A 56,624-nucleotide genomic window follows, 5' to 3' on the forward strand; every position below is an offset into this window, starting at 1 on the left:
CCGGCCCTGGCCGGCGATGAGGACTGGACGACGTTCTGATGTAGAACCATCCGGCCCGGGGGACTTCCCTGTCCCGAAAGCGGAGGATTCCCTCCGGCGGGCCGGACTCCTAAGCTGCGCACCGCCGCGGTGCTTGTGGTTGCCGCGCAGGAGTGCCCCATGCAGGTCGCGAGCCCCCTGGTCCGCATCGACTACCCGCATCTCGCCCGTCGCGAGATGCTGGCCTTCCTGCCGAGGGAGTGCCCGCGGCTGCTCGACGTGGGCTGCAACACCGGGGCCTTCGGCGAGGCGGTCAAGGCCGCGCGGCCCGGCACCGAGGTCTGGGGCGTCGAGCCCGACGCCGGCGCGGCGGAGCGCGCGGGCCACCACCTCGACCATGTGATGCAGGGTTACTTCGGCGCCGGCCTGACGCTGCCCGAAGGCCACTTCGACGTGATCGTCTTCAACGACGTGCTCGAGCACATGCCCGACCCGTGGGCGGCGCTGAACCATGCCGCGCCGCTGCTGGCGCCGGGCGGCCAGGTGGTGGTGTCGCTGCCCAACCTGCTGCACCTGGACACGCTGTGGCCGCTGGTGCGCAACCGCGACTTCCGCTACGAGTCCAGCGGCGTGCGCGACCGCACCCACCTGCGCTTCTTCACCCGCACCAGCGCGCTGCGCATGTTCGACGAATGCGGCTACGAGGTGCTCAGCGTGCAGGGCATCAACGAGCAGTGGTACTCGCGCTCCATCCCGCGGCGCATCGTCTACCGGCTCTTCGGGCGCCAGCTGGAGGAGACCAAGTACGTCCAGTACGCCTTCGTCGCGCGGCCGGCGGGCCCGCCCCGCCTGGCGTCCTGAGCGCCTGGCGGTCTCCGCGCCGGCGCGGTCGCGAAATCGCCCCACCGCCGACGGGTGTCATCGGCAGCCGCGACAATCGGCCCCATGCGCGCCCTGATCGACCTGCTGATCCAACACGACTTCCTGCTCGTTTTCCTCGTGACGCTGGCGGCGCGCATCGGCGCGCCGGTGCCGGCCGCGCCGCTGCTGGTGGTCGCGGGCGGCCTGGCGGCGGCGGGGCGCCTGTCGGCGCTGTCGCTGGTCGTGGCCGCGGTGCTGGCCAACGTGCTGGGCGACGCGATCTGGTTCATCGCCGGGCGCAGCTACGGTCACCGCGTGCTGCGGCTGCTGTGCCGCGTCTCCCTGTCCCCCGACGTCTGCGTGCGCCAGAGCGAAAGCCTGATCGCGCGCTGGGGCGGCAGTTCGCTGCTGGCGGCCAAGTTCCTGCCCGGCATCTCCGTCGTCGCGGCGCCGATGGCCGGCGCGCTCGGCATGGGCTGGCGGCGCTTCGTCGCCTACGACGCGGTCGCCGGCCTGGTCTGGACGCTGTGTTTCCTGGGCCTGGGGTTGGTCTTCAGCAACCAGATCCAGGACGTGCTGGACGCGTTGTCCAACGCCGGGCTGGCCGCGCTGGCGGCCATCGGCGCGGCGCTGCTGCTGATGGTCGGCAACCGCTGGCGCCGGCGGCGCCAGATGGCGCGGCTGCAGAACGAGGTCGAGCGCATCAGCGTCGAGGACGCCGCCGCGCTGGTCGACCAGGACATGGCGCCGCTGTTCATCGACGTCCGCAGCGATCCTGGTCGCGATGCCGATCCGCGCACCTTGCCGGGCGCGCTCAACATCCCGCTGACGCGGCTGCCCGAGTACGCCGACCAACTGCCCGACGACCGGCTGCTAGTCCTGTACTGCAACTGCCCGAACGAGGTCTCGGCGGTGCAGGGCGCGCACGAACTGCTCCAGCGCGGCCACGCGCGGGTGCTGGCGCTGGACGGCGGCCTGGACGGCTGGCATGCGCTGCAGCGCCGCCGCAACCGGGACCGTGGCGACAGCGGCGACGGCGACGCGGTCGCGCCGACACCGGCCTCCGCTCCGACACCGGCGGCCCCGTCGGGCTCGACGCCTTCCGCCTCGCCGGCCGTCCCCTGATCTGAGGAGGGCCGGTGACCGCGGCTGGCCCGGCGCTTGCATACTCGCGCCCATGACCGTCGCCGCCCTGCCTGCCGCTGCTCCCGTGCTCGCGCCGACCATCCTCGACCTGGAGGCGTCCGGTTTCGGGCGAGGCAGTTATCCGATCGAGATCGGTTTCGTCGAGGCGGGTGGGCTGCCGTTCTGCTCGCTGATCCAGCCGGCGCCGGACTGGGCGCACTGGGACGAGCAGGCGGAAGCGCTGCATGGCATTTCGCGCGAGCTGCTGCTGCGGCACGGTCGTCCCCGCGAATGGGTCGCCGACGAGCTCAACAAGCGGCTGGCCGGCCAGACGGTCTATTCCGACAGCTGGGGTCATGACTACAGCTGGCTGAGCAGGCTTTTCGACAGCGCGGGCCGCCTGCCGCGATTTCGTCTCGAGGATCTGCGTCGCCTGCTCACCGAGGACGAGGCGTCGCGCTGGAACGGCGTGCAGCAGGAGGTCCGTGCCGAGGCGCAATTGCGGCGTCACCGCGCCAGCGCCGACGCGAAGGTCCTGCAGATGACGCTGATGCGCCTGAAGCATGGCCCGGCGACGCCGACGGCCTCATTGAACGGCCGCGCCCCGGACGACTTCGGCAACTGCGGCTGACTCAGCCTCGATCGACCCCCGGCCGCGACGCCCGATCGGCGCAGAGGGTCCCGCTGGACTGTCCCCGTCCGGCGCGCTTGGCGCGATAGAGGTGGTCGTCGGCCTGCTCGACCAGGTCGTCGAGCGTCGCTCCCCTTGCCCAGCGCACGCAGTAGCCGACGCTGGTTCCGATGTGCAGCTCCAGCGCCCCGATCCGGAACGGCATCGTCAGCGCGTGCACCAGCTTGTCGGCGACGACCTGCGCGTCGGCCGGCTTGGCGACGTGGGTGAGGAACACCGCGAACTCGTCGCCGCCGACGCGCGCGACCAGGTCCTGGGGCCGCAGCGCATGCCGGATGCGTCCGGCGACGGCCTTGAGCAGCGCGTCGCCGACCGGATGGCCGTATTCGTCGTTGACCGGCTTGAACCGGTCGAGGTCCAGGTATAGCAGCGCCACCAGCTCGTCGCGGTCGTCCGCGCGGCGCAACGCGGCGCCGACCTCGGACGCGAAGCCGGCCCGGTTGAGCAGCTCGGTCAGCGGGTCGGTGTTGGACGCGCGCAGCAGCCGCATCTGTTCCTGCTTGGCGTCGGTCACGTCGCGCGCGACGCCGTAGGCGCCGATGATCGCGCCGTCGTCGTTGAGCAGCGGCGCGTAGGTCAGCTCCACATAGCGCGTCTCGCCGCGATCCTCGCCGTCCAGCGGCATCGGCCGGCTGACGCCGTCGTCGTCGCGCATCTCGACCACGCTGGTCTCGCCCGCGAAGGCGCGGCGGATCAGCGGCCGCACGGCGGGGTAGAGGTCGTCGAAGACCTCGGACGCCTGCCGGCCGTGCCAGGAGCGCTCGGGGATGTCGAAGCGCCGCTCGAAGGCCTTGTTGCAGAACAGCACCCGCTCGTCGGTATCGACCGCCAGCATCATGACGTTGACGCTCTGCGCCATCGCGCCCATCACCGCCTGGCTGCGTTCGCGCTCGCGGCGGGCGGCCAGCTCGGCGCTGATGTCGGCGATGGTGCCGGCGTGCGCGACGATGCGTCCGCCCAGCCGCATCGGCCGCATCCGCAGCCGCACCAGCAGCTCGGTGCCGTCGCGGCGGGTCAGTTGCCGCACGCGGTCCACCGGCTCGCCGCGCGCGGCCAGCACGCCCCATTGCTCGCGGGTCAGCTCGCGCTCCGTCGACGGCAGCCGGTCCAGCCAGCCCCAGGCGAGGTCGTGGCGGTCCACCTCCAGCATGCGCAGGTAGGTCTCGTTGGCGTAGACGGTGCGGCCGTTGAGGTCGCAGCGGAACAGCCCCATCGGCGACGCGTCGGCGGTGGCCTCGCGTTCCGCCTCGCGCAGCCGGGTGCGCTGCTGGATGCGGGTGAACCAGGCCATCAGCCCGATCGCGATCACGCTGATCAGCATCGAGAAGCCGAGCACCGCGCGCCGTTGCTGCAGGTAGCCGGCGAGGATGCGGTCGCGCTCGAAGGAGACGTACAGCCGCATCGGGTAGTCCTGCAGCACGCGGTAGGACACGATGCGCTCGAGCCCGTCGGCCGGGCTTTCCGCGACGATGAACTGGCCGCTGGCCGGCGGGTCGGGCGGCATCGCGTCGCCGCCGGGCAGCGCGCGCAGGTTGGTGCCGATCAGTCCCTGCACCTCGGGCCAGCGCGCCATCGCGATGCCGTCGTCGCGTTCCAGCAGGATCGCCGTGCCGGCACGCATCGTGCGCGCGCGGTAGATGCGCTGCAGCACGTCGATGTCGATGAAACCGACGGTGGCGGTGAACGGTCCGGCGGGCGCGCTCAGCCGCGTGGCCATCGGCACGACCAGGTGCGCGCCTGGGCGCAGCTGCAGCGGCCGGCCGATGACGATGCTGGGGCCGCCGGGCTTGCCGAGCTCGGACAGGAAGCTCTTCGGGCCGAGGTCGACATAGGGTTCGCCGGTCACCGACGGGATGCGCCAGAGGCGGCCATCGGTCGCGGCGAGCATCACGTCGGTCAGGCCGCGCGAGTTGTCGCGCAGCGAGTCCGCCAGCAGCGACACCGTCGCGTCCAGGTCGTGGCGGTCGGTCTTGCGCGTCATCAGCAGCAGGTCGATGGTGCGCAGGCTGCCTTCCGTCTCGCGCAGCAGCTGTTCGGTGTCCTGCGCCGCGTTGAGCGCGATGCCGTGCAGGTCCTGCTGCAGGTCTTCGACCAGCGAGCGCGGATAGATCAGCGCGAACCACAGCACCAGCGCCCACAGCACCACCAGCACCAGCCCCAGCGCCAGGAACGGACCGTAGACCAGCAGTCGCCGGACCTTCAGTCGCTCGGCGACGGACTGGGTGAACAGGGAGGAGCTGGGCATCGGCCACATTGTGGCCGTGCGGCGGCCGGGTTCAAGCGTCCGTCGACGTCGCGCCGGGAGGGCGCCCCGGGGAGGCCGGCACGTGGCTGGCGGGGTCGTCGCGGGCCAGTTCGGCCAGACAACGCAGGCACAGGCAGCGGTCGGGCCAGCGCGCGGCGAGCTCGCGCTTCAGGTCCTCGCCCAGCCGCGTGCCGAAGCAGGCGCACCAGCCGTCCTCGACCCCGCAATGGAAGCCGCCGCCGCAGCGCGGGCAGGCGGTGTTGTCGAGCGGGACGGGGGTGGCGGGCGCGGTCACGGCGGCGGCATCGGGGTGGCGGGTGGATCACTGTAGCGCGGGCGGAACCGGGTCACATGCCCCGGTACTGATCGGCCCCATCCACTCTCAAGGAGGCGCCATGTTCTGGCCCTTGCTGCTGCTCCTGCTGGCTTGATCCCAGCCTCGCGCCGGCTCAACCGAACAGCCCGCGATGCCGGTCGCGCAGCAGGTTCTTCTGCACCTTGCCCATCGCGTTGCGCGGCAGCTCGGTCGCGACGAAGACCTGCTTGGGCACCTTGAAGCCGGCGATCCGGTCCTTCAGCGCGCCGACCAGCGCGGCGCCGTCCAGGTCCGTGCCGGGTCGCGGCACCACGACCGCGATCACGCCTTCGCCGAAGTCGGGATGCGGCACGCCGATCACCGCCGACTCGGCCACGCCGGGCAGCTCGTTGAGCCAGCCCTCGATCTCCGCCGGATAGACGTTGTAGCCGCCGGTGATGATCAGGTCCTTGCTGCGGCCCACGATGGTCACGTAGCCGCGGTCGTCGCGCCGGCCGACGTCGCCGGTCTTGAACCAGCGGTCGTCGGTGAACTCCTCCTTCGTCTTCTCCGGCATGCGCCAGTAGCCGGCGAACACGTTGGGGCCGCTCACCTGCAGGTGGCCGATCTCGCCGTCGCCCTCGGTGGAGCAGGGGGCGCCGTCGTCGGTGACGACGCGCACGCCGACGCCGGGCAACGGGAAACCGACGGTGCCGCCGCGGCGCTCGCCGTCCTCGGCCTTGTAGGGGTTGGAGGTCAGCATGACGGTCTCGCTCATGCCGTAGCGTTCCAGGATCGTGTGGCCGCTGCGGCGCTGCCACTCATTGAAGGTCTCGATCAGCAGCGGCGCGGAGCCGCTGATGAACAGCCGCATCCGCGCGCACTGGTCCCTGGTCAGCGCGGCGTGCTCGAGCATGCGGACGTAGAGCGTGGGCACGCCCATGAACAGGGTGGCGTCGGGCAGCCGCGCGATCACGCCGCGCGGATCGAAGCGGTTGAACCAGAGCATCCGCGCGCCGGCCAGCAGCGCGCCGTGCGACGCGACGAACAGCCCGTGCACATGGAAGATCGGCAGCGCGTGGACCAGCACGTCGTCCGCGGACCAGCCCCAGTAGTGCTTCAGCACCTCGGCGTTGGACAGCAGGTTGCCGTGGCTGAGCATCGCGCCCTTGCTGCGGCCGGTGGTCCCGCTGGTGTAGAGGATCGCGGCCAGGTCGTCGGCCGCCTTGGCGGCGACCTGGTGCGTGTCGGGCATCTGCACCGCGCGGTCCAGCAGCGTGCCGGTCCGGTCCTCGTTCAGCGTGAACACCCAGGGCACGCCGGACTGGAAGGCCAGCTTGCTGATCCAGCCGAAGTGCTTGCCCGCGCAGACGACCACCGCCGGCTCGGCGTTGCCGATGAAGTACTCCAGCTCCGCGGCCTGATAGGCGGTGTTCAGCGGCAGGTAGACGTAGCCGGCGCGCAGCACCGCCAGGTACAGCAGCAGCGCCTCGACGCTCTTCTCGGTCTGCACCGCGACGCGGCTGCCGGCGGGCAGGTCCAGCGAGGCCAGCAGGTTGGCGATCATCGCCGTGGCGCGGTCGATGTCGCGCCAGCTGTAGCAGCGTCCGGCGTCGGGCCCGTCGGCCAGTTCGATCGCGCAGGCGTGCAGGTCGTCGGAGAAGTTGGCGCGCAGCGCCGCGAACAGGTTGGCGTTGGGAGAGGCGTTCATCAATCCAGTTTCGCACCGCTGCGCTTGACGACGTCGGCCCAGCGGACGATCTCGCCGTGCACGTACTTGCCGAAGGCGTCGCCGTACAGGTTGGGCATCTCGGTGCCCAGGCCGGTCCAGATCGTCTTGAGTTCCTCGCTGGCGAAGGCCTTGCGCATCTCGGCCTGCATCGCGGCGATCACTTCCTTGGGCGTGCCCTTGGGCGCCCACAGCCCGTACCAGGTCGACACCTGGTACTGCGGGATGCCGGCCTCGACGGCGCTGGGGATGTCGGGGAAGCCGGGCGCGCGCTTGGCCGAGGCCACCGCCAGCGCCTTGATGCGGCCGCCGCGGATGTGCGCGGCCGACGAGCCCAGGCCGTCGAACATCAGGTCCACCTGGCCCGCCATCAGGTCCTGCAGCGCGGGTCCGGCGCCGCGGTAGGGGATGTGGGTGATGAAGGTCCGGGTCTGCAGCTTGAACAGCTCGCCCGCGAGGTGGTGCGAGGTGCCGTTGCCGGCGGAGCCGTAGTTCAGCTTGCCGGGGTTCTTCTTCAGCACGTCCAGCAGGCCCTTGACGTCGGTGGCCTGCACCTTGGACGGGTTGACCACGATCACCTGCGGCACGCTGGAGATCAGGCCCACGGGCACGAAGTCCTCCTCGAGCCGGTACTCCAGCTTCGGGTACATCGCCGGCGCGATCGCGTGGTGCACCGCGCCCATGAAGAAGGTGTAGCCGTCGGGGGCGGCCTTGGACGCGATCGTCGCGCCGACGGTGCCGCCGGCGCCGCCCTTGTTGTCGATGATGAACTGCTTGCCGACCTGCTTGGTCAGCACCGCGGTCAGCGGGCGGGCGAAGGCGTCGGTGCCGCCGCCGGCGGGGAAGGGCACGACGATCGTCACCGGGCGGCTCGGCCAGGCCGACTGCGCGAACGCGGCGGGCGACGCGCCCGCGACCGCCAGCAGCGCCGCGCCGGTCCCGAGCAGGCGGCGACGGGCCGCGGAAATCTTGTTCATGGGGGTCTCCTGTGGGCCGGGGCCGGCCGCCTTCGTGTAGGGGGTGGGCGGTTTATAGCCGCATCGGGGCCGGCGCGGCGTGACAGCGGCCCGGGGGAATCCCCAGGGCCGTCGCGGTCGGCGGACGGCTGTCGCACGGGGGGTGGCTGCTACATTGGTCCGCATCAGATCCGAGGCGGCCCGCGGCGCGGCGACCCGACCCGGACACGCCGCGGTCCACCGCGACGAATGCCCAGGAGACGAGTCATGAACGACATTCCCCAGGATGCCGAGGCGGTCTTGCGGCTGGCGGCGCAGTCCATGTTCGACGTGCTCGCCAGCACGGCGCAGGGCGCGATGGTGGTCAACCGCGAGCACCGCGTCGTCTGGATCAGCGAGGGCTACAAGCGCTTCCTGCCGGCGCTGGGCCTGCGGGACGAATCGGAGTTCGTCGGCCGCCTCGTCGAGGAGGTCGTCCCCAACACGCTGATGGCGCAGGTCATCGACACCGGCCAACCCATCCTGGTGGACCTGCTGACCAACAAGGCGGGCACCTTCCTGGTCAGCCGGCTGCCGCTGCGGGGGCCGGACGGCGATGTCATCGGCGCCATGGGCATGGTCCTGCTGGACCACCCCGAGACGACGATGCAGCCGCTGATGAACAAGTTCGCGTGCCTGCAGGCGGAGCTCGACGAGACGCGCCGGCAACTGGCGGCGGAGCAGTCGCGCAACCGGCGGCCCAAGCACCGGATCATCGATTTCATCGGGACCAGCGCGGCGGCGGTGGAGGCCAAGCGACAGGCGCGGCGGGTCGCGCAGGCCGACGCGACGGTGCTGCTGCTGGGCGAGACGGGGACGGGCAAGGAGCTGCTCGCGCATGCGATCCACGCGGCGTCGCGGCGGGCGGGCCGGCCGCTGGTGTCGGTGAACATCGCGGCCGTGCCGGAGACCTTGCTGGAGGCGGAGTTCTTCGGTGTCGCGCCGGGCGCGTACACCGGCGCCGAGCGCAAGGGCCGGGACGGCAAGTTCCGGCTGGCCGATGGCGGGACCTTGTTCCTGGACGAGATCGGCGACATGCCGCCGGCGCTGCAGGCCAAGCTGCTGCGGGTGCTGCAGGAGCAGGAGCTCGAGCCGCTGGGCAGCAACGAGGTGGTGAAGGTCGACGTGCGGGTGATCGCGGCGACCAGTCGGGATCTCGAGGCGATGGTGCGGCGTGGTGAGTTCCGCGCGGACCTCTTCTACCGATTGCACGTGCTGCCGATCCGTCTGCCGACGTTGCGCGAGCGTCCCGAGGACATCGAGGCGCTGGTGGAGGTGTTGCTGGAGGAGATCGCGCGCCGCAGCGGCCTGGCGCCGAAGACGCTGAGCGCGGCGGCGCTGCGGGTGTTGATGGCGCGTTCCTGGCCGGGCAATGTGCGCGAGCTGCGCAACGTGCTCGAGCAGGCCTTCCTCATGAGTGACGACGGCCAACTCGAGCCGAGGCACTTCGGCCTCTCCGATCCCGCCACTCCCACTCCCACCCCAACGCTCACGCCCGCGTCCACGTCCACGTCCACGTCCACGTCCACGTCCACGCCGATGCCCACTCCCTCTTCGTCGATCACAGCGAGTGATGCGGACGCTCCGGGGACCGGTGCCCCTCCGAGCGACCTTCCGAGCGTGCGGAGGAGTGGGAGCGAGGAGGGGCACCGGTTTCCGGAGCGTGGGCTCGGTCCCTTGCACGAGCGGGGGCTCGGCCCCTCTCCGGGCCTCCCCGCCCGAAAAGCAGAACTGGAGCGCGCCGCCATCGCGCAGGCCTTGCAGCGCACCAACGGCAACCGTGTCGCCGCGGCCAGGCTGTTGGCGATCTCCCGGGCGACGCTCTACGAGAAGTTGGCGAAGTACCCTGAATTGGCTTCGGGCTGACGCGTACGCCAAAGCCCGGGGTGTTGGCGCCCCGTCACATCGTCACGTTTGGCCTGTGTTCATGGGCTTCATCGAGGGTTCCGGGCCTTGTCGGACGCCGTGCGCCGTGCGCATATTGCGGGGACAGGGAATCACGACGACGAGGACCGGCTTCACCGGCCCGCTCAGGAGACACCATGAACACGCTGACCACGACCGCTGGCGCGACCTTCACCGGCGCGGACGCGGCCCGTCCTTCCGCTGCCGCGCCTCGTTCCGGACGCCGGGCCTGGACGCTCGCGACGAAGTTGCGTGTCGCCGTGCTGGCGGCGGTGATCGGTTTCGTCGTGCTGGTGATGTGGCTGAGCCACCGATCCGCGATGAGCTTGCTGGACGTGAAGATGATCACGACGGTCGAGCAGGTGAAGAACGCCGAGCAGATCGCCAAGAAGTATTTCGACCGCATCGGGGCTGGCGGCCTGAGCGAGGCGGATGCGAAGAAGCAGGCGGCGGCGGAGATCGGGAAGATCCGTTACTCGGGCAACGAGTATTTGTGGATCAACGACATGACGCCCAAGATGGTCATGCATCCGATCAAGCCGGAGCTGAACGACAAGGACCTGTCGGGCAACAAGGACCCGAACGGGCTGAAGCTGTTCGTGGCCTTCGTCGACACGGTGAAGGCGCAGGGCGCGGGCTTCGTCGACTACCTGTGGCCCAAGCCGGGCGCGAAGGATCCGGAGCCCAAGCGGTCCTACGTCGCGGGCTTCAAGCCGTGGGGTTGGGTCATCGGTTCGGGCGTGTACATCGACGACGTCTCGGCGATCGCTCGGCGTGACGCGATGGTCGCGCTGGGGCTGGTGATCGCGGTGGGCCTGGGCGCGCTGATCGCGGTCGAATGGTTCGCGCGCGGCTTGAAGCGGCGGCTCGGCCAGATGCGCGAGGTCGTGGAGGCGGTGGCCAATGGCGACCTGCGGGCGCAGGTGGTGGGCAGCGGCGGCATGGGCAGCGACGAGATCGGCGAGGTGCTGACGCAGGTCGCCGCGATGCAGGGGCGGCTCAGCGACCTGGTGCGCGCGATCCGCGACGCGACGGATTCGATCCAGCATGCGTCGCGCGAGGTCGCGATGGGCAGCCAGGACCTGTCGCAGCGCAGCGAGCAAGCGGCCTCCAGCCTGCAGCAGACGGCGGCGTCGATGCAGGAGCTGACGCAGCGGGTGACGCATTCGGCGGAAGCCGCGCACCAGACCAATCAGCTGGCCATCGGCGCGGCGGACCGGGCGAAGCTCGGCGCGGACGTGATGGGCGAGGTCGTGCAGACGATGGACGGCATCGCCGGCGCCAGCCGCAAGATCGCCGACATCATCTCGGTCATCGACGGCGTGGCGTTCCAGACCAACATCCTGGCGCTGAACGCGGCGGTCGAGGCCGCACGTGCCGGCGAGCAGGGCCGCGGGTTCGCGGTCGTCGCCAGCGAGGTGCGGGCGCTGGCGCAGCGCAGCGCCAACGCGGCCAAGGAGATCAAGGCGTTGATCAGCGATTCGGTCTCGCGCGTCGACGCGGGCAGCGCGCAGGTCGGCCGCGCGGGCGAGGCGATGGGGCAGATCCTGCAGTCGGTCCAGCAGGTCAGCGGCACCGTCGCGGAGATCAGCCAATCCAGCGCCGGCCAGTCCGACGGGCTGGCGCAGATCAACACGGCGGTCCGCCACCTGGACGACATGACGCAGCAGAACGCCGCGCTGGTCGAGGAGACGGCGGCGGCGGCCGAGTCGCTGCAGCAGCAGGCGCGACTGCTCAACGAGCAGGTGGCGACGTTCCGGACCTGATCCCGCGCACGGCCCCTCCGGCCCCGGCCCACCGATCCAGGGGGGACCGGGGCTTTTCCTCGTGATGCCGCGATTGCGCGGCTCGTGACCGGACGTTACAAACGCCGGCACAACGAGTCGGCCCGGAGCGGCCGCGAGGGAGGGTGAATGATCAGATCCCGGACGTGGATGGCGGCGGCCTGCCTGTCGCTGACCGGTTGCGCGATGGTGTCCAAGAGCGTCGAGCAGAGCATCACGCTGTCCGACTCCTGCGACCAGTTGACCCAGCAGAAGCACGCGGCGGTGACGCTGGGCCAGTCCAACTTCGTCGAGCTGCTGCGGGCCCGCTTGCTGGCCACCACGTCCTGCCTCGACGCGAGCGGCCAGCTGGTCCGCGCGGGGCTGACGGAATGCGCGCTGTCCCAGATCCAGGCTCGCGCGATGGACGCCAAGACGCTTGAGGCCTTGCAAGAGGCGCAGCTCAAGGCGAAGGGCGGGAAGGACACGGCGGACGCGCAGATCCAGCAGATCAAGGGGCCACTCCAGGATCTGGCGAAGACGGTCGTCGCCAGCAACCAGGCGATCGACGGGCATCTAACGGCCCTGGGGGAATCGCTCGACGCGCTCTGCGGGGATCCGAAGGAGGTGCGCAGCGTGGCCCACTTCTCGAGGTGCTACATCAGCCTGGTCCAACGCGGCCAGGCGGCGCCCGTCGTGGAGCAGGGCGCGAGCGCCGCGGCCACCGTGCTCGCGGACCAGCAGCGCGCGATCAAGGCGGTGCAGGGCATCGGCGCGGCGCTGGCCGGTCTCCAGGGGGCCGTCAACCAAGCCCGCGGTCAACTGACCGTCGTCGCCAACGACGCCTCGGCGGTCCAGCAGGCGCTGGCGTCCGATGTCGCGCTCTACGCGAGCACTGTCGATCGTTTCGTCGCCGACGCGCGCAGCGCCCTGACCGGCGACCTGACCGCGATGACCGGCGACGCGCTGGTGGCCAGCCTGACCTACCAGAAGGCGTATCGCCTCTTCGACTTCATCGACCAGGGGCTATTGCCCGTCGAGACCCTGCTGAACCGCGCGGACGACAAGGTGTACGGGGCGGTGTCCCTGACCATGGCCTTCACGGTCGATTCACTGCAGGCCGGCACGTCGCGGGCGCTCGAGACGGTCGTGAAACAGCGCCCGGCCTTTCCCTGGTCGGCCGAGGCGAGAGCCCGGCTGACGCAAGAGGAGCAGGCGAAGGCGGACCGCGTCCTCAAGGCCGTCTGGATTCCATTGGGACTGGCGGCCTGCGAGCGGCTCGGGGATCCGAAGGTGGTGCGCAAGAGTCCGACGCTGGAACCCTTCTTCGAGCGCGGACTGGTGGAGGCCGTGCAGAGCGCGTTGAAGGAGGCCAGGAGCAACGCGGGCGTCGAACGCGTGCGCCTGGCCGAGGAACTGCGGCAGGCGAAGGAAGCGAAGCGGCAGGTCACGAGCGAAGGGCCGGGCGTGCCCGTGATCTTCGCGGCGGCAACCCCGGTGGCGCCCCCGCTCGAGGCCGAGGACTTCAATGCCGGCTTGCTCCAGACCTTCGTGTCGTCGCAATGGGCGATGCGGCAGGCCATGAGCCGGGTGGCGCCGGGACCCGCGATCGCGGAGGACAAGGCCAGCGGCAGGAAGGTCGCCGAATACCTGGTGTCCACCGCCGAGGAGCCGCTGGTGCGCCGCGCGGCGCTGTCGCTGAGCGCGTCGCTGGCGGGCGGCGATCCGGTGTCGCGGGAGGGCGTCCCCTTCTCGCCGGCCCTCGCGAGCGCGGCCGCCTCGTCGCTCGCGATGGCGAGCTCGGTCGCCACGGCCTCCGCGAGCGCCACGGTGACCAACACGCAGCACCTCACCATGACGCCCTGGGGCCCGCCGCCGCCGGACGCCCCCCGCCCGCCGCCTGACATCGTCACGACCGCGCCGCGCATGGCGCCGCTCGACCTGTGCGCCGCGTTGCCCGGCGCGATCGGCTGCAAGTCGCTGGGCGAGCACGGCTATCGCCTCGACATCGGCGCCTTCCCGCAGAACGACTATCGCGACGACGACATGCGGCAGATGCTCACGTCGATCGGGCGCATGGTCGCGGCCAGCGGCGCGGACTTCGACGCGCAAGTCATCGGACGCGCCTCGACGCCGCGGTTCGATTGCTTCAAGGCGTCGAGCTGGCAAGGCGGCGACGGGCTCGAGGTGAAGAAGTCGGACGAGGCCGCGGGAAGCAAGACCTATGTCTTCGCCGCGAAGGGCGTGTCCGCCGGCGCGCCGATCGCCGCGGTCTGCCGCCGCGGCTCGTCGCAAGCCGACGGCAATCGCGTCCTGGCGCTCGCCCGTGCCGCCTGGGCCGCGGGCGTCCTGAACAACGCGAGGATCCGGATCTCCTCCGACGACGTGACCGGCGTGGGCAGCCTGCTGGCCAAGCCCCCCAACTCCGCGGCCGATCGCGGCATCACCGTGCTGCTGATCCGCCGGCCGTCGTCCGGCCTGGCGAGCGCCGCCACCCGCTGACGATCGCCCTGTCCGGACCCCAGACACTGACTGGAATCCGGACAGCCTTCCGTTCGCCACCGCACGCCGCTGTCTGGATCCCGGACAGCGGCGTCGTCGTTTCCGGCGGCTGGAGCGGTCCTTCGCGGCCGATCGGGCGCATGCCCCGCGGGTTCTCCCGGACGGCACGGCCCTTGCGAAGGAAGCGGGCCGAGACCGGCGTCCGACCGGTCCGATCCCCCAGGAGACACGACCCATGACCCATGGTTTCCTCCGCGCCGCGGCCGGCGCGGCGCTGGCGCTGACCGTCGCGCTGCCCGCCTCGCTGATCGCCGTCGCGCCCGCGCTGGCCCAGGGCAAGGACATCCGCATCGCGCATGTCTACAGCCGCACCGGCCCGCTCGAGGCCTACGGCAAGCAGACGCAGACCGGCTTCCTGATGGGCCTGGACTACGCCACCGGCGGCACCATGACCGTCGCGGGCCGCAAGCTGGTCGTCATCGAGAAGGACGACCAGGGCAAGCCCGATGTCGGCAAGAGTTTGCTGGCCGCCGCCTACGGCGACGACAAGGCCGACATCGCCGTCGGGCCCTCGTCGTCCGGCGTCGCGCTCGCGCTGCTGCCCGTCGCCGAGGAGTACAAGAAGATCCTGCTCGTCGAGCCCGCCGTCGCCGACTCCATCACCGGCGACAAGTGGAACAAATACATCTTCCGCACCGGCCGCAACAGCTCGCAGGACGCGATCTCCAACGCGGTCGCGCTGGACCGGCCCGGCACCGTGATCGCGACGCTGGCGCAGGACTATGCCTTCGGCCGGGACGGCGTGAAGGCGTTCAAGGACGCCATCAAGAAGGCCAAGGTCGTGCACGAGGAGTACCTGCCGACGACCACCACCGACTTCACCGCCGGCGCGCAGCGGCTGATCGACCGGCTCAAGGACCAGCCCGGCCGCAAGGTGATCTTCATCATCTGGGCCGGTGCCGGGAACCCGTTCAAGATCGCCGACCTCGACCTGAAGCGCCATGGCATCGAGATCGCCACCGGCGGCAACATCCTGCCCGCGATGGCCGCCTACAAGGCGCTGCCCGGCATGGAGGGCGCGACCTACTACTACTTCGGCATGCCGAAGAATCCGGTCAACGAGTGGCTGGTCGCCAATCACTACAAGCAGTTCAAGGCGCCGCCCGACTTCTTCACCGCCGGCGGCATGAGCGCGGCGATCGCCATCGTCGAGGCGCTCAAGAAGACCGGCGGCGACACGGCCACCAACACCCTCATCAAGGCGATGGAGGGCATGAGCTTCGAGACGCCCAAGGGGCGGATGACCTTCCGTCCCGAGGACCACCAGGCGCTGCAGTCGATGTACCACTTCAAGATCAAGGTCGATCCCGCCTTCGCCTGGGGCGTGCCGGAGTTGGTCCGCGAGATCAAGCCCGAGGAAATGACCATCCCGATCCGCAACAGACGTTGAGCCGCGCGGCAGCCGCCGCGGGCGATACGCCGCTCTTCAAGGAGGTTTCCGATGAAAACGAAGTCTTCCGTGGTGCGTTCCTTCGTCGCCGCCGCGGCGCTCGCCGCGGCGGGCCTGGCCCGCGCGGCCGTGCCGCTGCCGTCGCTCAACATCGACACGAGCGCGATCACCGTCTCCGGCCTGTCCTCCGGCGGCTTCATGGCCAACCAGCTCGGATACGCCTATTCATCGACATTCAAGGGCGTCGGCGTTTTCGCCGCCGGCCCCTACATGTGCGCCGGGCACAGCACCTACACGTCCTGCATGTACAACGCGACGATCTCGCCATCGATGCTCAGCACGATGCAGGCCGACCTCAACAACTGGAGCGGCACCGCGATCGACGCCAAGAGCAACGTCGCGGCGCAGAAGGTCTACCTGTTCGTCGGCACCAGCGACACCACCGTCGGCCCCAACCCGATGAACGCGGTGCAGACCCAGTACCTGAACAACGGCGTCACCGCCGCCAACCTCGAATACGTCCAGCGCAGCGGCACCGCCCATGTGCTGCCGACCGACTTCGACGCCACCGGCAACAACAGCTGCGGCACCAGCGCCTCGCCCTACATCGCCAACTGCGGCTATGACGGCGCCAAGGCGGTGCTCACCAAGCTCTACGGCACGCTGAACCCGCGCAACAACAGCCCGGCGGCCGCCAACTTCATCGAGTTCAACCAGGCCGAGTTCAGCACCAACCCCGGCCTGGCCGCCACCGGCTGGGCCTACGTGCCGGCCGACTGCGCCGCCGGCCAGGCCTGCAAGCTGCACGTCGCGCTGCACGGCTGCCAGCAGAACACCGCCACCATCGGCGACAAGTTCGTCCGCAACACCGGCTACGCCCGCTGGGCCGACACCAACCGCATCGTGGTGCTGTTCCCGCAGACGAAGGTGGACAACACCTCGCGCTCGACCGCCGCCAGCGGCCTGCTGCCCAATCCGAACGGCTGCTGGGACTGGATCGGCTGGTACGGCTCCAACTTCGCGCAGAAGGCCGGCGTGCAGGCCGCGGCGATCAAGGCGATGGTGGACCGCCTGGCCGGCGGCACGACCGGCAATCCCGGCGATCCCGGCACGCCGGCGACCTGCTTCACCGCGTCGAACTACGCGCACACGCTGGCCGGCCGCGCCTACGCGCTGTGGGGACTGACCTACGCCAACGGCTCCAACGACGCGATGGGCCTGTGGAACATCTACCTCACCACGACCTTGAAGCAGACCGCTCCGAACTACTACGTGATCGGGTCCTGCCCCTGACGGGGCCGGGCCGGGAGTCCTCCTTCGCATGCTCGAGACCCGCGACCTCACCGTCCGATTCGGCGGCCACACGGCGGTGGACCGCGTCAGCTGCGCCTTCCATCCGGGCACGCTGACCGCCATCGTCGGCCCCAACGGGGCCGGCAAGACGACCTACTTCAACCTGATCTCGGGCCAGCTCGGCGCGACCGCCGGCCGGGTGCTGCTCGACGGCGAGGACCTGACCCGGATGGCCGCGCCGCTGCGCACGCGGCGTGGCCTCGGTCGGGCCTTTCAGCTGACGCAGCTGTTCCCGACGCTCAGCGTGCTGGAGAACGTGCGGCTCGCGGTGCAGTCGCGCCGCGGCGAGGGCCTGCGGATGCTGTCGGTCTGGCTGCAGCACCGCGCGCTGATCGAGGAGGCGCATGCGATCGTCGAGCGGGTGCGCCTCGGCCACCGCGTCGACGCGCCGGCGGCGAGCCTGCCGCACGGCGACCAGCGCAAGCTGGAGGTCGCGATGCTGATCGCGCTGCGGCCCAAGGTCTACCTGTTCGACGAACCCACCGCCGGCATGAGCGTCGACGAGGTGCCGGTGATCCTCGACCTGATCCGCGCGCTCAAGGCCGAGGGCGCGCACACGATCCTGCTGGTCGAGCACAAGATGGACGTGGTGCGTGAGCTGGCCGATCGCATCGTCGTGCTGCACCAGGGGCAGCTCGTCGCGGACGGGGAGCCGGCCGCGGTGATCGCCTCGCCGGTGGTGCAGGGCGCCTACCTGGGCCTGGCGGTGCCGGAGGCGGCATGAGCGCTGCAATCGACACGACAACGCCGGCCGACGACCCCGGCCCTCACCCCCACCCTCTCCCGCAGCGCGGGAGAGGGCGCTGCGGGGGACCGGGTCCTGACGGGCAGATGGGCTCTGCGCCGCTGCTGCGGTTGGAGGGCCTGCACACCCACATCGGGGCGTATCACATCCTCCATGGGGTGGACCTGGCCGTGCCCGAGGGCGAGGTCACGATGCTGCTGGGCCGCAATGGCGCCGGCAAGACGACGACGCTGCGCACGGTGATGGGCCTGTGGCGGGCGAGCGCCGGCCGCGTGCTGCTGGACGGCCGGCCGATCCAGGCGCTGCCGACGCCGGAGATCGCGCGCGCCGACATCGCCTACGTGCCGGAGAACATGGGCATCTTCGGCGAGCTGACGGTGCGGGAGAACCTGCTGCTGGCGGCGCGCAAGGCGCGCTCCCTCGACGAGCTCGACACCGCGCGGCTGGACTGGCTGTTCGGCCTGTTCCCGGCGCTGCGCAAGTTCTGGCTGTACCCGGCCGGCAAGCTCAGCGGCGGCCAGAAGCAGATGCTGGCGATCGCGCGGGCGATGGTCGAGCCCCGCCGCCTGCTGCTGATCGACGAGCCGACCAAGGGCCTGGCGCCGGCGATCATCCGCAACCTGATCGAGGCGCTGACCGAGATCAAGCGCGGCCGCGACGGCGCGCGCGCGACGGTGCTGCTGGTGGAGCAGAACTTCATGGTGGCGAAGGCGCTGGGCGACGGCGTCGCGGTGATGGACGACGGCCGTGTCGCGCATGCCGGCCGCATGGCCGAGCTCGCCGAGGACGACGACTTGCAGCAGCGGCTGCTGGGCCTCTCGCTGGGAGCGCATCAATGAGCGGGGACGCGGTGCCGCAGGCGCGCTTCGACGCGATCCCGCTGCTGCTGATCGCCGTGCTCGCGCTGGCGGCGCTGCCGCTGGTGGGCTCGTTCTCGAGCTGGGCGACGCTGACCCTCGCCGGCCTGGCGATGGGGCTGATCGTCTTCGTCATCGCTTCCGGGCTGACGCTGGTCTTCGGCCTGATGGACGTGCTGAACTTCGGCCACGGCGTGTTCATCGCGCTGGGCGCCTTCGTCGCGACGACGGTGATGGGCGCGATGAACGCGTCCGGCGGCTTCGTGTCCAGCCCCTCGCTCGTCGCGAACCTCGCGGCGGTCGGTGTCGCGGCGCTGGCGGGCATCGTCGCGGCGGCCGCGCTCGGCCTGGTCTTCGAGCGCCTGCTGGTGCGCCCGGTCTACGGCATGCACCTCAAGCAGATCCTGATCACGATGGGCGGGATGATCATCGGCGAGGAGCTGATCAAGCTGGTCTGGGGCCCGCAGATGATCCCGCTGCCGCCGCCGGAATCGCTGCGCGGCGCGCTGGTGATCGGCGACGTGGCGGTCGAGAAGTTCCGGCTGCTGGCGGTCGTCGTGGGCCTGCTGGTCTTCGCCGGGCTGCTGTGGCTGCTCAACCGCACCAAGCTCGGCCTGCTGATCCGCGCCGGGGTGCAGGACCGCGAGATGGTCGAGAGCCTGGGCTACCGGATCCGGCGGCTGTTCGTCGCGGTGTTCGTCGCGGGCTCCGGGCTGGCCGGCCTGGGCGGCGTGCTGTGGGGGCTGTACCAGCAGAGCGTGATCCCGCAGATCGGCGCGCAGGTGAACACGCTGATCTTCATCGTCATCATCATCGGTGGGCTGGGCTCGACGCTGGGTTGCTTCGCCGGCGCGCTGCTGGTCGGGTTGATGGCCAACTACTGCGGCTTCCTGGCGCCCAAGGCGGCGCTGTTCTCCAACATCGGGCTGATGGTCGCGGTGCTGCTGTGGCGGCCGCAAGGCCTCTATCCGGTCGGCCAGCGATGACGGCGGGGACCTGACATGCGCCTGATCCGATCCCTGCTGTCCCATGACCTGCCGCGCAGCCGCGTGCTGGCCGCGCTGCTGGCGCTCACGGTGCTGGCCCTGGCGCTGGCGCCGTTCGTGTTCCCCGGCACCAAGGCGCTGAACGTCGCGGCCAAGATCCTCGTGTTCATCGTGCTCGTGGGCAGCTACGACCTGCTGCTGGGCTACACCGGCATCGTCAGCTTCGCCCACACGATGTTCTTCGGCATCGGCGCCTATGGCGTGGCGATCGCCAGTTCCCGAATGGAACCCGGCTTCGCGGCGCTGGCCGTCGGCATCGGCGGCGCGCTGGTGCTGTCGCTGCTGCTGGCGCTGGTGATCGGGCTGTTCTCGCTGCGGGTCAAGGCGATCTTCTTCGCGATGATCACGCTGGCCGTCGCCGCGGCCTTCCAGGGACTGGCCTCGCAGCTGTCGGACCTGACCGGCGGCGAGGACGGCCTCAACTTCCGGCTGCCGGCGCTGCTGTCGCCGTCGACCGAGTTCCTGGAGTCGCCCGTCCTGGGCGTCAGCATCGACGGGCGGCTGCTCTGTTACTACCTGCTGTTCGTCGTGACGGTGCTGCTGGTGCTGGCGCTGCTGCGCATCGTCAATTCGCCGTTCGGGCGCGTGCTGCAGGCGATCCGGGACAACGACTTCCGTGCCGAGGCGATCGGCTACCGGCTGGTGACCTACCGGACGCTGTCGACGCTGCTGGCGGCGGTGTTCGCCACGCTCGCGGGCGCGCTGCTGGCGATCTGGCTGCGCTACAACGGGCCGGACACCTCGCTGTCGTTCGAGATCATGTTGGACATCCTGCTGATCGTCGTCATCGGCGGCATGGGGACGATCTACGGCGCGGTGATCGGCAGCGCGCTGTTCGTGCTGGCGCAGAGCTACCTGCAGGACCTGATGCGGCTGGGCGCGACGGCGGTGGACGGCGTGCCGGTGCTGTCGGCGCTGATCGCGCCGGAGCGCTGGCTGCTGTGGCTGGGCGTGCTGTTCGTGCTGGCCGTCTATCACTTCCCGAACGGACTGGTCGGGCGCCTGCGGCAGGCGAGGAGGGGCACTTGAAGTCGACGTCGAACTACCTGCGCTGCGAGGGCCGCGAGATCCACTACCAGGCCTGGGGCGACCCGGCGGCCGAGCCGGTCATCGCCTGGCACGGCCTGGCGCGCACCGGCCGCGACATGGACGACCTGGCGGCGCACCTGGCGCAGTCGGGGCGCTACTTCGTGATCTGCCCGGACACGATCGGGCGGGGGCTGTCGCAATGGAGCCCGGATCCGGACCGGGAGTACTGCCTGGCCTTCTACGTGAGGCTGGCGGTGGCGCTGGTCGACCAGCTGGGGCTGAAGGCTTTCCACTGGGTGGGGACGTCGATGGGCGGCGCGATCGGGTTGCTGGCGGCGGCGACCTCGCTGCGCGGCCGGATCCGGCGGCTGGTGCTCAACGACATCGGGCCGGAACTCGCCCAGCCGGCGATCGAGCGCATCCGGGGTTATGCGGGCAACCCGTCGGCCTTCGACACGGTGACCGAGCTGGAGGGCTACCTCCGCCAGATTTACCAGCCCTACGGCTGGATGAGCGACGCGCAATGGCGGCGGCTGACGGAGACCTCGATGCGCCGCTTGCCCGACGGGCGGGTGACGCCGCACTACGACCCGGCGATGGTGCGCCAGTTCTTCGTCCACCCGGACGACTACAGGCGCTGGACCGAGTGGGACTCGCTGAGCCTGCCGGTGCTGTGCCTGCGCGGGGAATCGTCGGATCTGCTGCTGCCTGAGACCGCCGAGGCGATGCGCGTGCGCGGCCCGCGCGCGGAGGTCGTCACCGTGCCCGGCTGCGGCCACGCGCCGGCGCTGAACGTGCCGGCGCATTTCTCGCTGGTGGAGCGGTTTCTCGAGGGCAGCTGACCGGGCCGGCGCTTCATCGCTTGATCAGCCAGCCGAGGACGCCGCCGAATGCGGCGGTCAATGTGGATGTCGCCCACCAGCGGTCCGCCTCCTGTGCGCAGTCATTGCTCAAGATGAAGATGCTGAAGCCGACGAGCGACAGCAGGATCAGCACGCTCACAAAGAACAGCGACAGCTCTCGAGTGCGTCGGGAGCGCGCATCGGCAAGGGTCTCTCGCGGCCCGATCGCTGTCCTGAGTTCGTGGTTTTCCGGGAGATCGGTGGACTGCGGCATCTCAGTACCCCTCGATCTCATCGGTCAGCAGATCCTTGCGTCCCTGCTCGATGAATCCAAAGGCCGATCCCGCGCGAACCCGACGGCGGACTTCGAAGTACAAGCGGAGCGCGCGAAGTACAACCTGGGCGTCGGTGCGGTTGTCTTCCAACGCGACAAGGTGAATCTCCGTCTGCAAGCGCTCGCTGGGTTCGTACGACGGGATGGGGGACGTGTACATGCAGGACTCCGGGATCAGCACGCCCGGACATCGGGCGCGGACCGGCAGTGAAGCACGCGAGCCCCGCCGGAAGCCAGTGCCGCGAGGAGGGATTCCCGTCAGTTCTGCGCAAGGTCAACCGGACGTGAAAAAGCCGTCGCGCGGATACCGCAGCGACGGCCTGTTTTCCCGGCGGCGCCGGACGCGCCCTCAGTCGTTCAGTTGCGGCAAATCCAGCCAGCGCGCCAGCCGGCGGCGCAGCGTCAGGAAGTCCAGCGGCTTGGTCAGGTGCTCGTCCATGCCCGCCTTCAGGCTGTCGGCGACGTCGCTGTCCAGCGCGTGCGCCGTCAGCGCCAGGATCGGGAAACGCGGCAGACGGCCCTGCGCCTGCTGCTCGCGCAACCGGCGCGCGCATTCCAGGCCGTCCATGCCCGGCATCTGGATGTCCATCAGCACCAGGCTCGGCGCCGCGGCCTCGCACAGGTCCAGCGCTTCCTGGCCATTGCGCGCGAGCTGCGTCTTCAGGCCCATCAGCGCCAGGAACTCCAGCGCCACGACCTGGTTGATCGGGTTGTCCTCGACCAGCAGCACGAAGGGCTCGCCCGGTGCCGGGCGCTGGCCGGAGACGGCGGGATCGGCGATCGAAGGCCCGTGCGGCGGCTTCGCGGACGCGTCCGACGTCATCAAGACCAGCGTGGTCTCGGAAATGGGATGGCCGTCGTTTCTGTCCATGTCGCTTGTCGTCCCGGCGCGGATCGGGCCGGGTATTCCCTGAAAAACGTCGCCCGCCGTTCGGATCGAACTGGGCCGCTGTTGCTCGGCGACGACGGGGTCCATTGTTGCCGCAGCCATCGAAGACTAGCAAGTGTGCGGAAGTCATCGGTCGGAGGCCTTGACAGGAGGTATGCGAACGCTTCCTGAACGGTCTTCCGCTTTCATTTGCTTACTACTGTGTCGTCCCGGACGCAGGTCACACGTCCGGGCCGCTGCTGCCAATCCGTGGCATCGGCGCTCCCTAGAATGACCGCCCACTGCCTTTTCCAGGCTGCCCAGCCGACACCGCCAATGTCCGACGCCGATATCCGCATCCGCGGTGCCCGCCAGCACAACCTCAAGAACCTCGACCTGGACCTGCGCACCGGCGAGTTGACCGTGGTGACCGGCCCGAGCGGGTCGGGCAAGTCCAGCCTGGTGTTCGACACCCTCTATGCCGAGGGCCAGCGCCGCTACGTCGAGACCTTCTCCGCCTACGCCCGCCAGTTCCTGGACCGGATGGACAGACCGGCGGTCGACAAGGTCGACGGCGTGCCCCCGGCGATCGCGATCGACCAGACCAACCCGGTCCGCACCAGCCGCTCCACCGTCGGCACGATGACGGAGCTCAACGACCACCTGAAGCTGCTGTTCGCGCGCGGCGCCGACCTGTTCGACCGCGCGACCGCGCTGCCGGTGCGCCATGACACCCCGCAGACCATCCATGCCGAGCTGCTGGCCCGCACCGTCGACGGCGACCCGCGCCTGGTGCTGACCTTCCCGGTCGAGCTGCCGGAAACCGTCAGCGCCGGCGAGGTCGAGCAATGGCTGTCCGCCTCCGGCTTCACGCGGGTGCAGTCGGAGCGCGTCGTCAACGGCCGCAAGGTGCTGGACGTGGTCGCCGACCGCTTCCGCATGCAGGGCGTCGAGCAGGCGCGCGCGATGGAGGCGATCGAGCTGGCGCTCAAGCGCGGCAGCGGCCGCATGACGGTGTACGTGATGAGCGCGGAAGAGGGCGCCGAGCCGGCGCTGTGGCGCTACTCCACCGGCCTGCACTGCCCGGAGAGCGACATCCGCTACGCCGATCCGCAACCGCCGCTGTTCTCGTTCAACTCGGCGATGGGCGCCTGCGAGACCTGCCGCGGCTTCGGCCGCGTGATCGGCGTGGACCTGGGCCTGGTGATCCCCGACGAGCGCAAGACGCTGCGCGGCGGCGCGATCAAGCCGATGCAGACGCCGGCCTGGAAGGAATGCCAGGACGACCTGCTGAAGTACGCCGGCGACGCCGGCATCCCGCGCGACACCGCCTGGAACCAGATGACGCAGGCGCAGCGCGACTGGGTCATCGAGGGCAGCCCCAACTGGAACGGCAACTGGAACAAGCAGTGGTACGGCGTGCGCCGGTTCTTCGACTACCTGGAGAGCAAGGCCTACAAGATGCACATCCGGGTGCTGCTGTCCAAGTACCGCAGCTACACCGAGTGCCCGTCCTGCCGCGGCGCGCGCCTCAAGACCGAGGCGCTGCTGTGGCGCATCGGCGCCAAGGCGCTGGCCGACGCGGCGCTGCCGCCCGCGCAGCGCTTCCTGCCCGAGGGCGTGTCGTGGACCCGCGCGCAGCTCGAGGCGCTGCCCGGCCTGTCCGTGCATGACCTGATGCAGCTGCCGATCCATCGGCTGCGGCGCTTCATGGACGATCTCCAGTTGCCCGGCTCGATGCTCGACGAGGCGCTCAAGCTGCTGCTCGACGAGATCCGCAACCGCCTGAAGTACCTGGTCGACGTCGGCATCGGCTACCTGACGCTGGACCGCCAGAGCCGCACGCTGTCCGGCGGCGAGGTGCAGCGCATCAACCTGACGACGGCGCTGGGCACCTCGCTGGTCAACACGCTGTTCGTGCTGGACGAGCCCAGCATCGGGCTGCATCCGCGCGACATGAACCGCATCGTCCAGGCGATGCAGCGGCTGCGCGACGCGGGCAACACGCTGGTGGTCGTCGAGCACGACCCGGCGGTGATGCTGGCCGCGGACCGGCTCATCGACATGGGCCCGGGCCCGGGCCAGCAGGGCGGCCAGATCGTCTTCGACGGCACGCCCGAGCAGATCCGCGCCGCCGACACGCTGACCGGAGCCTACCTGGGCGCGCGCAAGCACGTGGGCATGGGCCTCAAGCGCGTGGTCGAGGAGAACACCCCGCGCCTGCTGCTGGAAGGCGCGCGCGAGCACAACCTCAAGAACGTCAGCGTCGAGTTCCCGCTGCAGCGCATGGTCGCGGTGACCGGCGTGTCGGGCTCGGGCAAGAGCACGCTGATGCAGGACGTGCTCTACCCGGCGCTGGCGCGCTGGTTCGGCCAGGCCACCGAGGCGCCGGGCGCGCACGACCGGCTGCTGGGCGCGGACTGGCTGGCCGACGCGGTCTTCGTCGACCAGTCGCCGATCGGCAAGACGGCGCGGTCCAACCCCGCCAGCTACGTCGGCGTGTTCGACGAGATCCGCAAGCGCTTCGCCGAGGCGCCGCTGGCCAAGGAGCGCAGCTACGGCGCCGGCATGTTCAGCTTCAACGCCGGCGACGGCCGCTGCCCGACCTGCGGCGGCTCGGGCTTCGAGCATGTCGAGATGCAGTTCCTGTCCGACGTCTACCTGCGCTGCCCGGACTGCGACGGCAAGCGCTTCCGGGCCGAGATCCTCGAGGTCAAGCTCGAACGCGCCGGCCGCCAGCTGAGCGTCTCCGACGTGCTGGAGCTGACGGTGGCCGAGGCCATCGGCGTCTTCGGCGCCGACCGCGAGGTGCTCAACAAGCTGCAGCCGCTGTCGGACGTCGGCCTGGACTACCTGACGCTGGGCCAGCCGGTGCCCACGCTGTCGGGCGGGGAGGCGCAGCGCCTGAAGCTGGCCGGCTACCTCGCCGAGGCGGCCTCCAAGCCGCGCCAGGCGACGGCGACCAAGGGCACGCTGTTCCTGTTCGACGAACCCACCACCGGGCTGCACTTCGACGACATCGCCAAGCTGATGCGCGCGATGCGCAAGCTGCTGTCGGCGGGGCACTCGCTGATCCTGATCGAGCACAACCTGGACGTGATCCGGGCCTCGGACTGGGTCATCGACCTCGGCCCCGAGGGCGGCGAGGACGGCGGCCTGGTCGTGGCCACCGGCACGCCGGAGCAGCTCAAGGACCACCCGACCTCGCACACCGCGCAGGCGCTGCGCGAGTACGCGCTGGAGATGGACCGCGCGCCGGTCAAGGTCGCCGAGGGCAAGCCGCTGCAGGCGCTGCTGCGCCAGCGCCGCCAGGCCGACGAGGCGATCCGCATCGTCAACGCGCGCGAGCACAACCTGAAGTCGGTCGACGTCAGCATCCCGCGCGGCAAGTTCAACGTCGTGACCGGCGTGTCGGGCTCGGGCAAGAGCACGCTGGCCTTCGACATCCTGTTCAACGAGGGCCAGCGCCGCTACCTCGAGTCGCTCAACGCCTATGCGCGCTCGATCGTGCAGCCGGCGGGGCGGCCCGAGGTCGACGCGGTCTGGGGCATCCCGCCCACCGTCGCGATCGAGCAGCGCCTGTCGCGCGGCGGCCGCAAGAGCACGGTCGCGACGACGACCGAGGTCTGGCACTTCCTGCGCCTGCTCTACGTGAAGCTGGGCGTGCAGCACTGCGCCAACGACGGCACGCCGGTGAAGCCGCAAAGCGTCGAGGCCATCGCCGCGCAGCTGCTGCGCGACTACCGGGGCAAGCACATCGGCCTGCTGGCGCCGCTGGTGGTCAACCGCAAGGGCGTCTACACCGACCTGGCGAAGTGGGCCAAGCAACGCGGCCACACCCACCTGCGGGTGGACGGCGAGTTCCTGTCGACGAGCCCCTGGCCGCGCCTGGACCGCTTCAAGGAACACAGCATCGAGTTGCCGGTCGGCGACATGGTCGTCGCGCCGGAGACCGAGGCCGAGCTGCGCGAGCTGCTGGCCAAGGCGCTCGACCACGGCAAGGGCGTGGTGCACGTGCTATCGCCGCTGGACGGGCTGCATGACGCGATCCGCAACGCCCGGCCGACGCGCGGCATCGGCGAGCTGCGGGTGTTCTCCACCAAGCGCGCCTGCCCGCAGTGCGGGACGAGTTATCCGGAGCTGGATCCGCGGCTGTTCAGCTACAACTCCAAGCACGGTTGGTGCACGACCTGCGTCGGCACCGGCCTGTCGCTGACGCGCGAGCAGCGCAAGGCGCTCGACGACAGCCAGCAGGACAAGGACAACCGCGGCCGCGAGCAGAGCTTCCCGGCCGAGGAGGCCGAGATCGAGGACCTGAGCGACGCGCCGTGCCCGGACTGCCACGGCACGCGGCTGAATCCGGTGGCGCGCGCGGTGAGCTTCGAGCACGAGACCATCGGGACGGTCGCGTCCTGGAGCGTGACCGAGGCCCGCCAGTGGATCGCCGGACTGACGCTGACCGGCCGCGACGCGGAGATCGCGCGCGACGTCGTCAGCGAGATCAAGGGCCGGCTGGAGTTCCTCGAGGAAGTCGGCCTGGGCTACCTGACGCTGGACCGCGCGGCGCCGACGCTCTCGGGCGGCGAGGCGCAGCGCATCCGGCTCGCGGCGCAGCTCGGTTCCAACCTGCAGGGCGTGTGCTACGTGCTGGACGAGCCGACCATCGGCCTGCATCCGCGCGACAACCAGATCCTGCTGAAGGCGCTGGCGACGCTGGGCGACAAGGGCAACACGCTGGTCGTCGTCGAGCATGACGAGGACACGATCCGGCGCGCCGATCACATCATCGACATCGGGCCGAGCGCCGGGAAACGCGGCGGCCGCGTGATCGCCGAGGGCACGGCGGCGGAGATCGCGAAGCACCCGGACTCGCTGACGGGCCGCTTCCTGTCGCGGCCGCTGGTGCACCCGCTCAAGGAGCGCCGCGAGATGCTCGACGACGCGCCCAGGCTCAAGGTGCTGGACGCGACGCTGCACAACCTGCGCGGCGTCACGGTGGACGTGCCGCTGCACCGGCTGGTGGCGATCACCGGGGTGTCGGGCTCGGGCAAGTCGACGCTGGCGCGCGACGTGCTGCTGGCCAACATGGCCGCGGCGGTGCCGCTGCGCCGCGCGCCGTCCAAGTGGATCGGCTGCGACGCGATCGAGGGCCACCAGCAGGTCGACCGGGTGCTGGAGGTCGACCAGACGCCGATCGGCAAGACGCCGCGCAGCTGCCCGGCGACCTACATCGGCTTCTGGGACGCGATCCGCAAGCTGTTCGCCGAGACGCTGGAATCGAAGGCGCGCGGCTACGCGCCGGCGCGGTTCAGCTTCAACACCGGCGAAGGCCGCTGCCCGGCCTGCGAAGGCCAGGGCATGCGCACCATCGCGATGAGCTTCCTGCCCGACGTGAAGGTGCTATGCGACCAGTGCCACGGGCAGCGCTTCAATCCGGAGACGCTGGCGGTGAGCTGGCGCGGCAAGAGCATCGGCGAGGTGCTGCAGATGGAGGTCGACGAGGCGGTGGAGTTCTTCGCCGCGATGACCTCGATCGCGCATCCGCTGAAGCTGCTGCAGGACGTGGGGCTCGGTTACCTGACGCTGGGCCAGCCCAGCCCGACGCTGTCCGGCGGCGAGGCGCAGCGGATCAAGCTGGTGTCGGAGCTGGTGAAGGTGCGCGACGACGTCACCCGCCGCGGCCAGAAGGCGCCGCACACGCTGTACGTGCTCGACGAGCCGACGGTGGGGCTGCACATGGCCGACGTCGAGAAGCTGATCCGCGTGCTGCACCGGTTGGTGGACGGCGGGCACAGCGTGGTCGTCATCGAACACGACCTCGACGTGATCGCCGAGGCGGACTGGGTGCTGGACCTCGGGCCGGAAGGCGGCTCGGCGGGCGGGCGCGTGGTCGCGCAAGGGCGGCCGGAAGCGCTGGTCGAGCTGGGCACGCACACGGGCAGGGCGCTGGCGCCGGTGCTGGCGCGGCGCTGAGCGCCAGGCAGGTCAGGCAGGAATGGAAACGGCCTCGCGAGAGGCCGTTGTCATCGGGGCGCCGGAACGCTCAATGCGGCTTGCGCCGCTGCCGCTGCTCGAAGTCGTCGCCGTGGTAGACGTTGCCGTCCCAGGTGCCGGAGCGGTGCTTGGCGCGGGCGATGGCGTCGAGCGCCGCATCGTGCGCCGCGCGGCGCCGGTCGCGTGAATTGAACCGGCCCTTCAGTCCGCCGCCGCCGGCCAGGAAACCGGGTTTCCTGATCCAGGCGCGCCACGCCATCTGGTGCCGGCGCGGCAAGGCCATGTCGATCGCGAGGAGCACGCAGATCAGCAGACCGAGAGCGGCGAGGACTTTGGCGAACATACGTCGGCGCTGTGGATCACGCCTTGCTGGCGTGTAAGCCGCCGACTATACGCGAGGCCCGGCGCTCAGTTGCCGCGATGGCCGTGCCCATGGCCCCGGTCGCCACCGCGATCCCCGCGGTCGCCGCCGCGGTCGCCACGGTCGCCGCGGTCGCCTCGTTCCCAGCCACCGCGATGGCCGTCGTGGCCACCGCCGCGGTGGTCGTCCCGGCGGTCGTCCCAGCGGCGGCCGTCCCAGCCGCCCCGGCGGTCGTCATGCCAGTCGCGCCGGCCGTCCCAGCGGCCATCCCAGTGGTCGCGGCGGGGCGGGTCCCAGCGCGGCGGCGGGGGCGGCGCGTAGACCGGCATCGGATGCACATGCGGGCGGCCGTAATAGGCCGGCGCGTAGGTCCGGGAGTACCAGTCCTCGCGGACGAAGTACACCGGCCGGCCGCAGGCGCGGTAGTAGCCGCAATGGCGCGCCCAGTAGCGGTAATGGTCCGGCGGCACGCGCAGGTACAGCGGCGGCGCGGGCTCATAGACGCGCTCGATCATCATCGGTTGGGCGTAGATGACGTCCGGACGGACGTTGCCCACGTCGATCCGGCCGTAGAAGCCCGGCTGCCCGACGCTGATGGACACGCCGACGTCGCCCGCGAAGGCCGCCGGCGCGGCGAGCGCGCCGGCCACGAGCGCCGCGGCGCCCAGGATGCGTTGGATCAGTTGCTTCATCGATCGCCTCTCTTCGCGGCCGTCCGGCGGCTGGCGCGGCCCGGTTCCCCCTGCCGGAGGTCATGGGCGGCCCGTCGGTTGACAGCAAGCCTAGGGAAAGTATGGACGGTTAACGCGCGCTTGACGGATTCGGTGGACGGCGCGGCGGTAAGCAGTTGTTGGCCCGATCCCTAGAATCCCGCGTCCCCGCCACCCGCGGGGCGTGGAGCAACGATTTGAAGCAATGGATCCTGACTTCCCTGGCGCTGGCGACCCTGGCGACGGGGCTGGGCGCCGGCGAACCCTCGCTGGCGCAGACGACGGCCGCCCCCGCCCCCGCCGTCGCCGTGGCCAACCGGCCGCTGACGCTGGAACAGCTGTTCCGCGCCGAGCCCTACCGCGGCGAGGCCGCCAAGGACGTGAAGTTCAGCGCGGGCGGCCGTTACGTCGCCTACCTGTGGAACCCGTTCGGCGAGCCCGGCAGCGACCTGTACGTGCATGACACGCAGACCGGCAAGACGGTGCGGCTGACCTCGCCGGCGCTGCTGGCGTCGGTGGAGACGCCGGAGAACCTGGACCGTTACGCGCGCAAGCTCAAGCAGAAGCGCGACGAACTGGCCGAGCGCCAGGCGCGCGAGGAGGCGCAGGCCGCCTACCTGCGCGGCGAGGCGGTGGACCTGGACCAGTGGGAGCGCAAGGCGATCGCCGAGCTCAAGGTCGAACTGGCCGACCGCAAGGCGCGCGACGAGGCCCGCAAGGCCGCCGAGAAGGCCGCCTGGGGCGACGCGCCAGCCGCGGCGGCCGCGCCGGCGTCGGGCGCCTCGGCCCCGGAGGCGAAGAAGCCGGCCAAGGATCCCAAGGACATGGCGCTGTGGGAGCTGCGCGACGAGCTCAAGAAAAAGCGCGAGCGCGAGAAGCTCAAGCCCGAGGACCTGTATCCCGGCGTGTCGCAGTTCGTCTGGGCGACCCGGAGCGACGAGCTGGTGCTGGCCTACCGCGGCCAGCTGCTGCGCTGGAAGGCCGGCGCCGAGCGCGCCGAGCCGCTGCTGTCGACGGGCCGCGCGCTCAAGCTGGTGGCGTACGCGCCGGACGACCAGTCGCTGGTCGTGCAGGACGAGACCCGCGTGCTGCGCGTGCGCCTGGCCACGGCCGGCATCGAGGTGATCAACCGCGAGCTGTTCAACCCGGACGACGAGGAGCGCAAGTTCCGCATCGCGCAGACGGCGATCAGCGAGGACGGCCGCTGGATGGCGCTGGTGGCCAACGCGCCGCTGGTCAACGCCGACGGCAAGCCGCTGCCCAAGCCGGGCCGGCAGGTCGAGATCATGAATTACAGCGACCGCTTCGCCACCGCGAAGAAGGTCGACCGCGAGGTCTCCGACGACAAGCGCGGCCTGCCGTCGATGGCGATCTACATCCGCAAGGTGCCGGCCAACGGCGCCGCGCCGGAGCGCCAGCCGCAGCCGGTGTTCACGCATCCGGGCGGCGATGCCTGGTTCGAGATCTCGCCGGTCGCGTGGGCGCGTGACGGCAGCCATTACGCGTTCACCACCTTCGAGCGCGAGAAGGACCTGTTCCGCGTCTACCTGGGCAAGCCCGGCGAGGCCAAGCCGGAGATGGTGCTCGAGCGCCGCGCGCCGATCCACCATGAGCTGGTCAACGTGATGACGCCGTCGTTCACGCCCGACGCGAAGCAACTGGTGCTGATCCTGGCCGACAACGGCTGGCGCCAGCCCTATGCGATGAGCCTGACCGCCGGCGCCGACCGCTCGGTGACGCCGCTGGTCAAGGGCGAGTTCGAGGCCTTCCAGGTGCTGGGCTTCACGCCGGATGCGAAGTCCATGTTCGTCGTGTCCAACAAGGACGACTACGCCGCGATGAACGTCTGGCGCGTCGAGCTCAAGGACGGGCGGATGACCGCGCTGGGCCGCTCGCCGGACTACCACCGCAATGCCGCGGTGGCCAGGAACGGCCAGTGGGCCGCGGCGGTCGCCGGCAACTGGGCCGAGCGTCCGGAGCTGAAGCTGCTCAAGGGCCAGCCGCCGGTCACCGGCGCCGAGCCGGGCAAGCTGCTGACGCAGAGCCACGACCCGGCCTGGGCGCAGGTCGACGTGCTGCGGCCGGAGCGCTTCAGCTTCAAGAACCGCCATGGCGACCTGATCCCGGCCTACGTCTTCAAGCCGCTGGGCTGGGCGCCGACCGACAAGCGCGCCGCCATCGTCTACACCTACGGCGGGCCGCTCAACGACCGCCACTCGGTCGAGACCGACAGCTTCCAGCCGACCGGCTACGTCTTCGCGATGTACATGGCGGCCAAGCATGGCTACGTCACGGTGACGGTGGACCCGCGCGGCCATTCCAACTACGGCGACAAGTTCGCCGACGCCAACTGGGAGAAGCCGGGCGCGCCGCAGACCGAGGACCTCGAGGACCTGGTCGCCTACATGAAGGCCAAGCTCGGCGTCGACGACCGGCGCGTCGGCCTGAACGGCTGGAGCTTCGGCGGCTTCCAGACCCAGTACGCGATGTACACCAAGCCCGACCTGTTCGCGGCCGGCATCGCGGGCGCGGGCCCGACGGAATGGGAGAACTACAACAGCTGGTACAGCGGCCGGACGATCGGCAAGGCCGACCGCTCCAAGCCGGTGCTGCGCAAGTACTCGCTGCTGCCGATGGCCCGGCAGCTGAAGCACCCGCTGCTGCTGGTGCACGGCATGCAGGACCCCAACGTGCTGTACCAGGACACCGTCAACGTGTACCGGGCGCTGCTGGAGTCAGGCAAGGAAGGGCTGGTCGAGCTGTTCCTGGACCCGGACGGGGAACACGCCCTCGGCGGCGCGGTGAAGCCGGTGGGCTGGCACCGCAAGTACGAGGCGTTCTGGCTGCAGCACCTCGGGGCGGCGCAGCAGAAGTGAGTCAGGGGGCGGCGACGACCGTCTTCACCCGCTCGCCGGCCTTGGGCGGCGTCTCGCCGCCGTAGCGGCCGTTGAGCAGCTTCAGCTGCGCCTCGGTCAGCACCGAGGTCTTCGCCATCTCGGCGAAACCGCCCGCCGGGAAGGACCGCAGCGCGACCTTCCACGGCTTGGCCAGCTTCCGGTCGTCGGCCGTCAGCGCGCGGAAGCTCTCTTCCGCCTGGACCAGCCCCGTGCGGCGCGCCTGCAGCGTCTGGCCGTCCTTGCCGGCGTGGACCAGCGCGTAGACGGTGCCCTTGGAACTCGTCACCAGCGTCAGCTCGGCATTGCCGCGCTGGCCCTGCGCATTGCGCCGGACACCGGCGAAGTGCGTGGCCTTGAGGCCGTTGATCGTCTTGGCGTCGGTGCGGCCCTGCTCGGCGCCCCAGGCTTTCAGGATCTCGTCGTGCGACGTGCCCGCCTTCGGCGGCACCTGCTGCAGGATCAGCGCCGCGTCGCGTTGCGGGCTCATCACCGTCAGCGCGTCGTTGCCGTTCTGCAGCGACCAGCCCGCCGGCGCCGTCAGCGCGAAGTCCAGCGCCGGATGCACGAACTGCTGCCCGCGCACCAGCCCCTGCGACGGGCTGTCGCCGAAGACCATGCCGTCGACCGCCTGCAGGAAGGCGCCGCGGTTCTCGTCCACCGGCTGGCCGCCGGTCAGTTGCGCCGCCTCGTCGCGGATGCGCTGCAGCCGCTGCTCGTTGCTCGGGTGCGAGGCCAGCCAGTTGTTGCCGCTCGGCGCCTGGCGGCCCTGCGCCCGCGCCTGGTCGGCGGCGAACTGCTCCTGGTCCTTCAGCACCTGGATCACGTCGACCATGTGCTTCGGGTCGTAGCGGTTGCGCGCCAGGTACTCGGCGCCGAGCTGGTCGGCCTGCAGCTCCTGCTCGCGGCTGTAGGACGCGATGTAGCCCGCCGCGGCGTTCTGCGAGACCTGTCCCGCGATGTCCGTCGCGCCGCTGACGCCGCGCGACTCCAGCACCGCGCCCAGCACCGTGGCCGCCAGCACGCCCAGGCCGGCGTTCTGCTGCCGCGTCGCGCGCTGCGCGCCGTGGCGCGCGGTGACGTGGCCGATCTCGTGGCCCATCACGCCGGCCAGGTCGGCCTCGTTCTCCATGTACGCGAGGATGCCGCGAGTGACGTACACATACCCGCCGGGCAGCGCGAAGGCGTTCACCTCGGGGCTGTCGAGCACGGTGAAATGCCACTCGAGCTCGGCCCGGTGCGACTGCGCCGCCAGCTTGTGGCCCAGCGCCGAGACATAGGCCTGCAGCTTCGCGTCGTCGACGACCGAATACTCCTTGAGCACGTCCTGATGCGCCTGGCGGCCGGCCTCGACCTCCTGCTGCAGGCTCATCGCGCTGCGCTCGGCGCGGCCGGTGACCGGGTTGACGACGTTGGTGCCGCAGCCGGCGACCGCCAGCAGCGTGGCGGCGGCCAGGGCCGCCAGCGGGAACTTGCGCTTCATCGGAGGAGGGGAGCGTTCAAGGGGATCGGGCGCGGGCTCAGCCCGCCTGCTCGCGCAGCGTCCACAGCGTCAGCACGCCTTCGGGCACCTCGCGGCTGAGCGCGTCGCGCCAGTGCAGGTCGGTCAGCTTCTCCTGGTCCTCGGCGCTGAGCTGGCTCTCGTCGCCGCCCAGCAGCGCGATCGGCGCCAGCGCCGCCGCCGTCTTGACGTGCTCGAACAGCGGCGACCACGCCTCGCCGTCCTGGTCCACGCCGATCATGAAACCGGTGCACCAGTCCTCGGCGTCGACCAGCTGCTGCTCGCCGTCCTCGGCGACGCTGAAGATCGGCTCCCACTCGTCCTGCTTCGAGGTCCACTGCACCGCCAGGCTGTGCACGTGGCGCAGCAGCAGCAACGCGATCTTCTTGCGCTGCTTGCCGCTGGGGAACGGGTCGCCGCCGCCCCACACCGGGCTCATCCAGTCGGCGCCGGCCTTGTCGGACAGCGGGACCGGGCTCAGCAGCTGCGCGCTGAGGTAGCCGTCGATCGCCTCGATGTTCATCGCGGCGTCGCTGTCGAGCTCGGACAGGAAGTCGTCCAGGTCCGACAGCTCGTCGTCGGTCAGCGGGGTGTATTGCGCCTTGTCGGGCTGGTACTGCGGAAAGTCCATGTCGGGTCCTGCGGATGCGGGCGGTCGGGGGTCGGTCGGGTCAGCCGTGCCGGCCGTGGCGGCTCTTGGGCTTGCGGCCGTCCATGTCGGTCAGCTGGGTCTTGAGCAGCGCCATCAGCACGCGGGCGTTGGCCTCGGTCATGACCAGCAGCGTGCTGGGCTCGAGGCCCTCGACCGGCTCGCGTTCCTTGACGAGGGCGTCCACCTTGAAGGTCACCAGGCCGCTGGTGCTCGAGTTGGACGCGGCCTTGAACTTCTGGACTTCGATGTGATGCGTCTTCATGGGGCGTCATTCTCGGCGATGCCGCAGGCGCTGGATACCGGTCACCACGGCGACGACCACGATGCCCGCCCCGATGCCGACGATCGCGTCGCCCAGCATGCCCGCGACCGAGGCCGCGAAGCCGCTCAGGTGCAGGCCCTCGACCGCGTGCTGGATCGCGTGGTGCAGCACCGGCGCGCCGTGCGTCAGGATGCCGCCGCCGACCAGGAACATCGCCACGGTGCCGGCCACCGACAGCGCCTTCATCAGCCATGGCGCCAGCCACAGCAGGCCGCGGCCCAGCGCCTGCTGCCAGGCGGCGGCCTTGCGGCTGAGCCACAGGCCGGCGTCGTCCAGCTTCACGATGCCGGCCACCAGGCCGTACACGCCGATCGTCATCAGGATCGCGATGCCCGACAGCACCAGCAGCCGCGTCGTGAACGACGCGTCGGCGACGGTGCCCAGCGTGATCGCGATGATCTCGGCGGAGAGGATGAAGTCGGTCCGGATGGCGCCCTTGACCTTGTCGCGCTCGAGCGCGGCGAGGTCGATCGCCGGGTCCTTCACCGCCTCGAGCAGGGCGGCCTCGTGGGCCTTGTCCTCGGGGCCGTGCAGCCACTTGTGGGCGAGCTTCTCGACGCCCTCGAAGCACAGGTAGGCGCCGCCCACCATCAGCAGCGGCGTGACCAGCCAGGGCGCCCAGGCGCTGATCGCCAGCGCGGCCGGCACCAGGATGGCCTTGTTGACCATCGAGCCCTTGAACACGCCCCAGACGACCGGCAGCTCGCGGTCGGCGCTGACGCCGGTGACCTGCTGCGCGTTCAGCGCCAGGTCGTCGCCGAGCACGCCCGACGTCTTCTTGGCGGCCATCTTGGAGAGCAGGGCCACGTCGTCCAGGACGGTGGTGATGTCGTCGAGCAGTGCGAGCAGGCTGGAGGCCATGGCGGAGGAGTCCCGTTCCCTGAGGGTGATGATTTGTGCGAAACCCGCCTTTGTACCCGAAGCCAGCCCTGTCCTCCGTCATGGTTTCGTCGCCGGTGGCACACTCGCGCGTCATGAAACGCCGCACCGCCTCCCTCCTGCTCGCCGCCGCGTTCGCCGCGGTGTCCGCCACCCCGGCCCTGGCCGCCGACGCCGCTCCCGGCGCCGGCCCGTACGACGAGCAGGCCGACGCCCGCGCCGACATCAACAACGCCGTCGCCCGCGCCGCCAAGGAAGGCAAGCAGGTGCTGGTGGTCTACGGCGCCAACTGGTGCAAGGACTGCCTGGCGCTGAACCGCGGCTTCGGCCAGGGCCACCTGGGCACCTCGGTCGACAAGCGCTTCGTGACGGTGAAGGTCAACGTCGGCCGCTTCGACCGCAACGTCGACGTCGCCAACCAGATGGGCGTCACGCTGAAGAAAGGCATCCCGACGGTGGCCGTGCTCGGCACCGACGGCCAGGTGCTCGGCACCACCAAGGGCGGCGAACTCGCCGACGCCCGCAACATGGGCGAGGACGCCGTGATGCAGGTGCTGGAGTCGCTCGGCAAGAGCTGAACGCCCGCGGCGACCGGCCCGGGCCGCAGATCGATGCGTAGGCATGGATTCGGGTCGCCGGGGTTCCAGGTTTTGCTGTTGAGGACTGACCCCCGATAGCCCTTCGGCTATCGCCGGGACCGAGGTCCGAACGGACGCCCCGCGATCAGGGGTCAAGTCTTGCGCCCGACGCCGAAACCGGCTTCGGGCGCTTGTCTTTTGTGCGGTCATCGCCTAGTTATTGGGCATGGCCAGGCCCCTACGCATCGAGTTCCCCGGCGCCGTCTATCACGTCGCGACGCGCGGCGACGCGTCGGTGTTCGCCGACGACGACGATCGCCAGGCGATGCTGGCGCTGATCCAGCAGGCGGCCGAGCGCTTCGACGCCCAGGTGCTCGCCTACGGGCTGGGGCGCGACCATTACGAGCTGCTGCTGTTCACGCGGCAAGCCAACCTCTCCCGGCTGATGCGCCACCTGAACGGCGTCTACACCCAGGCGCACAACCGCCGGCATGGGCAGATCGGGCATGTGTTCCAGGGACGCTTCAAGGCGGTGCTGGTGGACCGGGAGCATCTGCTGCTGGACGCCTGCCGCTACGTGGAATTGATCGGGCGGCGCGCCGGGCTGGCGTCGTCGCCGGCGAGCTGGCGCTGGAGCAGCCTGCAGGCGCACGCCGGACTGGTGCCGGCGCCGGCGTGGCTGGAGGTCGACGGGCTGTGGACGAACGTGCTGGGTCGCGTGCCGCAGAACACCGCGGATCGCCGGAAAGCGGCGCAGCGGTATCAGGCGATCGTGGAATCGGAGCCGGATCTCGACATCTGGGGGCAGCTGCGGCAGCAGATCTTCCTGGGCGACGCGGCTTTCGTGCAACGCACGGTGCGCCAGAGCGAACGGCCGGCGAGGACGCCACGTCCGCGGCGCTGGGGCGACTGGCTCAAGGCCAGTGGCAGTCGCGAGGAGGCGCTGTATCGCGCCCATACCGAAGGCGGGCAGTCGATGACCGAACTCGCCCGGGAACTGGGTCTGTCGGTATCACGCGTGAGCCGGCTCATTGCCGGCCATGAAAGGCAGCGCTAAGCCGCCTTAATGCAGCGCCCGCGCGGGAGCGGCGGGACACGCGGCGATCGATTCGTTGGACTCGGCGGCCTCGTTCCAGGCGGCGGTCGTGAGTTCGCGCGCGGCGCCCAGTTGGTGGCAGAGCTCGGCGACACCCAGGCCATCGGCCTCGCCCTCGGGCAGCGGCATCGCCGACACCTCGCCCGGCAGGTCCGCCAGCGCGCCCAGCAGCTGGAACAGCAGTTCCAGGTCAGGCGCCGCTTCCGGCGACTGCTGCTGACGCGCCAGCCCCAGGCTGCGGCACAGGTAGAAGCAGGCTTCCGCCGCCTGGTCGCACATCGCGTGCGACAGCGCCAACTGCTCCAGCGCCTCGGCCCGGGCCGCCTGGGCGGCCGGTGCGTCCGAGCGGTCCGCCAACGCGTCCAGCGCGGCGGACGCCGGCGGGACGGCGATCGCGTCGTCGTCCTGGGGCAGCAGCGGGGCAGCGGTCTTGGAGTTCGCCATATCAGTTCAGCTGGGGAACAGCGGGTCAGCCGGTCAACGGGTCGGATGCTAGGCAAGGTCCGGCAAACGCGCCTCCCATGGCTCGGGGGGAGCATCCACCGGTTCGGTGCCAAAGCCGCCGACCCCGTGAACTTGTCACGATTCGTGACACGAATTGGCTGAGCTTACGGCGTTTCCTGACCGTTTTGGGTGAATCACTTCACCTTCTTGGGACGGCTCCAGCCGGAAATCACGGTTTGTCGGCCTCGCGCCACAGCCAACTGGCCCGGCGCGACGTCCTTGGTGATCGTCGAGCCGCCGCCGATGGTGGCGCCGTCGCCCAGCGTGACCGGCGCGACCAGCACGCAGTTCGACCCCACGTGCACGTCCGCGCCGATGGTGGTGCGGAACTTGTTGGCGCCGTCGTAGTTGGCGGTGATGCTGCCGGCGCCGTAGTTGACCCGCTCGCCGACGGTGGCGTCGCCCAGGTAGGCCAGGTGGTTCGCCTTGGCGCCCTTGGCCAGCGTCGAGTTCTTCACCTCGACGAAGTTGCCGATGTGGACCTCCGCGCCCAGCTGCGCGCCCGGGCGCAGCCGCGCGAACGGGCCGATCAGCGCGCCTTCGCCGACGCTGGCGCCGGCGGCCTCGCCGTCGATGTGGGTGAACTCGTGGATGCGCGCGTTCGCGCCGATCGTCGCGTTGCGGATCACGCAGTTGGCGCCGACGCGCACGCCGTCGCCCAGCGTGACCTCGCCCTCGAAGACGCAGTTGACGTCGATCTCGACGTCCTTGCCGCACTGCAGCGTGCCGCGCAGGTCGAAGCGGGCCGGATCGGCCAGCCGCACGCCGGCGGTCATCAGCGACTCGGCCTGGACGAGCTGGAAGCGCCGCTCCAGCTGCGCCAGCTGCGACGGGCTGTTCACGCCGAGCACCTCGGTCTCGTCGGCCGTCTTCACGCCGACGACCGCCACGCCCTCGGCCACCGCCATCGCCACGATGTCGGTCAGGTAGTACTCGCCCTGGGCGTTGTTGTTGTCGAGCTGGCCGACCCAGCGCTTCAGCGCCTCGGTCGGGGCGGCCATGATGCCGGTGTAGCACTCGCGGATGGCCCGCTGCGCGTCGCTGGCGTCCTTGTGCTCGACGATGGCCTTCACCTGCTCGCCGTCGCGCACGATGCGGCCGTAGCCGGTCGGGTCGGCGTATTCGATGGTCAGCAGCACCAGCCGCTCGCCGCCGCAGGCCTCGACCAGCGCGCGGGTCGTCGCGGTGCTGATCAACGGGGTGTCGCCGCTCAGGATCAGCGTGGTGCCGCCGGCGCCCAGCGCGGGGACGGTCTGCTGGATCGCGTGGCCGGTGCCCAGCTGCGGCTCCTGGCGGACGAAGCGCACGCCCTCGCCGGCGAGGGCCGCCTCGACCTGGTCGGCGCCGTGGCCGGTGATGACGATGCGGGCATCGGCGTCCAGCGCCGCGGTGTTGCCCAGCACGTGCTTGAGCAGCGCGCGCCCGGCCAGCTTGTGCAGCACCTTGGGCAGGCTGGACTTCATGCGGGTGCCCTTGCCCGCGGCCATGACGACGATGTTCAGCGACATATGAAAAATCGCGGTTCCCTGTGGAGAAACCGCGATTATCGGGGCCGGCCCGTGACGCGGGTGCCGCGCCGCGGTGACCGGTTGTCGCCGGAGTCGGGCGCCCGGAGGCGCCCGTCGCTCACTTCGAGCCGGGCAGTTGCACGCTGACGCGGTGCGGCTCGGGACGGGTCTGCGGGAAGTCGGTCAGCGAGGCCTCGAACAGCGCGCCGAACAGCTCCTTGCCGCCTTCGGTGAGCCCGTCGTTGGAGGCGCGCGCCTCGTACAGCGGCTCGTTGCTCTTGCGGTCGCGCAGCAGCATCGCGACCTCGCGGTCGTAGCGGCGCTCCATCATCGGATCCATCGGGTACGCGTAGCCCCAGCGGCTGTAGTACGGGCGCCAGGCCGGGCCGTAGCGCCAGCCCCAGTAGCTGCCGTTCCAGCGCCACCACAGCGGATCGTCCCAGGGGGCGGGGCCGGAGCGGGTAATGCGCGCGCCCAGCGAGACGACGACGTCGGACTGCTTCGGATCGGCGGCTTCGGTGAAGCCGGCCTTGAGCAGCGCGCCGCGGGCGGCGTCCTCGAGCGCGGCCTGGTTGGCCTCGTTGCGCTGCTGCGAGGGCAGCCGCTCGAACGCGAAGCTGCCGGGCTGGCGGCCGGCGGGCCAGCTGCCGAAGGTCTGCGCGTCCGCGGTGACGGTATTCAGGCCGGCGCAGCCCGCGAGGGACAAGGCCGCCGCCGCCCCCAGGCTCAGCAGGGCGATTCGACGATTCAAGGTGAACATGGTGACCTCCAGTCGGATACCGCGATGGGTCGTCGACCAGGGCAGTTGCTGCGCCCGGCGACGCCGATCGTCGGCGTGACGGTGCAACGATTGTGGCCCGAGCCGGTTGACCCGCGCGTGCGGAGCGCGTGACGGTGCGGTAAGCGGCGGGTTTCTCTTCGTTGGAAAGCGCGAAGCCCGGCGCGGGGCCGGGCTTCGGGGGGGGCTCGCATCGGGCGAGGGCGCGAAAGGGCGGCGCTCAGTCGTCGCTGGCGGCCGAGTAGGCCTCGCCCGCGTCGTCGACCGGCGCGGGGATCGCCTGGCCGGGACGCACCAGCGTCACGACGCCGGCGGCCGGCGCCGGGGTGCCGCACTGCTCGTCCTCGTCGAAGGCGATGTCGCCGTCGGCGACCGGCGCGCCGGTGGCCTTGATCGTCTGGAACGGGAACAGGTTCTTGTCCAGCATGTGCGAGGGCACGATGTTGCCCATCGCGGTGAACATGTTGTCGACGCGGCCGGGGAAGCGGCGGTCCCAGTCCTGGAGCATCGCCTTGACGGTGGCGCGCTGCAGGTTGGGCTGGCTGCCGCAGAGGTTGCACGGAATGATCGGGAACTCGCGGTGCTCGGCCCAGCGCTCCAGGTCGGATTCCTTCACGTACGCCAGCGGGCGGATCACGACGTTCTTGCCGTCGTCGCTGACCAGCTTGGGCGGCATGCCCTTCATGCGGCTGCCGAAGAACATGTTCAGCATCAGCGTGGTGACGATGTCGTCGCGGTGGTGGCCCAGCGCGATCTTGGTCGCGCCGAGCTCGCCGGCCACGCGGTACAGGATGCCGCGGCGCAGGCGCGAGCACAGCGAGCAGGTCGTCTTGCCCTCGGGGACGAGGCGCTTGACGATCGAGTAGGTGTCTTGCTCCTCGATGTGGAAGTCCACGCCGCGCGACTTCAGGTAGGCGGGCAGCACGTCCTCGGGGAAGCCGGGCTGCTTCTGGTCGAGGTTGACGGCGACGATGTCGAACTTGATCGGCGCGCGGTCGCGCAGGTTGATCAGGATGTCCAGCAGCGAGTAGCTGTCCTTGCCGCCGGACACGCAGACCATGACCTTGTCGCCGTCCTCGATCATGTTGAAGTCGCCGATGGCCTGGCCCACCTGGCGATGCAGCCGCTTGGAGAGCTTGTTCATCTCGTGGGCGTGCTTCTTGGCGGCGGCGTCCGCGGCGGCCTGTTCAGTGGCGGCGGCGTCTTGGATCAGGGTTTCGGTCGTCATGGGGTCACCATTGGCCGCATTCGGCGGAGATCGCGACTTGGCAGTCGGGGAAGATTTCGAGCTTGGTCACCTTGATGCGCACGCCCACGACGCCGGCGAGCTTCATCAGCCGGACGCAGAGCTTGCCCAGCAGGGCTTCGAGGAGGTCGGTGTGCTCGGCGGTGCACTCGTCGATGATGATGGTGCGCACCCGGCGGTAGTCCAGCACGTGGCCGATGTCGGCATCGCGCGAGACGATGGTCTGGGCGCCGAGGTTGACCTCGGCGTCGACCTCGATGGGCTGCGGGCCCTCGCGCTCGAAGTCGAGCACGCCGAGGTTGGCGCCGAAGCGCAGGCCCTTGATGTGGATGACCTGGCGGTTGGTGCGGCGCAGCGCCGGCGGCGGCTGCGATTCGCGCAGCGGGCGCAGGAAGGCCTCGATCTGCTTGGCGGCGACGACGCCGTCGCCCAGCGCGGTCTGCACGCAGGGATGCTGGCGGCCGCTGGCGTCGCCGGCGACGAACAGGCCCAGCACGCCGAAGCGGGGTTCGTCGCGGAACGGCTGCGACGGCGCGGTGACGCCGGCGCGCTGCAGCGCGTCGGCGACCTGCAGCCAGGCGGAGGCCTCGGGCTCGTAGCCGAGCAGCACGGCCACGTGGTCGAAGCGTTCCTCGCCGTAGGCCTTGGACGTGACGGTGACGCCGTCGGCGGCGGCGTTCACGGCGGTGGGCAGCGACTGGGCGGGCCGGCGGCGCAGGCCGGGCGCGCCGTCGAGCTGCTGGATCAGGTGGGTCTGGGCGCGCCAGTCGGAGCGCGACCACAGCGTCACCGCATGGCCGCGGACGGCGAGGTACAGGGCGTTCTCGATCGCGTTGTCGCCGCCGCCCAGCAGCAGGACCTTGCCCGGCGGGAGGCGGTCGCGGACGGCGGTCAGCTCGATCGCGTCCATCACGCGGTCGTGGCGGTCGCCGGCGGGGTAGAGCGGCAGCGGATGACGCGGCGTCAGCCCGGTGGCGAGCAGCAGCGAACGGGCGCGCAGCGGGCGCAGGCCGGTGGCGTCGCGCGATTCCGGCGCGCCGGGGGCGTTGGCGGCGAAGGCGGGGCCGCCGTCGAAGTAGAGCGTCCAGCCCTGCTCGGCCTGCCAGTCGAGGTGGTGGACCGTCTGGCCGGTCAGCGCGTGGACGCCGGACTGGGCGGCGGCGTGGCCGGCGTAGCGCTCGCCCAGCTCGGCGAGGGACTCGGCGGGCGAGCCCAGCAGCCAGTCCTGCCGGTAGTCCAGCGGGCGCAGGCTGTCGCACAGGCGCGGGGCGCGCTCGATCAGCGCGACGCTCAGGCCCAGCTGCGAGAGCCAGCTCGCGGCGCTGCAGCCGGCCGGACCGCCGCCGACGATGGCGGCGTCGACGAGCGCGGGCAGGCTGGCGGGCTGGCGGTCTGGCGTGGGCTGGGACATGGGGAAGGGGGCGTGGCGGCGGCCGGGGTTGGCCGGAGCAAACCGGGGATTATCCCGGATGGGCGCCGCCAGCGGCCATCCGGGGCCTTGCCGCCCGCCGCCACGGGGCGCGGGCGGTGACGGGCTTCACGGGTGAGGCGGGGAGGGCGGGGGCGTCAGAAGCACTCGTCCAGCAGCAGGTGGAACTCGAGCTTGCGGGCGTCCAGGGCGCCGAGGCCATAGGCGTCGAAGAGCACCTGCCGGAGTTCCGGGCCGAACTCGGCGAAGCTGTTCGAGAGGATCGCGAGGTCGTGATAGCGGTCGGCGACGCCGGCGCGGCCCAGGTCGATGACGCCGGTGACCTCGCCGCCCGCGTCCATCAGCACGTTGTCGAGCGAGAAGTCGCCATGGCACAGGACCGGATCCTCGGCCAGTGGAAGCAGCGCGGTGAGCGCGGCCCAGACCTGCTCCGCGGTCCAGCCCAGGCGGGGTTCGTCGAAGTCGCTGGTGTCGATCAGGCCGGCCTCCAGCCGCTGCCGGGCGACGGCGAGCTGAAGCCGGTGACTGGCGTTGAACGGGCAGGCCTCGATGGGTTGCCCATGCAGGCGGCGCAGGAAGCGGCCGAGCGCGGCGACGATCGCCGGCGCGTTGGCGGGGTCATCCTCCAGCCACTCGTAGGCGGTGCGCCCGGGCAGGGCGCGCGTGAGCAGCCAGGCCGTGCCGTCCCGCCATTCGAAGTGCTCGACGGCGGGCACCGGCCACCGGCCGGCGAGCCACTGCAGCCGCGCGAACTCGTCGGCGATGGCGGTCGCGACCTCACCGTCCCCTTGCTTGAGATACAGGTCCGGCTGGCCGGCCAGTTGCACGCGATGCACGAGGGCGCCGGCTTGGCCGACGAGGTTGCGGCCCCATGCGCCGCCCGCCAGCCTGGCCGCGAGCGACGCTGGTAACGCGGGCGTGGCGGCGGGGGCTTCTCGTTCGGAATCGATCTCGGCGTCGTGGGTCATGAAGCGCGTTGGCGAGCGGGGAACGCGCGAGTATCGGCCGACGACAATCGCCGCCCATGACGACGTCCCCCGACTCCCTGCGCCGACGCCCGTCGTCGCGCCTGCTCGTCCTCGATCCGGAGGCGAACCTGCTGCTGTTCCGGTTCGTCCACAAGTCGGGGCCGTTGGCGGGGCAGGACTTCTGGGCGACGCCGGGCGGCGGCGTGGAGCCGGGCGAGTCCTTCGAGGACGCCGCGATCCGCGAGCTCAAGGAAGAGACGGGCATCGTCGTGGACGACGTCGGCTCCCCGGTCGCGGAGCGCGCGTTCGTGCTCCAGTTGCCCGACGGCGAGCACGTCTGGGCGCAGGAACGGTTCTTCGTCGTCCGGGCCGCGAGTCGCGCGCTCGCACGGGACGACTGGACGGCGCTCGAGCGCGAGGTGATGGCCGATCACCAGTGGTGGTCCGCCGCCGAACTGGCGTCGACGACGGCGACGGTGTGGCCGGAAGGACTGGCCGAGCTGTTGCAACGAGCGCTGAACGGCTGACGGAGGGGCGACATGGCGCAATTGCTGCACGAGGTGTGGGAGACGCCGGACGAGCACGGCCAGTGGCTGCCGAGCCTGCTGCTCGCCGGTCCGGACGGGGACGGCGCACGCGCGATGCACGAGCCGGGCGCGCGCCTCGTGACGACGCTCCGGGCGGGCAGCACCTTCGAGGCGATGACCCGCTTCTACGCGCTGTACGACTGGGGCGCTTGCACGACCTCTCACGAGGCGGACTTCGAACCCTACCCGGATGACTGGGCCGCCCGCCAAGGATCGGCGGCGGAGATCAGGACGCATCTGAAGGTGGGTTGGCACCATGAAGACGCTGCGTATCCGGTCCTCTACTTCTGCGAACTCGACGAGGAGCGCTACGAGGTGCGGAAGGTCGAGGTGTTCGCCGATGGCCGCATGGCCTATGCCCAGGAGGGCGAGGAGGTTGGAGGCAGTTGGCTCGGTGAAGCGCCGGCACCGAGCGCTGCCGAGATCGACGCCGACCCGGAGTTCCAGGTCCTTGGCTTCAGCGCGCGCGAGTTCGAACGTGCCTGGTCCGCCGCGGTGGCCGGACAGCGGTGGCCGGTCTAGGGCCGCGTGACCGTCACCGCCCCGGCGCGCGGCACTCGAAATACAGCATGTCTTCCCACTCGCCGTCGAGCTGGAAGCTGCGTGTCGAGCGGCCGAACTCGGTGAAGCCGTTGCGCTGCAGCACCGCCACCGAGCCGAGGTTGCCCGCGCGTGCCTTCGCCTCGACGCGGACCAGTCCGAGTTCGCCGAACGCCTTGTCCAGCACGAGCTTCACCGCGGTCTTCGCGTAGCCCTTGCCGTTCTCGGCTTCGGCGATGCGGTAGCCCAGTTCGCACGAGTGGTAGTGCCGGCGGCGCAACTGGCTCAGGTTGATGCGGCCGACCAGCGCACCGGCCAGGTCCCGGATCAGGAACTGATGGCCGGCGTCCGCGGCCGCCTCGCGTTGCGCCGTCGCGATCGCGGACTCGATGCCGCCGTCGGCGTAATACGCGGCGGGCCGCGCGTTGATGCGGGACTCGAAGAAGGCGCGGTTGTCGAGCTCGAAGCGGCGCAGGTCCGCGAGGTCACGGTCGGAGACGGGATGCAGGCTCAGCATGGGCGGCGAGCATAGCGTCGGGCCACGTCCAGCGACGGCCTCGACCCCGCCGTCTGGCGACGCGCGGGCGTCAGGCGCGCCGTCCGATGTCCGGCGGTGTTCCCGCGCTCAGCGCCGCAGCCGCCGCCACAGCCGCCATCCCAGCAGCACCGCCAGGATCGCGCCGTACACCGCGGGTTCGGCGAAGTTGTTCTTGCCGGCGCGCATCCAGATGAAGTGCATCAGCCCGATCACCGCGATCGCGTAGACCAGCTTGTGCAGCAGCTGCCAGCGCGGCGCCCCCAGCGCCTTGATCGCGCGGTTGAACGAGGTCGCCGCCAGCGGCACCAGCAGCAGCCAGGCGGTGAAGCCCATCAGGATGAAGGGCCGCTTGCCGATGTCCTTGAGGATGTCGGCCAGGTCCAGCCCCTTGTCGAGCCAGCCGTAGGCCAGCAGGTGCAGGCTGGCGTAGGTAAACGCGAACAATCCCAGCATCCGCCGGAAGCGCGCCAGCGTCGGCTGGTTCGTCCAGGTGCGCAGCGGCGTCACCGCCAGCGTGATCCACAGGAAACGCAAGGCCCAGTCGCCCAGCCCGCGGATCAGCGTCTCCGCCGGGTTCGCGCCCAGCAGGTCCGGCGCCACCGTCGCGCCGTACACGTACCACCCCAGCGGCAACAGGCACAGCACGAACAGCACGACCTTCGCCGCCGGATGCATCAGCGGATGGCGCCGGGCCGGGGCGCGGCGCGGTGGCGATGTCGTGGTGGTGGGGGAAGTCGGTGCGGAAGTCATCGGCGATGGGCTGGCGGGGGCGGCGGGCGTCGCGATCAGAAGTTCTTCTTCAGGTCCATGCCGGCATACAGCTGGCCGACCTGCGCTTCATAGCCGTTGAACATCAGCGTCTGCCGGCGCTTGGCGAACAGGCCGTCCTCGCCGATGCGGCGTTCGGTGGCCTGGCTCCAGCGCGGGTGGTCGACCTGCGGATTGACGTTGGAATAGAAGCCGTATTCCTGCTGCGCCGCCTTGGTCCAGCTGCTCACCGGCTGCTTCTCGACGAAGCGGATCTTCACGATCGACTTGGCCGACTTGAAGCCGTACTTCCAGGGCACCACCAGGCGCAGCGGCGCGCCGTTCTGGTTGGGCAGCACCTCGCCGTACAGGCCGAACGCCATCAGCGTCAGCGGATGCATCGCCTCGTCCAGGCGCAGGCCCTCGACATAGGGCCAGTCCAGCACGCCCGAGCGCACGCCCGGCATCTGCGCCTTGTCGGCCAGCGTCGTGAACTCGACGTACTTGGCCTTGCCGGTCGGCTCCGCCTTCTTCAGCAGCTCCGCCAGCGAGTACCCCACCCACGGGATCACCATCGACCAGCCCTCGACGCAGCGCAGCCGGTAGACGCGTTCCTCCATCGGGGCGGCCTTGAGCAGGTCGTCCAGGCCCCAGCGGCCGGGCTTGGCGCATTCGCCCTCGATGACCACCGACCAGGGCCGCGGCTTGAGCGTGTGCGCGTTCTCCGCGGGATCGGACTTGTCGGTGCCGAACTCGTAGAAGTTGTTGTACGAGGTGACGTCCTTGTAGGCCGTCAGCTTCTCCATCACCGCCGCGCCGGCCACCGCGCTCTTGCCGCCGGGCAGCTTGGCCAGCTTGCCGGGCCCGGCGGTCTGGGCCTGGACCGAGGCGCCGCTCAGCCCCAGGCCGGCCAGGCCGATCGCGCCGGCGCCCTTGAGCCAGTCGCGGCGCGCGCCGTAGACCTCGCGCGGGGTGATCTGGGAAGACGGGATGCGCTGGCCGTCGCGGGGCTTGTGGAAATGCATGGCGGACCTTCGGGGGGAGGAAGGCTCGAACCTTACGCCAGGCGAAGCCGCTTGACATGAGGTCGCGCTTAAGGTCCCCCGGCCCGAGGGGGCGGCGCGCCGGAGCGGCCCGCCGGCTGCCTTACAGCGTCCCGTACGAGTGCAGCCCCGACAGGAACATGTTGACGCCCAGGAAGGCGAAGGTCGTGACCAGCAGCCCGATCAGCGCCCACCAGGCGGAGACCACGCCGCGCAGGCCCTTCATCAGCCGCATGTGCAGCCAGGCCGCGTAGTTCAGCCAGACGATCAGCGCCCAGGTCTCCTTCGGGTCCCAGCTCCAGTAGCCGCCCCAGGCCTCGGCGGCCCAGAACGCGCCCAGGATGGTCGCGATCGTGAAGAAGGCGAAACCCAGCGCGATCGCCTTGTAGGCCAGGTCGTCCAGCGTCGGCAGCGCCGGCAGCCGCGCGGTCAGCGGGCGGCGCAACGCGACGCTCGCCGCCAGGAACACCGCGACGCCGGCCATCTTGCCGGCCCAGCCGTCCAGGCCGGCGGCGGTCTCCGGGTTCACGTTCGCGCCGAAGCGGAACGCCAGCAGCACCAGCACCAGCCCCACCGGCACGCCGATCAGGCCGATCACCAGCGCCCGCAGCTTCTCGGTCTTCAGCAGCGTCGCCAGCGCGACCATCGCCGCCATCGCGAAGCTGCCGTAGCCGATGAAGTTCGCCGGCACGTGGATCTTCATCCACCAGCTCTGCAGCGCCGGCACCAGCGGCTGGATCTCATGGGCCTCGCGCGCCACCGTGTACCAGAGCAGGAAGCCGACCGCCGCGCTGACCACCAGCATCACGTACGCGCCCAGCGCCCGCGTCGCGAAGCGCTGCTCGTAATAGAGGTACATCAGCGTGGTCAGCCACGTGAACAGCACGAACACCTCGTAGAGGTTGCTCACCGGGATGTGGCCGATGTCGGGCGCGATCTGATGGCTCTCGAACCAGCGCACCATCGTCCCGATCAGCGCCATGCCCACCGCGCCCCACGCCAGCCGCGTGCCGATCGCCTCGGCCGCGCTGTGGCCGGCGGTCTTCTGGAAGAAGCCGAGCCAGTAGAACAGCGTGCTCATGAACACCAGCACGCTCATCCACAGGATCGCGCTCTGGCTGGACAGCAGGTACTTGAGGAAGAAGACCTTGTCGGCGGCCGCGAGGTCGGCGCCGAAGGCGTCGGTCTGGCGCAGGTAGAGCTGGATCGCGAACAGGCTGGCCGCGCCGACGATCAGGCACAGCGGCCGCAGCGGCCGCCAGAACCAGCCCAGCGCGATCAGCGCCGGCGTCGCGCAGGCCAGGATGCCCTTCTCGTAGACGTCCATCGACGCCTGGTAGCGGCTGAACGCGAATCCGGCGCCCACCAGCACCAGCGCCGCGAAGAGCCAGTCGAACGCGTTGCGGCCCTGGAAGTAGCCGTGCTTGCCGATGACCAGCGAGCGCGCCGGCGTCCCCTCGGAGCCCGCGGAGGGCGACGAGGGCAGCTCGGACGGGTCCGCGGTGGTGGTGGTGCTGTTCATGTCAGGCCTCCTCATGCAGCAGCCGCTGCTTGAGCGATTCGAATTCCACGGGCAGGTCGGGCGTGTCGCGATTGCTGGACAGGGCCATGCGCACGCGGGTCTGTTCGGGCCGGCCCGGCGCGGCTTCCAGCCACAGCCACAGCCGGCGATCCTTCACGTAGAGCATCGCAAAGACGCCCACGATCAGCAACACGGCGCCCAGGTAGACCAGCGTCTGCCCAGGGGCACGCGTCACCTGGAAGACGCTCGCCTGCACCTGCTGGAAGTCGTCCAGCTGGATCAGGACCGGCGCCGGATAGAACATCGCGTCCGACAGCGACAGCACGGCCTGCGTCATGAACGCCTGCGTCGCCTCGCCCGGTTCCGGACGCGCGCGGCCGAGCTGTTCCTCGGCCTGCTTGTGGAGTTCGAACAGGCTGCCGTTGAGGATGCGCAGCAGCACCTCGGAGACGCGGGCGCGCTCGGGCTCGGGCACCTCGCGCTCGATGAACTGCGACAGCGCCGGCAGCCCGCCGATCGCCGCGCCCTGCGCCGGCGTGTCGGCCTTCAGGCCCTCGGCGCCAGCGAACAGCGTCAGCGTGCGCAAGGCCGTCGCCTCCAGCTGCGCCTGCATCGCCGGCTTGTCCTGCGGGCTGGCGGCCAGCGCGTAATGCTTGGCCGCGAGCAGGCGCTGCGCCGGATCGGCCAGCACGCGGCGCAGCGCCAGCCAGCCCTCCAGGCTGTCCTTGCCGTCCACCGGCACGCGCAGGTAGCGGAAGTTGTCCGCCAGCGTGTCGCGCACGCCGAGCAGGTAGACGCGGTGGCCGTCGAGCTCCACCGGCAGCATGTAGTTGTTGTACTCGCGCGCCTGGCCGCTGGTGTCGCGCAGCTTGTAGCTGAACGACGGGCCGACGTTGCGCAGCGTCTTCTTGTCGCTGGTGTTCGCGCCCGAACCCAGGTGCTGCTCCAGCCGGCCCACCAGATCGACCTTGCGCACGTCGGTGCCGTTCTGGCCGTCGCCGGCGAAGTTCTCGACGTTGATGACCCGCAGCCCGGTGAACTCCAGGCCGTAGGACTCGCCGTCGGCGGTGAGCGTGGTGGTGGCGCCGACGCGGCCGGCCAGCGGCGTGTCGTGCGCCGCCTGCAGCGCGCGCAACTGGAGCTTGAGCGCCGAGCCGCCGTCCTCGAAGCTGCTCTGGTACAGCGTCACGCCGCGGTGGGTGACCGGCTCGTTGACCTTCACCGTGGCCGTCGTCGTCGAGCCGTCGCGCTTGTCGTGGATGACGATGTCGCTCGCGAACAGCTTGGGCATGCCGGTCGCGTAGTACTCGACGATGAACTTCTTGAGCTCGACGTCGAAGGGCAGGTCCTGCACCACCACGCCGTTGGGCATGGACAGCAGCGCGGTCGACGAGCGGCTGCCTTCGGGCACGTAGAGGTTGCCGCGGAAGCTGGGGTTGGACGGGCTCAGCCGGTTGACCGGCGCCATCTGGTTGAGGTCGGCGCCCTGGTAGACCTGCTTGCCCTGCGCCCACATGATGGCGCGCACGACCAGGTCGCCGTCGAACAGCCCGCCCAGGCAGATCAGCACGATCGCCGAATGCGCCGCCAGGTAGCCGATCTTGTGCGCCGAGCCCTTGCGCGCGCCGATCATCACGCCGCCGTTGCGCACCTGCGCGCGGGCCTTCCAGCCCTCGGCCGACAGCCAGGCGTTGACCTGGCCCAGCGCCGCCTCGGGGTTCATGTGCAGGTAACCGAGCGCCTTGTGGCGAAAGGCCTGGATCGCCTGCTCGCGCATCGACTCCTTGTAGGTCTTCAGCTCGCGCAGGATCTTGGGCGCGTGGCGCGCGATGCACAGGCTGGTCGACACGACCAGGAAGCCCAGGATCAGCAGGAACCACCAGGCGCTGTAGACGGTGTAGAGATCGAGGCGGCCGAACAGCTCGGACCAGAACGGGCCGAACTGGTTGACGTAGTTCGTCATCGGCTGGCGCTGCTGCACCACGGTGCCGATGACGGAGGCGATGCACAGCACCGTCAGCAGCGCGATGGCGAAGCGCATCGACGCCAGCAGCTCCATCGCCTCGGCCAGCGCGGCGCGGGCCGCCTGGGCCGGCGGCCGGCCGACGGGACTCTGGGGGGACTTCTCGGTCATGGGGCGCGATTGTCGTCGTCCCGCATGACGGACCGGGTGAGCGCCGGTAAATGCGAAGGCCGGTGATCGGTTCACCGGCCTCGTTCGTCGGGACTGCGGACGGGGTGTGCGTTAGGCGTGCCGTCGGAGCGGCTCGGGCGGGAAAACCGGCGCCGCGCTCAGCGCAGGCCGGCGATGTAGTCCGAGACGGCCTTGATCTCGCGGTCGCTCATCTTGGCGGCGATCGCCAGCATCTGCGGGCTGTTCGGACGGCCGCCGGCGCGGAACGCGGTCAGCTGGGCCTCGGTGTAGTCGCCGTGCTGGCCGCCCAGGCGCGGGTACTGGGCGGGGATGCCGGCGCCGTTGGGGCTGTGACAGCCGGCGCAGGCCGGGACCTGCTTGTCGGCGATGCCGCCGCGGTAGATCTTCTCGCCCAGCGCGATCAGCTCCTTGTTCTTCGCGAAGCCAGGCTTGGCGCCCTTGCTGGCGTAGAACGCGGCGACGTTGCGGATGTCGTCGTCCGACAGCGGCGCGGCCATGCCCGACATCACCGCGTTCTTGCGCTTGCCCGACTTGAACTCGTGCAGTTGCTTGGCGAGGTAGTCGGCGTGCTGGCCGGCGATGATGGGATTGGCGGGGCTGCCGCGGGAACCGTCGGCGGTGTGGCAGGCGGCGCAGACCTGGGAGCTGATCGCCTGACCCTTGGTCAGGTCGGGCTTGGCGGCTGCTGCCTGGGGTTCGGCGGCGATGGCGGCGCCGGACATCAAAACCATGCTCGACAACAAGAAAGCGGCAGTCTTCATGAATGTTGAGGGTCGGGTGAGCGCAAGCGCGGGATCTTACAATGGCACCTCTTTTGAGCCCCGCAGCGCGATGACCGATTCCAACAAGAAACCCGCTCCCGCGGCCCCAGGGAAACCCGCAGGCCGTGGCGCGGGACGCGCCGGAGCGTCGAAGAAGAAGCAAGGCCCCGGGAAAACCGGCATGCGCGCGGCCGCCAAGGCGCGCGCGAAAGCCAACGAGAAAGCCAAGGCGCAAGGCCTGCCCCCGCCGGTCAAGCCCGCCAGCACCGTCCCGCTGACCCCGGGCAAGCGCGCGTTGACCTGGACCCACACCGCGCGCTTCCTGACCACCGCCAGCCAGCTCAAGCACCTGCCGGTGAACGGCGTGCTGCCGGCGGACGCGCGCGCCGCCCAGGAGGCCCTGGACGCCCAGGCCGCGCCGGACGCGGACCTGGACGACTTCGACGACGAATTCCTCGACGACGCCGATGTCGGCGCCCCCGAGGCCGACGCCGGTTCCGCCGTCGCCAGCGAGGGCGAGGCGCTGGCGCAAGACCTGCCCCCGCGCCGCCTGCCGGAGATCGCCTTCGTCGGCCGCTCCAACGCCGGCAAGTCGACGGCGGTGAACACGCTGGCGCAGCAGAAGCGGCTGGCCTTCGCGTCCAAGACGCCGGGCCGCACGCAGCACATCAACCTGTTCGCGGTCGGCCCGCGCGACGCGCCGGACGCGCTGTTCGCCGACCTGCCGGGCTACGGCTACGCGGCGGTCGCGCGCGACGCCAAGCTGCGCTGGCAGCGCGTGATGGCCGACTACCTCGGCCAGCGCGAATCGCTGTCCGGCGTGGTGCTGATGGTGGATTCGCGGCTCGGACTGACCGACCTCGACAAGCAGCTGCTGGAGTTCGTCTCCGACCGCGTCACCGCCGGCGAGGTCAGCCTGCTGGTCGTGCTGACCAAGTCCGACAAGCTCAACCGCAAAAAAGGCGCGGCGGTGCTGGCGCAGGTGCAAAAGGACCTGGCGGTGCTGGCGACCGAGGACTCGGACATCGCCGTCACGCTGTTCTCGGCGCTGAACAAGCAGGGACTGGAGGACGTGGCCGAGCTGCTCTACGACTGGGCCCACCGCGAGCCGGACGAGCCGTCGGACGAGGACGGCCTCGACGGCGAGGACGGGTCGGACGGCGATGAGGCCGGTGAAGAAGCCGGCGATGAGGCCGGCGACGCCTCGGACGACGCCGGCCGCTGACCGCTGACCACCGACCGCGGCGCCGGGAGGCGCCGGGCCCGCCCGCCCGTCAGGGCCGGCCGATGAACACGTACAGCGCGGTACCGCCCTTGGGTGCGTAGCCGATGCCGACGTACAGCGGGCCCAGGCCGGTGTCCGAGCCCAGGAACACGCTGCTGGCGTAGCGCATGTCCTTGACGCTGATGTCGCGGCGCGAGAGCCAGGTGTTGCCCGCCTCCAGCGTGCCGCCGACGAAGAAACCGCGCGAGAACAGCGGCGAGTCGTTGAGCCGGCGGTAGTAGGTGGCCCGCGTGAACAGCAGCGAGTTGCCGCTCAACTGGTTCGGCTTGTAGCCCGAGAGCTGGTGGAAGCCGCCCAGCGTGTCGCCGCCCAGGCCGGTGTCGTCGGGCTGCTGCGACGCCACGGCGCGCGCGTACAGGCTGACCGTGTGGCCGCCGAAGCTGCGCACCACGTTGCCGTCCATGTTCAGCCGCAGGAAGCGGCCGCTGCTGAGGTTGCGGTTGTCCTGGCGGCCGCCCTGCGCCTCGCCGGTGAAGCGGTAGCCGTGCTGCGGGAAGTTGGCGTAGTCCAGCTGGTCGACGACGGTGCGCAGCCGGAAGCCGCGCTCGTAGCTGGTCCAGCGCAGCTTGCCCATGTCGGGCAGCAGCACCGTGATCAGGTCCGGCCGCGCGTGGCGGATCTGGCTGATCACGCCCAGGCGCACCTCGCCCAGGCGGCCCCAGGGCTGGCCGATGTCGATGCCGATCGACGCGTCGCGCCGCACCAGCCGCGCCTGGCCGAGGTTGGCGTCGTCCGGGTCGTTGTTGCCGTAGACGATCTGCTTGCGCTGGCGGGCCTCGGCCCAGGCGCTGGCGAACCAGTCGTCGGCGATGCCCAGCTTCAGGCCCAGCGGGTGGTACAGCTCGGTGTACAGGCGCGGGGTCTCGCCGATGGTCACCTGGTTGCGCCACTCGGTGCCCTTGTCGGTCAGCCAGTGCCGGTTGTGGCTCACCCGCAGGTTGAAGAAGCTGTCGCCGCCCGAGTCGGTCGACAGGTCCATCCCCACGCGGAAGTAGTTCGGCCCCCAGGGCTTGTCCTCCATGTTGAAGACCAGCGTCTCGCCTTCGGCGCGCTGCTCGACGTGGTAGTCGACGCGGTTGTAGTCGCCGCTGGAGGACAGGGTGCGCATGTCGCGCTCGGCCGTCTCGTTGTTGAAGGGCTGGCCCGCCTTCGACTCCAGCTGCGAGCGGAAGCGCTCCGGGTTGGTGTTGTCGGAGCCCTCCAGCTTCACCGCCGCCAGCATCACCGCCGGCACCTTCAGCCCGGTGCGCGCGACCTGCCAGTCGGCGTAGGTCCGGTCGTCGACGGCATAGCGGCGCAGTTCCGGCAGCAGCGCCTCGGCGGCGTCCTCGCCGGCCTGGATGAAGGCGCGCACCTTGTCGAAGTCACCCGAGGTCAGCGTGCCCAGCTTGGGCGTGATCAGCAGGTCCTCGCCGGCGCTCATGCTGGCGATCGAGCGCTGCACGTTCTGCTCGGTGAGGATGTTGATCATCTGCGCCGTCAGCCCGATCAGCGAGTTCAGCGTCTCGCGGCCGCCGACCGGCGTGCCGACGTTGACCGCGATCAGCCGCGTCGCGCCCATCTCGCGGGCGACGTCCACCGGCAGGTTGTTCACCAGCCCGCCGTCGCCCAGGATGCGGTCCTCCCACTCGACCGGCGCGAACACGCCGGGCACGCTCATGCTGGAGCGCAGCGCCAGCGCGAGGTCGCCTTCGGCGAGCAGGCGCTCATGGCCGTTCTCCATGTCGGTGGCGACGGCGCGGAACGGCGTGGGCAGCCGGTCGAACTGGCGCACGTTGCGCACCGGCAGCGTCAGCCGCCGCAGCAGCGCCTCCAGCCCGCGGCTGGACAACGTGCCGGTGGGCACGCGGATCTCGCCGTCGCGCAGCCCGAACTCGATCGTCGCGGAGAACTCGAAGTCCTCCTCCTTGCGGCGCTGCGACAGGTCCTGGCGGTCGACGCGGCTGGCGAAGAGCCGGTCCCAGGCGATCCGGGTCAGCTCGCGCTCGAGGTCCTCGGCCGACATGCCGCTGGCGTAGAGGCCGCCGATGATCGCGCCCATCGAGGTGCCGGTGACGATGTCGACGGGGATGTGCTCGCGCTCCAGCACCTTGAGCACGCCGACGTGCGCCAGGCCGCGGGCGCCGCCGCCCGACAGCACCAGGCCCAGCCGCGGGCGCTGCGCCTGGTCGGCGGCCGGCGTCGGCACCGGGCCGGGCGGCGGATTGGGCGGGACGGTCTGGGCGAGGGCGGCCGGCGCGGTGACCGCGCCCAGGACGGCGGTCAGCGCGGCGGCCAGCAGCAGGCCACGCAGGCGGGGTCGGCGCGCGGCGGCGCTTGGGGCTCGGGGATCGGCGGACATCGGGAGGCGGTACGGCCCGCGGCGACGGCGCGAGGCGGGCGCATTGTGACCCGAACCGGCCCGGCGCACGGGGCCGGGATCGTGTCCGTCAGTGATCGGCGCCGTCGGCCGGCGCGCGGTCGAGGTCCAGCATCAGCGTGCCGATGGCGCGCTGCAGCAGCGGCTCGTCCTCGAGCTGCGTGATCAGGCCGTTGGCGATCAGCTGTTCCAGCGCGCCGCGCGTCACCGAGTGGCGCTCCTCGGGCAACTGGCCGATGAACAGGAACATCTGGCGGCTGTCGCTGATCCACGCGATCTGCGCGGTGACCCATTCGCTTTGCAGGAACAGGTGGTACCAGCCGCCGATCTGCAGGCCGGCGATCCAGTCCTGCAGCGCGGCGCGCGCGTGCGGCGAGTGCTCCTCGTCGTAGAGCGCGACCGGCACCGTCGGCAGCTGGCCGCGGTCGACGCGCTCATAGGCCCAGCGCGAGGGCAGCTGCGATTCCCGCTCGTCGAGCAGTTGCTGCAACAGCTCCTCCGGCGTCAGGGCCGGGCGGCGCGGCGCCGGCGCGGCCGGGGCGGCCTGCTCCACCGCCGGCAGCCCGCGCAGCACGCGGCCGTGCTGGCGCATCAGCTCGTCCAGGAAGGTCTGGCGCTGCATCGGCGGCAGCGCGATCTCGTCCATGCCGCGCTCCAGCGCGCGGACCAGGTCGGGCAACTGGCCGCGCAGGCGCTGGCGCGCGGCCTCGTCCGGCTGCGGCGCGACGCTGTGCAGCAGCGCGTCGACCAGCTCGACATAGGTCTGCGGTTCCGACGCGTCGCGGCCGTGCTGGACCATCGCCTGGGCGATGACCTCCACCCAGGGTCCGAGCAGGAAACGCCGCATCAGCTTGCCGGCCTGCGCGTCGTCGAGCTGGTGCTGCAGCTGGTCGCGCAGCATGCGCTGCCATTCCTGGCGGCGCTGCTCGCGGTCCAGCCGCTCCAGCGCCAGCGCGCTGCGCTGGCCGCGGGCCTCGGCCTGGGCGCGGATGTGGCTGTCGACCTGGGTGAGCGCCTGCTGGAACTGCAGCGCCGACGGATGGGCGCTGTCGA

The 56,624-nt window shown here is 70.7% G+C and carries 47 protein-coding genes and 1 pseudogene (1 of these 48 running past the window's edge); 20 read left to right on the plus strand and 28 right to left on the minus strand.

All coding sequences use genetic code 11. From position 1 onward, the window contains the following. Positions 1-159: 159 nt before the first annotated feature. The 3 genes from N5D62_RS20170 (at position 160) to N5D62_RS20180 (ending at position 2,596) form a co-directional block, all read left to right on the plus strand. Positions 160-840 carry a class I SAM-dependent methyltransferase gene (locus tag N5D62_RS20170; RefSeq protein ID WP_279759680.1) on the plus strand — a complete coding sequence of 227 codons (681 nt, stop codon included), beginning with the start codon at positions 160-162 and terminating at the stop codon, positions 838-840. An 84-nt stretch (positions 841-924) separates the two neighbouring features. Continuing rightward, positions 925-1,965: a VTT domain-containing protein gene (locus N5D62_RS20175; protein ID WP_279759681.1), complete on the plus strand. Its 1,041-nt coding sequence runs from the start codon at positions 925-927 to the stop codon at positions 1,963-1,965. Between the two features lie 52 nt (positions 1,966-2,017). Next, positions 2,018-2,596, plus strand: coding sequence for a hypothetical protein (locus N5D62_RS20180; protein ID WP_279759682.1), 579 nt, complete (start codon positions 2,018-2,020; stop codon positions 2,594-2,596). 1 nt (position 2,597) lies between these two features. Here N5D62_RS20180 and N5D62_RS20185 read toward each other — a convergent pair whose 3' ends face one another. The 4 genes from N5D62_RS20185 to N5D62_RS20200 form a co-directional block, all read right to left on the minus strand. Continuing rightward, positions 2,598-4,901: a diguanylate cyclase gene (locus tag N5D62_RS20185; protein ID WP_279759683.1), complete on the minus strand. Its 2,304-nt coding sequence runs from the start codon at positions 4,899-4,901 to the stop codon at positions 2,598-2,600. 31 nt (positions 4,902-4,932) lie between these two features. Then, positions 4,933-5,196 (minus strand): cysteine-rich CWC family protein, encoded by a 264-nt coding sequence (locus N5D62_RS20190; RefSeq protein ID WP_279759684.1) that lies wholly within the window; start codon positions 5,194-5,196, stop codon positions 4,933-4,935. A gap of 154 nt (positions 5,197-5,350) precedes the next feature. Then, entirely contained in the window at positions 5,351-6,907 is a 1,557-nt protein-coding gene (locus N5D62_RS20195) for a malonyl-CoA synthase (protein ID WP_279759685.1), read from the minus strand. Further along, positions 6,907-7,902 (minus strand): tripartite tricarboxylate transporter substrate binding protein, encoded by a 996-nt coding sequence (locus tag N5D62_RS20200; protein WP_279759686.1) that lies wholly within the window; start codon positions 7,900-7,902, stop codon positions 6,907-6,909. The genes N5D62_RS20195 and N5D62_RS20200 overlap by 1 nt, the downstream gene beginning before the upstream one ends. Positions 7,903-8,148: 246 nt before the next feature. On the opposite strand from N5D62_RS20200, the gene N5D62_RS20205 reads away from it, so the two are divergent. The 10 genes from N5D62_RS20205 to N5D62_RS20250 all read left to right on the plus strand — a co-directional run bounded on the left by N5D62_RS20205 (position 8,149) and on the right by N5D62_RS20250 (position 21,412). Beyond that, positions 8,149-9,786: a sigma 54-interacting transcriptional regulator gene (locus tag N5D62_RS20205; protein ID WP_279759687.1), complete on the plus strand. Its 1,638-nt coding sequence runs from the start codon at positions 8,149-8,151 to the stop codon at positions 9,784-9,786. Between the two features lie 176 nt (positions 9,787-9,962). Continuing rightward, positions 9,963-11,591, plus strand: coding sequence for a methyl-accepting chemotaxis protein (locus tag N5D62_RS20210; protein WP_279759688.1), 1,629 nt, complete (start codon positions 9,963-9,965; stop codon positions 11,589-11,591). 147 nt (positions 11,592-11,738) lie between these two features. Then, positions 11,739-14,090: a hypothetical protein gene (locus tag N5D62_RS20215; RefSeq protein WP_279759689.1), complete on the plus strand. Its 2,352-nt coding sequence runs from the start codon at positions 11,739-11,741 to the stop codon at positions 14,088-14,090. Between the two features lie 235 nt (positions 14,091-14,325). Continuing rightward, a complete protein-coding gene (locus N5D62_RS20220) occupies positions 14,326-15,540 on the plus strand; it encodes a substrate-binding domain-containing protein (protein ID WP_279759690.1) in 1,215 nt (404 codons plus the stop codon). Between the two features lie 51 nt (positions 15,541-15,591). Beyond that, complete coding sequence (locus N5D62_RS20225) at positions 15,592-16,833, plus strand: PHB depolymerase family esterase (protein WP_279759691.1); 1,242 nt, start codon at positions 15,592-15,594, stop codon at positions 16,831-16,833. A 28-nt stretch (positions 16,834-16,861) separates the two neighbouring features. After that, the gene (locus tag N5D62_RS20230) at positions 16,862-17,617 is read left to right on the plus strand and encodes an ABC transporter ATP-binding protein (RefSeq protein WP_279759692.1); all 756 of its coding nucleotides are present in this window, start codon (positions 16,862-16,864) and stop codon (positions 17,615-17,617) included. A gap of 107 nt (positions 17,618-17,724) precedes the next feature. After that, the gene (locus tag N5D62_RS20235; RefSeq protein ID WP_279759693.1) at positions 17,725-18,477 is read left to right on the plus strand and encodes an ABC transporter ATP-binding protein; all 753 of its coding nucleotides are present in this window, start codon (positions 17,725-17,727) and stop codon (positions 18,475-18,477) included. Next, complete coding sequence (locus N5D62_RS20240; protein WP_279759694.1) at positions 18,474-19,481, plus strand: branched-chain amino acid ABC transporter permease; 1,008 nt, start codon at positions 18,474-18,476, stop codon at positions 19,479-19,481. Before N5D62_RS20235 ends, N5D62_RS20240 begins: the two co-directional genes overlap by 4 nt. Before the next feature lie 21 nt (positions 19,482-19,502). Continuing rightward, positions 19,503-20,570, plus strand: a complete 1,068-nt coding sequence (locus N5D62_RS20245; RefSeq protein ID WP_279759733.1) for a branched-chain amino acid ABC transporter permease — start codon at positions 19,503-19,505, stop codon at positions 20,568-20,570. Further along, the gene (locus N5D62_RS20250; RefSeq protein WP_279759695.1) at positions 20,567-21,412 is read left to right on the plus strand and encodes an alpha/beta hydrolase; all 846 of its coding nucleotides are present in this window, start codon (positions 20,567-20,569) and stop codon (positions 21,410-21,412) included. Before N5D62_RS20245 ends, N5D62_RS20250 begins: the two co-directional genes overlap by 4 nt. Before the next feature lie 13 nt (positions 21,413-21,425). On the opposite strand, the gene N5D62_RS20255 is transcribed toward N5D62_RS20250, so the two are convergent. The 3 genes from N5D62_RS20255 to N5D62_RS20265 all read right to left on the minus strand — a co-directional run bounded on the left by N5D62_RS20255 (position 21,426) and on the right by N5D62_RS20265 (position 22,617). Beyond that, positions 21,426-21,686 carry a hypothetical protein gene (locus N5D62_RS20255; RefSeq protein WP_279759696.1) on the minus strand — a complete coding sequence of 87 codons (261 nt, stop codon included), beginning with the start codon at positions 21,684-21,686 and terminating at the stop codon, positions 21,426-21,428. 1 nt (position 21,687) lies between these two features. Next, positions 21,688-21,906 carry a hypothetical protein gene (locus N5D62_RS20260; RefSeq protein ID WP_279759697.1) on the minus strand — a complete coding sequence of 73 codons (219 nt, stop codon included), beginning with the start codon at positions 21,904-21,906 and terminating at the stop codon, positions 21,688-21,690. Between the two features lie 189 nt (positions 21,907-22,095). Further along, on the minus strand, positions 22,096-22,617 hold the full coding sequence (locus N5D62_RS20265; RefSeq protein WP_279759698.1) for a response regulator: 522 nt from the start codon (positions 22,615-22,617) through the stop codon (positions 22,096-22,098). Positions 22,618-22,950: 333 nt separating this feature from the next. Here N5D62_RS20265 and uvrA point away from each other — a divergent pair, with 333 nt between their 5' ends. Further along, positions 22,951-28,587, plus strand: a complete 5,637-nt coding sequence (uvrA, locus tag N5D62_RS20270) for an excinuclease ABC subunit UvrA (RefSeq protein WP_279759699.1) — start codon at positions 22,951-22,953, stop codon at positions 28,585-28,587. A 70-nt stretch (positions 28,588-28,657) separates the two neighbouring features. Here uvrA and N5D62_RS20275 read toward each other — a convergent pair whose 3' ends face one another. Together N5D62_RS20275 and N5D62_RS20280 are read right to left on the minus strand one after the other, a co-directional pair. Further along, on the minus strand, positions 28,658-28,951 hold the full coding sequence (locus tag N5D62_RS20275) for a hypothetical protein (protein WP_279759700.1): 294 nt from the start codon (positions 28,949-28,951) through the stop codon (positions 28,658-28,660). A 65-nt stretch (positions 28,952-29,016) separates the two neighbouring features. After that, complete coding sequence (locus N5D62_RS20280; protein WP_279759701.1) at positions 29,017-29,661, minus strand: hypothetical protein; 645 nt, start codon at positions 29,659-29,661, stop codon at positions 29,017-29,019. 215 nt (positions 29,662-29,876) lie between these two features. Between N5D62_RS20280 and N5D62_RS20285 the strand changes: the two genes are divergently transcribed. Then, positions 29,877-32,555 carry a prolyl oligopeptidase family serine peptidase gene (locus N5D62_RS20285; protein WP_279759702.1) on the plus strand — a complete coding sequence of 893 codons (2,679 nt, stop codon included), beginning with the start codon at positions 29,877-29,879 and terminating at the stop codon, positions 32,553-32,555. A 1-nt stretch (position 32,556) separates the two neighbouring features. Here N5D62_RS20285 and N5D62_RS20290 read toward each other — a convergent pair whose 3' ends face one another. The 4 genes from N5D62_RS20290 to N5D62_RS20305 are packed head-to-tail and all read right to left on the minus strand — an operon-like array spanning position 32,557 to position 35,909. Beyond that, a complete protein-coding gene (locus N5D62_RS20290; RefSeq protein WP_279759703.1) occupies positions 32,557-34,056 on the minus strand; it encodes a M48 family metalloprotease in 1,500 nt (499 codons plus the stop codon). Positions 34,057-34,093: 37 nt separating this feature from the next. Next, positions 34,094-34,705 carry a UPF0149 family protein gene (locus N5D62_RS20295; protein WP_279759704.1) on the minus strand — a complete coding sequence of 204 codons (612 nt, stop codon included), beginning with the start codon at positions 34,703-34,705 and terminating at the stop codon, positions 34,094-34,096. 40 nt (positions 34,706-34,745) lie between these two features. Then, positions 34,746-34,988: a hypothetical protein gene (locus N5D62_RS20300; RefSeq protein WP_279759705.1), complete on the minus strand. Its 243-nt coding sequence runs from the start codon at positions 34,986-34,988 to the stop codon at positions 34,746-34,748. 6 nt (positions 34,989-34,994) lie between these two features. Beyond that, complete coding sequence (locus tag N5D62_RS20305; protein ID WP_279759706.1) at positions 34,995-35,909, minus strand: DUF808 domain-containing protein; 915 nt, start codon at positions 35,907-35,909, stop codon at positions 34,995-34,997. Positions 35,910-36,022: 113 nt separating this feature from the next. Here N5D62_RS20305 and N5D62_RS20310 point away from each other — a divergent pair, with 113 nt between their 5' ends. Then, positions 36,023-36,505 carry a thioredoxin family protein gene (locus N5D62_RS20310; protein WP_279759707.1) on the plus strand — a complete coding sequence of 161 codons (483 nt, stop codon included), beginning with the start codon at positions 36,023-36,025 and terminating at the stop codon, positions 36,503-36,505. A 226-nt stretch (positions 36,506-36,731) separates the two neighbouring features. Then, the gene (locus N5D62_RS20315) at positions 36,732-37,562 is read left to right on the plus strand and encodes a transposase (RefSeq protein WP_279759708.1); all 831 of its coding nucleotides are present in this window, start codon (positions 36,732-36,734) and stop codon (positions 37,560-37,562) included. Between the two features lie 6 nt (positions 37,563-37,568). On the opposite strand, the gene N5D62_RS20320 is transcribed toward N5D62_RS20315, so the two are convergent. From N5D62_RS20320 to N5D62_RS20350, 7 genes and pseudogenes are all read right to left on the minus strand, one after another. Next, positions 37,569-38,045 carry a hypothetical protein gene (locus tag N5D62_RS20320; protein ID WP_279759709.1) on the minus strand — a complete coding sequence of 159 codons (477 nt, stop codon included), beginning with the start codon at positions 38,043-38,045 and terminating at the stop codon, positions 37,569-37,571. Positions 38,046-38,239: 194 nt separating this feature from the next. After that, positions 38,240-39,613 (minus strand): bifunctional UDP-N-acetylglucosamine diphosphorylase/glucosamine-1-phosphate N-acetyltransferase GlmU, encoded by a 1,374-nt coding sequence (gene glmU / locus N5D62_RS20325; RefSeq protein ID WP_279759710.1) that lies wholly within the window; start codon positions 39,611-39,613, stop codon positions 38,240-38,242. Between the two features lie 118 nt (positions 39,614-39,731). Next, on the minus strand, positions 39,732-40,373 hold the full coding sequence (locus N5D62_RS20330) for a DUF4136 domain-containing protein (RefSeq protein ID WP_279759711.1): 642 nt from the start codon (positions 40,371-40,373) through the stop codon (positions 39,732-39,734). 238 nt (positions 40,374-40,611) lie between these two features. Further along, positions 40,612-41,619 (minus strand): tRNA 2-thiocytidine(32) synthetase TtcA, encoded by a 1,008-nt coding sequence (gene ttcA / locus N5D62_RS20335; protein ID WP_279759712.1) that lies wholly within the window; start codon positions 41,617-41,619, stop codon positions 40,612-40,614. Between the two features lie 4 nt (positions 41,620-41,623). Beyond that, positions 41,624-41,992 (minus strand): dihydroneopterin aldolase, encoded by a 369-nt coding sequence (locus tag N5D62_RS20340; protein ID WP_279759734.1) that lies wholly within the window; start codon positions 41,990-41,992, stop codon positions 41,624-41,626. An 84-nt stretch (positions 41,993-42,076) separates the two neighbouring features. Continuing rightward, positions 42,077-43,048: pseudogene (locus N5D62_RS20345) on the minus strand (FAD-dependent oxidoreductase); the annotation flags it as partial. A 155-nt stretch (positions 43,049-43,203) separates the two neighbouring features. Continuing rightward, entirely contained in the window at positions 43,204-44,034 is an 831-nt protein-coding gene (locus tag N5D62_RS20350) for an APH(3') family aminoglycoside O-phosphotransferase (RefSeq protein ID WP_279759713.1), read from the minus strand. Positions 44,035-44,090: 56 nt separating this feature from the next. Here N5D62_RS20350 and N5D62_RS20355 point away from each other — a divergent pair, with 56 nt between their 5' ends. Both N5D62_RS20355 and N5D62_RS20360 read left to right on the plus strand, forming a co-directional pair. Continuing rightward, complete coding sequence (locus N5D62_RS20355) at positions 44,091-44,561, plus strand: NUDIX domain-containing protein (RefSeq protein ID WP_279759714.1); 471 nt, start codon at positions 44,091-44,093, stop codon at positions 44,559-44,561. 12 nt (positions 44,562-44,573) lie between these two features. Then, on the plus strand, positions 44,574-45,143 hold the full coding sequence (locus tag N5D62_RS20360; protein ID WP_279759715.1) for a hypothetical protein: 570 nt from the start codon (positions 44,574-44,576) through the stop codon (positions 45,141-45,143). A gap of 13 nt (positions 45,144-45,156) precedes the next feature. Here N5D62_RS20360 and N5D62_RS20365 read toward each other — a convergent pair whose 3' ends face one another. The 6 genes from N5D62_RS20365 to N5D62_RS20390 form a co-directional block, all read right to left on the minus strand. Next, positions 45,157-45,678, minus strand: coding sequence for a GNAT family N-acetyltransferase (locus N5D62_RS20365; protein ID WP_279759716.1), 522 nt, complete (start codon positions 45,676-45,678; stop codon positions 45,157-45,159). Between the two features lie 108 nt (positions 45,679-45,786). Then, positions 45,787-46,374, minus strand: a complete 588-nt coding sequence (locus N5D62_RS20370; protein WP_279759735.1) for a sulfoxide reductase heme-binding subunit YedZ — start codon at positions 46,372-46,374, stop codon at positions 45,787-45,789. A gap of 110 nt (positions 46,375-46,484) precedes the next feature. Next, entirely contained in the window at positions 46,485-47,471 is a 987-nt protein-coding gene (gene msrP / locus N5D62_RS20375; protein WP_279759717.1) for a protein-methionine-sulfoxide reductase catalytic subunit MsrP, read from the minus strand. A 121-nt stretch (positions 47,472-47,592) separates the two neighbouring features. Next, positions 47,593-49,011 (minus strand): c-type cytochrome biogenesis protein CcsB, encoded by a 1,419-nt coding sequence (gene ccsB / locus N5D62_RS20380; RefSeq protein ID WP_279759718.1) that lies wholly within the window; start codon positions 49,009-49,011, stop codon positions 47,593-47,595. Position 49,012: 1 nt separating this feature from the next. Continuing rightward, positions 49,013-51,145: a cytochrome c biogenesis protein ResB gene (locus N5D62_RS20385; protein ID WP_347881828.1), complete on the minus strand. Its 2,133-nt coding sequence runs from the start codon at positions 51,143-51,145 to the stop codon at positions 49,013-49,015. 158 nt (positions 51,146-51,303) lie between these two features. Further along, positions 51,304-51,927, minus strand: coding sequence for a c-type cytochrome (locus N5D62_RS20390; RefSeq protein ID WP_279759719.1), 624 nt, complete (start codon positions 51,925-51,927; stop codon positions 51,304-51,306). A 523-nt stretch (positions 51,928-52,450) separates the two neighbouring features. Between N5D62_RS20390 and yihA the strand changes: the two genes are divergently transcribed. After that, the gene (gene yihA / locus N5D62_RS20395) at positions 52,451-53,152 is read left to right on the plus strand and encodes a ribosome biogenesis GTP-binding protein YihA/YsxC (RefSeq protein ID WP_279759737.1); all 702 of its coding nucleotides are present in this window, start codon (positions 52,451-52,453) and stop codon (positions 53,150-53,152) included. Positions 53,153-53,201: 49 nt separating this feature from the next. On the opposite strand, the gene N5D62_RS20400 is transcribed toward yihA, so the two are convergent. Both N5D62_RS20400 and N5D62_RS20405 read right to left on the minus strand, forming a co-directional pair. Continuing rightward, on the minus strand, positions 53,202-55,553 hold the full coding sequence (locus N5D62_RS20400; RefSeq protein WP_279759720.1) for a patatin-like phospholipase family protein: 2,352 nt from the start codon (positions 55,551-55,553) through the stop codon (positions 53,202-53,204). 88 nt (positions 55,554-55,641) lie between these two features. Further along, a protein-coding gene (locus N5D62_RS20405; protein WP_279759721.1) for a DUF1631 family protein crosses the window boundary here: on the minus strand, positions 55,642-56,624 show its 3' end. It continues 1,111 nt past the right edge of the window; only the last 983 of its 2,094 coding nucleotides appear in the window; its start codon lies off the right edge, out of view — the gene reads right to left on this strand; the stop codon is at positions 55,642-55,644.

Origin of the sequence: Mitsuaria sp. GD03876, from assembly GCF_029840635.1 — a bacterium.
Taxonomy (GTDB): Bacteria; Pseudomonadota; Gammaproteobacteria; order Burkholderiales; family Burkholderiaceae_C; genus Roseateles.

What these genes read in the sequence shown, in the direction of transcription:
- N5D62_RS20170 (WP_279759680.1), top strand. Translation starts at nt 160, where the DNA reads ATGCAGGTCGCGAGCCCCCTGGTCCGCATCGACTACCCGCATCTCGCC.
- N5D62_RS20175 (WP_279759681.1), top strand. Translation starts at nt 925, where the DNA reads ATGCGCGCCCTGATCGACCTGCTGATCCAACACGACTTCCTGCTCGTT.
- N5D62_RS20180 (WP_279759682.1), top strand. Translation starts at nt 2,018, where the DNA reads ATGACCGTCGCCGCCCTGCCTGCCGCTGCTCCCGTGCTCGCGCCGACC.
- N5D62_RS20185 (WP_279759683.1), bottom strand. Translation starts at nt 4,901, where the DNA reads ATGCCCAGCTCCTCCCTGTTCACCCAGTCCGTCGCCGAGCGACTGAAG.
- N5D62_RS20195 (WP_279759685.1), bottom strand. Translation starts at nt 6,907, where the DNA reads ATGAACGCCTCTCCCAACGCCAACCTGTTCGCGGCGCTGCGCGCCAAC.
- N5D62_RS20200 (WP_279759686.1), bottom strand. Translation starts at nt 7,902, where the DNA reads ATGAACAAGATTTCCGCGGCCCGTCGCCGCCTGCTCGGGACCGGCGCG.
- N5D62_RS20205 (WP_279759687.1), top strand. Translation starts at nt 8,149, where the DNA reads ATGAACGACATTCCCCAGGATGCCGAGGCGGTCTTGCGGCTGGCGGCG.
- N5D62_RS20210 (WP_279759688.1), top strand. Translation starts at nt 9,963, where the DNA reads ATGAACACGCTGACCACGACCGCTGGCGCGACCTTCACCGGCGCGGAC.
- N5D62_RS20215 (WP_279759689.1), top strand. Translation starts at nt 11,739, where the DNA reads ATGATCAGATCCCGGACGTGGATGGCGGCGGCCTGCCTGTCGCTGACC.
- N5D62_RS20220 (WP_279759690.1), top strand. Translation starts at nt 14,326, where the DNA reads ATGACCCATGGTTTCCTCCGCGCCGCGGCCGGCGCGGCGCTGGCGCTG.
- N5D62_RS20225 (WP_279759691.1), top strand. Translation starts at nt 15,592, where the DNA reads ATGAAAACGAAGTCTTCCGTGGTGCGTTCCTTCGTCGCCGCCGCGGCG.
- N5D62_RS20230 (WP_279759692.1), top strand. Translation starts at nt 16,862, where the DNA reads ATGCTCGAGACCCGCGACCTCACCGTCCGATTCGGCGGCCACACGGCG.
- N5D62_RS20235 (WP_279759693.1), top strand. Translation starts at nt 17,725, where the DNA reads ATGGGCTCTGCGCCGCTGCTGCGGTTGGAGGGCCTGCACACCCACATC.
- N5D62_RS20240 (WP_279759694.1), top strand. Translation starts at nt 18,474, where the DNA reads ATGAGCGGGGACGCGGTGCCGCAGGCGCGCTTCGACGCGATCCCGCTG.
- N5D62_RS20255 (WP_279759696.1), bottom strand. Translation starts at nt 21,686, where the DNA reads ATGCCGCAGTCCACCGATCTCCCGGAAAACCACGAACTCAGGACAGCG.
- N5D62_RS20260 (WP_279759697.1), bottom strand. Translation starts at nt 21,906, where the DNA reads ATGTACACGTCCCCCATCCCGTCGTACGAACCCAGCGAGCGCTTGCAG.
- N5D62_RS20265 (WP_279759698.1), bottom strand. Translation starts at nt 22,617, where the DNA reads ATGGACAGAAACGACGGCCATCCCATTTCCGAGACCACGCTGGTCTTG.
- uvrA (WP_279759699.1), top strand. Translation starts at nt 22,951, where the DNA reads ATGTCCGACGCCGATATCCGCATCCGCGGTGCCCGCCAGCACAACCTC.
- N5D62_RS20275 (WP_279759700.1), bottom strand. Translation starts at nt 28,951, where the DNA reads ATGTTCGCCAAAGTCCTCGCCGCTCTCGGTCTGCTGATCTGCGTGCTC.
- N5D62_RS20280 (WP_279759701.1), bottom strand. Translation starts at nt 29,661, where the DNA reads ATGAAGCAACTGATCCAACGCATCCTGGGCGCCGCGGCGCTCGTGGCC.
- N5D62_RS20290 (WP_279759703.1), bottom strand. Translation starts at nt 34,056, where the DNA reads ATGAAGCGCAAGTTCCCGCTGGCGGCCCTGGCCGCCGCCACGCTGCTG.
- N5D62_RS20295 (WP_279759704.1), bottom strand. Translation starts at nt 34,705, where the DNA reads ATGGACTTTCCGCAGTACCAGCCCGACAAGGCGCAATACACCCCGCTG.
- N5D62_RS20300 (WP_279759705.1), bottom strand. Translation starts at nt 34,988, where the DNA reads ATGAAGACGCATCACATCGAAGTCCAGAAGTTCAAGGCCGCGTCCAAC.
- N5D62_RS20305 (WP_279759706.1), bottom strand. Translation starts at nt 35,909, where the DNA reads ATGGCCTCCAGCCTGCTCGCACTGCTCGACGACATCACCACCGTCCTG.
- N5D62_RS20310 (WP_279759707.1), top strand. Translation starts at nt 36,023, where the DNA reads ATGAAACGCCGCACCGCCTCCCTCCTGCTCGCCGCCGCGTTCGCCGCG.
- N5D62_RS20315 (WP_279759708.1), top strand. Translation starts at nt 36,732, where the DNA reads ATGGCCAGGCCCCTACGCATCGAGTTCCCCGGCGCCGTCTATCACGTC.
- N5D62_RS20320 (WP_279759709.1), bottom strand. Translation starts at nt 38,045, where the DNA reads ATGGCGAACTCCAAGACCGCTGCCCCGCTGCTGCCCCAGGACGACGAC.
- glmU (WP_279759710.1), bottom strand. Translation starts at nt 39,613, where the DNA reads ATGTCGCTGAACATCGTCGTCATGGCCGCGGGCAAGGGCACCCGCATG.
- N5D62_RS20330 (WP_279759711.1), bottom strand. Translation starts at nt 40,373, where the DNA reads ATGTTCACCTTGAATCGTCGAATCGCCCTGCTGAGCCTGGGGGCGGCG.
- ttcA (WP_279759712.1), bottom strand. Translation starts at nt 41,619, where the DNA reads ATGACGACCGAAACCCTGATCCAAGACGCCGCCGCCACTGAACAGGCC.
- N5D62_RS20350 (WP_279759713.1), bottom strand. Translation starts at nt 44,034, where the DNA reads ATGACCCACGACGCCGAGATCGATTCCGAACGAGAAGCCCCCGCCGCC.
- N5D62_RS20355 (WP_279759714.1), top strand. Translation starts at nt 44,091, where the DNA reads ATGACGACGTCCCCCGACTCCCTGCGCCGACGCCCGTCGTCGCGCCTG.
- N5D62_RS20360 (WP_279759715.1), top strand. Translation starts at nt 44,574, where the DNA reads ATGGCGCAATTGCTGCACGAGGTGTGGGAGACGCCGGACGAGCACGGC.
- N5D62_RS20365 (WP_279759716.1), bottom strand. Translation starts at nt 45,678, where the DNA reads ATGCTGAGCCTGCATCCCGTCTCCGACCGTGACCTCGCGGACCTGCGC.
- N5D62_RS20370 (WP_279759735.1), bottom strand. Translation starts at nt 46,374, where the DNA reads ATGCATCCGGCGGCGAAGGTCGTGCTGTTCGTGCTGTGCCTGTTGCCG.
- msrP (WP_279759717.1), bottom strand. Translation starts at nt 47,471, where the DNA reads ATGCATTTCCACAAGCCCCGCGACGGCCAGCGCATCCCGTCTTCCCAG.
- ccsB (WP_279759718.1), bottom strand. Translation starts at nt 49,011, where the DNA reads ATGAACAGCACCACCACCACCGCGGACCCGTCCGAGCTGCCCTCGTCG.
- N5D62_RS20385 (WP_347881828.1), bottom strand. Translation starts at nt 51,145, where the DNA reads ATGACCGAGAAGTCCCCCCAGAGTCCCGTCGGCCGGCCGCCGGCCCAG.
- N5D62_RS20390 (WP_279759719.1), bottom strand. Translation starts at nt 51,927, where the DNA reads ATGAAGACTGCCGCTTTCTTGTTGTCGAGCATGGTTTTGATGTCCGGC.
- N5D62_RS20400 (WP_279759720.1), bottom strand. Translation starts at nt 55,553, where the DNA reads ATGTCCGCCGATCCCCGAGCCCCAAGCGCCGCCGCGCGCCGACCCCGC.